Annotated in this window: 45 protein-coding genes and 1 tRNA gene (1 of these 46 only partly in view); 20 read left to right on the forward strand and 26 right to left on the reverse strand. The window is 45.1% G+C overall.

Annotation, left to right across the window (positions count from 1 at the left end):
* The 6 genes from CSD97_RS04580 to CSD97_RS04605 all read left to right on the forward strand — a co-directional run.
* Positions 1-367, forward strand: partial view of a lipopolysaccharide biosynthesis protein gene (locus CSD97_RS04580; RefSeq protein ID WP_098032005.1) — the final stretch only. Its footprint begins 1,079 nt before the window's first position; the window shows 367 of its 1,446 coding nt (coding positions 1,080-1,446); its start codon lies off the left edge, out of view; the stop codon is at positions 365-367.
* Positions 364-1,275 carry a beta-1,6-N-acetylglucosaminyltransferase gene (locus CSD97_RS04585; protein ID WP_098032006.1) on the forward strand — a complete coding sequence of 304 codons (912 nt, stop codon included), beginning with the start codon at positions 364-366 and terminating at the stop codon, positions 1,273-1,275. Before CSD97_RS04580 ends, CSD97_RS04585 begins: the two co-directional genes overlap by 4 nt.
* 64 nt (positions 1,276-1,339) lie before the next feature.
* Positions 1,340-2,209 (forward strand): LicD family protein, encoded by an 870-nt coding sequence (locus CSD97_RS04590; RefSeq protein WP_005834345.1) that lies wholly within the window; start codon positions 1,340-1,342, stop codon positions 2,207-2,209.
* Positions 2,210-2,224: 15 nt separating this feature from the next.
* Positions 2,225-3,241: a hypothetical protein gene (locus CSD97_RS04595; RefSeq protein ID WP_005830833.1), complete on the forward strand. Its 1,017-nt coding sequence runs from the start codon at positions 2,225-2,227 to the stop codon at positions 3,239-3,241.
* Between the two features lie 40 nt (positions 3,242-3,281).
* Entirely contained in the window at positions 3,282-4,547 is a 1,266-nt protein-coding gene (locus CSD97_RS04600; RefSeq protein WP_022400783.1) for a glycosyltransferase family 4 protein, read from the forward strand.
* A complete protein-coding gene (locus tag CSD97_RS04605) occupies positions 4,540-5,286 on the forward strand; it encodes a glycosyltransferase family 2 protein (protein ID WP_022400784.1) in 747 nt (248 codons plus the stop codon). Before CSD97_RS04600 ends, CSD97_RS04605 begins: the two co-directional genes overlap by 8 nt.
* A 265-nt stretch (positions 5,287-5,551) precedes the next feature.
* Here the strand turns inward: CSD97_RS04605 and CSD97_RS04610 are convergent, their stop codons facing one another.
* The gene (locus CSD97_RS04610) at positions 5,552-6,268 is read right to left on the reverse strand and encodes an NAD-dependent deacylase (RefSeq protein WP_022400785.1); all 717 of its coding nucleotides are present in this window, start codon (positions 6,266-6,268) and stop codon (positions 5,552-5,554) included.
* 182 nt (positions 6,269-6,450) lie between these two features.
* On the opposite strand from CSD97_RS04610, the gene CSD97_RS04615 reads away from it, so the two are divergent.
* From CSD97_RS04615 to CSD97_RS04640, 6 genes are all read left to right on the forward strand, one after another.
* The gene (locus CSD97_RS04615) at positions 6,451-7,044 is read left to right on the forward strand and encodes an FKBP-type peptidyl-prolyl cis-trans isomerase (protein WP_022400786.1); all 594 of its coding nucleotides are present in this window, start codon (positions 6,451-6,453) and stop codon (positions 7,042-7,044) included.
* A gap of 19 nt (positions 7,045-7,063) precedes the next feature.
* Positions 7,064-7,930, forward strand: coding sequence for an FKBP-type peptidyl-prolyl cis-trans isomerase (locus tag CSD97_RS04620; protein WP_005830844.1), 867 nt, complete (start codon positions 7,064-7,066; stop codon positions 7,928-7,930).
* A gap of 230 nt (positions 7,931-8,160) precedes the next feature.
* Positions 8,161-8,625: an Lrp/AsnC ligand binding domain-containing protein gene (locus tag CSD97_RS04625; RefSeq protein ID WP_005830846.1), complete on the forward strand. Its 465-nt coding sequence runs from the start codon at positions 8,161-8,163 to the stop codon at positions 8,623-8,625.
* Positions 8,626-8,634: 9 nt separating this feature from the next.
* Positions 8,635-8,946, forward strand: coding sequence for a DUF4491 family protein (locus tag CSD97_RS04630; protein WP_005834338.1), 312 nt, complete (start codon positions 8,635-8,637; stop codon positions 8,944-8,946).
* Between the two features lie 92 nt (positions 8,947-9,038).
* Positions 9,039-9,112: transfer RNA gene (locus CSD97_RS04635), tRNA-Ile, on the forward strand.
* Positions 9,113-9,254: 142 nt separating this feature from the next.
* Positions 9,255-10,523 (forward strand): phage integrase SAM-like domain-containing protein, encoded by a 1,269-nt coding sequence (locus CSD97_RS04640; protein ID WP_098032007.1) that lies wholly within the window; start codon positions 9,255-9,257, stop codon positions 10,521-10,523.
* Between the two features lie 206 nt (positions 10,524-10,729).
* Here CSD97_RS04640 and CSD97_RS19020 read toward each other — a convergent pair whose 3' ends face one another.
* From CSD97_RS19020 to CSD97_RS04760, 24 genes are all read right to left on the reverse strand, one after another.
* Positions 10,730-11,179, reverse strand: a complete 450-nt coding sequence (locus CSD97_RS19020; RefSeq protein ID WP_227186979.1) for a hypothetical protein — start codon at positions 11,177-11,179, stop codon at positions 10,730-10,732.
* A 9-nt stretch (positions 11,180-11,188) separates the two neighbouring features.
* Complete coding sequence (locus CSD97_RS19025) at positions 11,189-11,842, reverse strand: hypothetical protein (RefSeq protein ID WP_227186981.1); 654 nt, start codon at positions 11,840-11,842, stop codon at positions 11,189-11,191.
* 315 nt (positions 11,843-12,157) lie between these two features.
* Entirely contained in the window at positions 12,158-14,257 is a 2,100-nt protein-coding gene (locus tag CSD97_RS04655) for a family 20 glycosylhydrolase (RefSeq protein WP_227186982.1), read from the reverse strand.
* Positions 14,258-14,280: 23 nt separating this feature from the next.
* Complete coding sequence (locus tag CSD97_RS19030) at positions 14,281-14,580, reverse strand: hypothetical protein (RefSeq protein ID WP_133303133.1); 300 nt, start codon at positions 14,578-14,580, stop codon at positions 14,281-14,283.
* Between the two features lie 12 nt (positions 14,581-14,592).
* On the reverse strand, positions 14,593-16,152 hold the full coding sequence (locus CSD97_RS04665) for a DUF4434 domain-containing protein (protein WP_098032008.1): 1,560 nt from the start codon (positions 16,150-16,152) through the stop codon (positions 14,593-14,595).
* A 30-nt stretch (positions 16,153-16,182) separates the two neighbouring features.
* Positions 16,183-17,190, reverse strand: a complete 1,008-nt coding sequence (locus CSD97_RS04670) for a GRP family sugar transporter (protein ID WP_057281451.1) — start codon at positions 17,188-17,190, stop codon at positions 16,183-16,185.
* 30 nt (positions 17,191-17,220) lie between these two features.
* On the reverse strand, positions 17,221-18,117 hold the full coding sequence (gene rbsK / locus CSD97_RS04675) for a ribokinase (RefSeq protein ID WP_035447294.1): 897 nt from the start codon (positions 18,115-18,117) through the stop codon (positions 17,221-17,223).
* A gap of 33 nt (positions 18,118-18,150) precedes the next feature.
* The gene (locus CSD97_RS04680; RefSeq protein WP_035447296.1) at positions 18,151-20,928 is read right to left on the reverse strand and encodes a glycoside hydrolase family 2; all 2,778 of its coding nucleotides are present in this window, start codon (positions 20,926-20,928) and stop codon (positions 18,151-18,153) included.
* A gap of 9 nt (positions 20,929-20,937) precedes the next feature.
* The gene (locus CSD97_RS04685) at positions 20,938-21,825 is read right to left on the reverse strand and encodes an ROK family protein (RefSeq protein WP_227186983.1); all 888 of its coding nucleotides are present in this window, start codon (positions 21,823-21,825) and stop codon (positions 20,938-20,940) included.
* Entirely contained in the window at positions 21,825-22,886 is a 1,062-nt protein-coding gene (locus CSD97_RS04690) for an SIS domain-containing protein (protein ID WP_035447300.1), read from the reverse strand. Before CSD97_RS04690 ends, CSD97_RS04685 begins: the two co-directional genes overlap by 1 nt.
* Before the next feature lie 74 nt (positions 22,887-22,960).
* Entirely contained in the window at positions 22,961-24,571 is a 1,611-nt protein-coding gene (locus CSD97_RS04695) for a DUF4434 domain-containing protein (protein WP_057281530.1), read from the reverse strand.
* A 5-nt stretch (positions 24,572-24,576) separates the two neighbouring features.
* Positions 24,577-26,088, reverse strand: coding sequence for an ADP-ribosylglycohydrolase family protein (locus tag CSD97_RS04700; RefSeq protein ID WP_057281453.1), 1,512 nt, complete (start codon positions 26,086-26,088; stop codon positions 24,577-24,579).
* The gene (locus CSD97_RS04705) at positions 26,085-27,152 is read right to left on the reverse strand and encodes a DUF4434 domain-containing protein (RefSeq protein ID WP_035447304.1); all 1,068 of its coding nucleotides are present in this window, start codon (positions 27,150-27,152) and stop codon (positions 26,085-26,087) included. Before CSD97_RS04705 ends, CSD97_RS04700 begins: the two co-directional genes overlap by 4 nt.
* Positions 27,153-27,173: 21 nt before the next feature.
* Positions 27,174-28,277: an SGNH/GDSL hydrolase family protein gene (locus CSD97_RS04710; protein WP_064774936.1), complete on the reverse strand. Its 1,104-nt coding sequence runs from the start codon at positions 28,275-28,277 to the stop codon at positions 27,174-27,176.
* Positions 28,278-28,287: 10 nt separating this feature from the next.
* Positions 28,288-29,409, reverse strand: a complete 1,122-nt coding sequence (locus CSD97_RS04715) for a DUF4434 domain-containing protein (RefSeq protein WP_310591724.1) — start codon at positions 29,407-29,409, stop codon at positions 28,288-28,290.
* Positions 29,410-29,699: 290 nt separating this feature from the next.
* Positions 29,700-30,662, reverse strand: a complete 963-nt coding sequence (locus CSD97_RS04720; protein WP_035447308.1) for a metallophosphoesterase family protein — start codon at positions 30,660-30,662, stop codon at positions 29,700-29,702.
* Positions 30,663-30,801: 139 nt separating this feature from the next.
* A complete protein-coding gene (locus CSD97_RS04725) occupies positions 30,802-32,217 on the reverse strand; it encodes a hypothetical protein (RefSeq protein ID WP_035447310.1) in 1,416 nt (471 codons plus the stop codon).
* Positions 32,218-32,266: 49 nt separating this feature from the next.
* Entirely contained in the window at positions 32,267-33,856 is a 1,590-nt protein-coding gene (locus tag CSD97_RS04730) for a RagB/SusD family nutrient uptake outer membrane protein (RefSeq protein ID WP_057281456.1), read from the reverse strand.
* Between the two features lie 12 nt (positions 33,857-33,868).
* On the reverse strand, positions 33,869-36,985 hold the full coding sequence (locus CSD97_RS04735) for a TonB-dependent receptor (RefSeq protein ID WP_098032009.1): 3,117 nt from the start codon (positions 36,983-36,985) through the stop codon (positions 33,869-33,871).
* Positions 36,986-37,023: 38 nt separating this feature from the next.
* Positions 37,024-38,205 (reverse strand): AGE family epimerase/isomerase, encoded by a 1,182-nt coding sequence (locus tag CSD97_RS04740; RefSeq protein ID WP_098032035.1) that lies wholly within the window; start codon positions 38,203-38,205, stop codon positions 37,024-37,026.
* A gap of 80 nt (positions 38,206-38,285) precedes the next feature.
* Positions 38,286-39,806 carry an ADP-ribosylglycohydrolase family protein gene (locus CSD97_RS04745; RefSeq protein WP_098032036.1) on the reverse strand — a complete coding sequence of 507 codons (1,521 nt, stop codon included), beginning with the start codon at positions 39,804-39,806 and terminating at the stop codon, positions 38,286-38,288.
* Between the two features lie 17 nt (positions 39,807-39,823).
* The gene (locus CSD97_RS04750) at positions 39,824-41,230 is read right to left on the reverse strand and encodes a sugar porter family MFS transporter (protein WP_057281458.1); all 1,407 of its coding nucleotides are present in this window, start codon (positions 41,228-41,230) and stop codon (positions 39,824-39,826) included.
* Positions 41,231-41,258: 28 nt separating this feature from the next.
* Positions 41,259-42,683, reverse strand: a complete 1,425-nt coding sequence (locus CSD97_RS04755; protein WP_172793031.1) for a calcineurin-like phosphoesterase C-terminal domain-containing protein — start codon at positions 42,681-42,683, stop codon at positions 41,259-41,261.
* Between the two features lie 11 nt (positions 42,684-42,694).
* Positions 42,695-43,774: a DUF4434 domain-containing protein gene (locus CSD97_RS04760; protein WP_035447803.1), complete on the reverse strand. Its 1,080-nt coding sequence runs from the start codon at positions 43,772-43,774 to the stop codon at positions 42,695-42,697.
* 325 nt (positions 43,775-44,099) lie between these two features.
* On the opposite strand from CSD97_RS04760, the gene CSD97_RS04765 reads away from it, so the two are divergent.
* The 7 genes from CSD97_RS04765 (at position 44,100) to CSD97_RS04800 (ending at position 54,652) form a co-directional block, all read left to right on the forward strand.
* Positions 44,100-45,302, forward strand: a complete 1,203-nt coding sequence (locus tag CSD97_RS04765) for an ROK family transcriptional regulator (protein ID WP_035447319.1) — start codon at positions 44,100-44,102, stop codon at positions 45,300-45,302.
* A gap of 476 nt (positions 45,303-45,778) precedes the next feature.
* On the forward strand, positions 45,779-46,930 hold the full coding sequence (locus tag CSD97_RS04770) for a hypothetical protein (RefSeq protein ID WP_229079537.1): 1,152 nt from the start codon (positions 45,779-45,781) through the stop codon (positions 46,928-46,930).
* A gap of 1 nt (position 46,931) precedes the next feature.
* A complete protein-coding gene (locus CSD97_RS04775) occupies positions 46,932-47,699 on the forward strand; it encodes a M15 family metallopeptidase (protein WP_022400968.1) in 768 nt (255 codons plus the stop codon).
* Positions 47,700-47,900: 201 nt separating this feature from the next.
* Positions 47,901-49,148 carry an SAM-dependent methyltransferase gene (locus CSD97_RS04785; protein ID WP_098032011.1) on the forward strand — a complete coding sequence of 416 codons (1,248 nt, stop codon included), beginning with the start codon at positions 47,901-47,903 and terminating at the stop codon, positions 49,146-49,148.
* 273 nt (positions 49,149-49,421) lie between these two features.
* A complete protein-coding gene (locus CSD97_RS04790) occupies positions 49,422-52,190 on the forward strand; it encodes a TonB-dependent receptor (RefSeq protein WP_098032012.1) in 2,769 nt (922 codons plus the stop codon).
* A 60-nt stretch (positions 52,191-52,250) separates the two neighbouring features.
* Positions 52,251-53,180, forward strand: coding sequence for a metallophosphoesterase (locus tag CSD97_RS04795; protein ID WP_034532659.1), 930 nt, complete (start codon positions 52,251-52,253; stop codon positions 53,178-53,180).
* Positions 53,181-53,359: 179 nt separating this feature from the next.
* Complete coding sequence (locus CSD97_RS04800) at positions 53,360-54,652, forward strand: WD40-like domain containing protein (protein ID WP_098032013.1); 1,293 nt, start codon at positions 53,360-53,362, stop codon at positions 54,650-54,652.
* A gap of 9 nt (positions 54,653-54,661) precedes the next feature.
* Here the strand turns inward: CSD97_RS04800 and CSD97_RS04805 are convergent, their stop codons facing one another.
* Positions 54,662-56,467: a mechanosensitive ion channel family protein gene (locus CSD97_RS04805; RefSeq protein ID WP_005830910.1), complete on the reverse strand. Its 1,806-nt coding sequence runs from the start codon at positions 56,465-56,467 to the stop codon at positions 54,662-54,664.
* Positions 56,468-56,635: 168 nt separating this feature from the next.
* Between CSD97_RS04805 and CSD97_RS04810 the strand changes: the two genes are divergently transcribed.
* Entirely contained in the window at positions 56,636-57,616 is a 981-nt protein-coding gene (locus tag CSD97_RS04810; protein ID WP_229120115.1) for a calcium/sodium antiporter, read from the forward strand.
* Positions 57,617-57,671: the final 55 nt, after the last annotated feature.

Raw genomic sequence — 57,671 nt, forward strand, 5'->3', positions numbered from 1 at the left:
CACCATCAGCTTGAGCCTGCTGCAAATAGTAGCTGTATGTGCCATATACCCATACGGGTTGGAATGGATGCTGCGTATTTTCGTCATTATCAATATCGGCTGGCTGTTTGTATGGTTCCGTTTTGTCAAGAGGGAGATAGGATTAAGACTGCGCGATATGCTGAAAGACATCTCTCCTTATCTCTCCCTATCCATTGTACTCGTAGTGTCAACTCACTATGCCACTCAGCCCATAGAAAACCTATACTTAAATATGGCAGCCAAAATCATTATGGTAGCTGGGCTTTATGCACTGGTTTTGTGGAAACTACAATCTACCATCTTCCGGGAAAGCATTGAATTCCTCTTAAAGAAAAAAAGAGCATGAGCCGCATAGCCTACATCATATCCGCCTACAAGGATGCCCCACACTTGGCACGCCTGGTTGCCGCACTGGATGACCGGGCAGACTTCTACGTGCACATCGACCTCAATGCCGATATACACCCTTTTGAAGAAGCCTTGGGAGACAAGGTCACTTTCGTGCCCCGCCACCGGATAAGCTGGGGAGGATGGGAACAAGTGGAATACCAGAAAGAATTGCTTACCGCCGTATTGCACAGCGGTATCCCCTATACCCGCGTAGTATGCCTGAGCGGGCAGGACTACCCATTATGGAGCAACAACGCCATCCACCGCTATTTCGAGGAGCATCAAGACACTGAATTCATCGGCGGTTTCAACCTGACACACTGCACCGTGAAACAGCAGTTGCACAAGATAACCCATTACCACCCTTTCCGTGACCTGCCTTGGAAGAGTATATGGTGGAAGAACAAACTCATCGTAGCATCGCGCAAGCTGGCACAGATACTCCCCATCCGGAAAGCCCCTTTCGCACCCTTGGAAGGCAAGCAGGCAGATGTCTATTTCGGTTCTGACTATTGGGCCATCACGCTGCCCTGCGCACGATATGTATATGAAAAGTTGTGCACGGAGGAGAAACTGGTGAAGTATTTCAGAACCAGCTTTGTACCCAGCGAACTGTGCATACAGACCATCGTATTCAACTCCCCTTTTGCCTCAAAAGGGCTTCTTTTAGAGGGGGAATACCCCGGACTTACCCGTCTCACCCCCTTGCACTACATAGACTACGGCGCATCCATCCGCGTGATGACACTCGAGGACCTGCCGGTATTGCGGCAGTCTGGAAAGATGTTCTGCCGGAAAGTAGTAAGCGGGGAGTCCGACACACTGATAGAAAAACTCAAGTCCGATTTCGCAAAAGAAGATTGAAATGGAAAGTGCTCCTTTCAACTATTATCATTATTTTTGCAGACATCAATCAAAAATGGTATCCATGGTGAAGCAATATACCCCAGAAGAACTGACCCAACTACATCAGGTGCTATACGAAATACTGGAAGAGATTGTGCGCATCTGCGACAAACACAATATTCCCTATTTTGTAATCGGCGGAACAGCAATAGGGGCACTCTATGACAAAGCGATTCTTCCTTGGGATGACGACATAGATATAGGTATGAAACGGGAAGACTACAATAAGTTTCTCCAGATAGCTTCCCAAGAACTGAGAGAGCCATACTTTCTTTCATGGATACATACCGACCCTCATAGTCCTTATTACTTTGCCAAAGTCAAGAAAAACAACACCTTATTTGTCGAAGAGATGTTTAAAGATGTACCTATGCATCAAGGAATCTTTGTCGATATATTCCCTTTTGACCGTATTCCAAACAATAAGCTATTAAGGAAGATACAATATGAAGCTGTCAACTTTCTGAAATGCTGCCTGATGGGAAAAGAGGTATGGCTATGGAAACACTTCGGAAAATGTCAAATATCCAACCCTACCAATCGTGGAGCTGTTGCCTGCCTTCTGAACCGGATAGTTGATATGACACTCTCTAAAAAGACAATCTACCGTTTGATGGTGATAATGCAAAGTTGTTTCAACTCATGGAAAACTTTGTATTACAACAATGTGATTACCACTACCGACCATGTTTTGGAGACGAGTCTCAACCATTTACAACCAATCAAATTCGGTCCACTTTATCTGAAAGCACCTGATGGATTGGAAAACTTTCTACGGTACAACTATCCCACTTTACACCGGTATACAGAAGAAGAGCAGGACAAGATAAACAATCATTATCCGGCAGTTCTTTCTTTCAACATACCAAATGACCATATAGCCACCTCCTAATCCAACAAAATTGCCATGAAACCAGCCCTTGTAGATGTATCTGTACTGATTCTTTTCTTCAACCGCCCCAAACTGCTGGCGCAAGTATTCGAACAAGTGAAGAAGGCACGCCCCGCACGACTGTTTCTCTATCAGGACGGCCCGCGCGGCGAGCGTGACATGCCGGGCATAGAAGCTTGTCGCAAAGTAGTGGCAGACATCGACTGGGAATGCGAAGTACACCACAACTACCAAGAGAAGAACTACGGCTGCGACCCATCGGAATACATGGCACAGAAGTGGGCATTCTCCTTGTCGGACAAATGTATCGTGCTTGAGGATGACGACGTGCCTGCCGTCTCTTTCTTCGGCTTCTGCAAGGAACTGCTCGACAAGTATGAGCACGACACACGCATCAGCATGATTGCCGGATTCAACAACGAGGAGATTACACCGGACATCACTTCCGACTACTTCTTCGCCACCACCTTCTCCATCTGGGGATGGGCGAGCTGGCGGCGGGTGACGGACCAATGGGATGAATTCTACACCTTCCTGGACGACAAGGAGAACATGCGGCAACTGAAGAACCTCATCCACACACGGCGCTACCGCAAAGACTTCATCTACATGTGCCAACGCCACCGCGAACACGGGAAAGCCTATTACGAAACCATCTTCCACGCTTCCATGTTGTTCAATTCGGGTCTGAGCATCGTGCCCACCCGCAACATGATAAACAATCTGGGAGCCACTGCCGACTCCACCCACTTTGCCGGCTCCGTGCACACCATGCCGCGCGGTTACCGCCGCATCTTCACCATGAAACGCCACGAAGTGGAGTTTCCACTGAAGCACCCTCGCCACGTCATCGAGAACACAGCCTACAAGGATAGCGTTTACCGCATCATGGCATGGCGGCATCCCTGGATAAAGATTGCACGGTCGTTCGAGGAACTGGCGTTGAACCTACGGTACGGCAACTTCACCATCATATGGCAAACGCTGCAAAAGCGTATCCGGAAATGGACGAAACAAGACCGGCATCTGTAACAAGAAAAAACATTCAAAAAAGAAGAAACGAACAACAGTCATGAGAGTACTACTTATCAATACCTCCGAACGCATCGGCGGCGCAGCCATCGCCGCCAGCCGTCTGATGGAATCACTCAAGAACCACGGCATCAAAGCCAAGCTGCTGGTACGCGACAAGCAGACCGACCAAATCTCCGTTGTGTCACTGGACCATAACTGGCGCATGGTGTGGAAGTTCGTCTGGGAGCGCATCGTCATCTGGAGCGCCAACCGCTTCAACAAAAAGAACATCTTTGCCGTGGACATAGCCAACACGGGGACAGACATCACCTCACTGCCCGAATTCCAGCAGGCAGACGTCATCCATCTGCACTGGATAAACCAAGGGATGCTCTCGCTGAGGAATATCGAGAAGATTCTCGCCTCGGGCAAGCCCGTCGTCTGGACCATGCACGACATGTGGCCCTGCACCGGCATCTGTCACCATGCCCGCGAGTGCACCCGTTACCGGCAGGAATGCCACAACTGCCCCTTCATCCACGGAGGCGGAGGCAAGCGTGACCTTTCCTACCGCATCTTCCGGAAAAAGCAGAATCTATATCGCAACCGTCACATCAACTTCGTCACCTGCAGCCGCTGGCTGGAAGAACGTGCCCGGACAAGCGCCCTCTTCTGCGGACATGCCGTGACGTGCATCCCCAACCCCATCAACACCAACCTCTTCAAGCCCCGCAACCGACAGGAAGCCCGCAGCCGTTGCCTACTGCCGCAAGACAAAAAGCTCATGTTGTTCGGCTCGGTGAAGATTACGGACAAACGGAAAGGCATCGACTACCTGATAGAATCGTGCCGACTGCTGGCTGACAAGCATCCCGAACTCCGGGAACAGTTGGGTGTCGTCGTCTTCGGCAACCAATCGCAACAACTGGAAAACCTGCTTCCATTCAAAGTCTACCCGCTGAACTTCGTCAGCAACGAACACCAACTGGTGAACATCTACAATGCCGTGGACATCTTCGTGACCCCCTCGCTGGAAGAGAACCTGCCGAACACCATCATGGAAGCCATGGCATGCGGCATTCCCTGCGTCGGATTCAACGTGGGCGGCATCCCTGAGATGATAGACCATCTGCACAACGGCTACGTGGCACAATACAAATCCTCGGAAGACTTTGCCAACGGCATCTACTGGACGCTGACCGAACCCGACTACCCCAGCCTCTCGGAACAAGCCTGCCGGAAAGCCATCTCCCACTATTCGGAGAACGTCGTCGCCAAGAAATACATTGACCTTTACAACAAAGTGACCGGAAGAAATGCATAACCACCCCACCCCGAAATTCAGCATCATCACCGTGACCTACAATGCCGAAGCGGTACTGGAGGACACGATTCAAAGCGTTATCTCGCAAACCTACCACCACGTAGAATACATCCTTGTGGACGGTGCGTCCAAAGACGGCACGCTCTCCATTATCGACCGTTACCGCGACCGCATCACCCGCATCGTGAGCGAACCGGACAAGGGACTGTACGACGCCATGAACAAAGGCATCCGCCTTGCCACCGGCGATTACCTCTGCTTCCTCAATGCCGGCGACAGCTTCCACGAGGACGACACCTTGCAGCAGATGGTGCGTTCCATCTCCGGCAACGAACTACCCGACGTGCTGTACGGCGAAACGGAACTGGTGGACAAGGAAGGTCACTTCATCCGCATGCGCCGCCTCGCCGCCCCGGAAGTGCTTACCTGGCGAAGCTTCAAGCAGGGCATGCTGGTCTGCCATCAGGCCTTCTTTGCCAAAGCTTCCCTTGTAGAACCCTACGACCTGCAATACCGCTTCTCCGCCGACTTCGACTGGTGCATCCGGGTGATGAAGAAGGCACGGACCTTGCACAATACCCATCTCACCCTCATCGACTATCTGGAAGAGGGAATGACCACCCAGAACCGGCAAGCATCCCTGCGCGAACGCTTCCGCATCATGGCGCGGCATTACGGACTGATGAGTACCGTAGCCCATCATGCCTGGTTCGTATTACGGGCCGTGATAAAGAAATAGCACAAATTTCGAGGACAAATATACTTTGTTCCCGCAAGACCTATACCTTGCGGGAATCTCCCCTATACCCAGCTCTCTACAGTATAGGAGTGAGTACCCAAAACATCCCCATGTTTTCACCTAAAACATCCGGATGTAATGGGGCAAAACATCCCCATGTTTTGGGGTAAAACATCCGGGTGTTTTGGAGAAAGACATCCGGATGTTCTGCATATTAAGTCCTATACCGTGAGGGGCTAAGTCCTAAGACGTAGGAGATTAAGTCCTAAGGCAAAGGAGGCTGGGTAACTGTAAGCAGCGCCTTCAACTCTTTTACCCCTTCCGAAGCTCCCTTTTGAATGACATGTATCGGACGCATGACGTGCGTGTCCACCGGCTTGGGGTCTATCAGATACACTTCGGCGGCACGGGGCACGTAGTTCAGCAGTCCCGCAGCGGGATAAACGTTCAGGCTGGTGCCGATGATGACGAAGATGTCCGCCTGCTCCACATACCGGATGGCAGTCTCAATCTCCGGCACCGACTCGCCAAACCACACGATGAACGGGCGGAGCTGCGTACCGTCGCCCGCCTTGTCGCCCAACTTTACTTCATATTCCTCCGGCGCCAGTTCCTTGACGAAATGCGGATTATAAGGGTCGCGGCTGGAACAAACCTTCGTCAGTTCCCCATGCAAGTGTATCACGTGCGTACTGCCGGCACGCTCGTGCAGATTATCTACGTTCTGGGTGACGACCGTTACATTGAAATCCCTCTCCAGGTCGGCAACGCCCAGATGCCCGGCATTCGGCACCACATCGAGCAACTGCTTGCGACGTTCGTTATAGAAATTAATGACCTGTTCCGGATTACGTGCATACCCCTCGGGAGTCGCCACCTGCTCCACCGGATATTTGTCCCATAATCCGCCCGCATCACGGAATGTGCTGATGCCGCTCTCGGCGCTCATACCAGCACCCGACAATATGACCAAGTTCTTCATTTTCCGCTCCTTTCCTTTATTAAAGTAAGACAAATATAAGAAGAATGTTCAAGTTGTGATATAAATAAGAAAAATTAAATACTTAAAAGCCTTATCATTCAAATAAAAGACGTACTTTTGCCACTCATAAATTTGCAATAGACTGGAAAAGAAACCAATCCGGTCGTCAACAAAAGAATCTTATGGACAAATTCAGTTATGCTATCGGCCTTGGAATAGGTCAGAATCTTTTAAGCATGGGTGCCAAAGGCATTGCAGTAGATGACTTTGCACAAGCAATCAAAGACGTTTTGGAGGGCAACCAGACGGCAATCAGCCACACAGAAGCCCGTGACATCGTCAACAAGTACTTCGCCGAACTGGAGGAGAAGATGAACGCAGCAAACATAGAAGCCGGCAAAAAGTTCCTGGAAGAGAACAAAAAACGCGAGGGAGTTGTTACGCTTCCCAGCGGACTTCAATACGAAGTTATCACAGAAGGAAACGTCGGTCACTATGCCAAAGCAACCGACCAGGTACAATGCCACTACGAAGGCACACTGGTTGACGGAACGCTGTTCGACAGCTCCATCAAGCGCGGCCAGCCTGCCACATTCGGTGTAAACCAAGTGATACCCGGTTGGGTGGAAGCCCTTCAGCTTATGCCCGAAGGTGCCAAGTGGAAACTCTACATCCCCAGCGACCTGGCATACGGAGCGCAGGGTGCCGGCGAGATGATTCCTCCCCACAGCACGCTCGTATTCGAAGTCGAATTACAGAAAATTTTATCTAAATAAACAAACAAGTAAAAGCAAAATGAAAAAAGTAACATTTCTCATGGCTCTTGCAGTAGCTGCCGGCATGGCATCTTGTACTGCTCAAAGTCCGAAAGCTGATTTGAAGACGGACATCGACTCATTATCTTACGCCATCGGTATGGCACGTACAGAAGGTTTGGACCAGTATCTTGCACAACAAGGCATTGACTCAACCCAGATGTCAGAATTCCTGAAAGGTTTCAACGAAGGCGCAGCCAAAATCGATAAGAAAGACGTGGCTTACATGGCCGGTCTGCAAGTAGGCCAGATGGTCAGCAAGCAATGGGTGGAAGGCTTCAACCAACAAATCTTCGGCAACGACTCCACACAGAGCATCAGCCGCGAAAATCTGCTGGCAGGTTTCGTAGCAGGTGTCATCGGCAAGGGTGGTGCTATGGATATGATGAAAGCTCAAGAGTACATGCGTACTCAGATGGATGCCATCAAAGAAAAAGCAACTGCAGAAAAGTATGCTGACAACAAAGCTGCCGGTGAAAAGTTCCTGGCTGAGAACAAGGCTAAAGAAGGTGTAGTAACTACCCCGAGCGGTCTGCAATACAAAATCATCACCAAGGGTAACGGTGCCGTTCCTGCCGACAGCAGCAAGGTGAAAGTAAACTACAAAGGTACGCTGATTGACGGAACAGAATTCGATAGCTCTTACAAGCGCAACGAACCTGCTACTTTCCGTGCCAACCAGGTAATCAAAGGCTGGACAGAGGCCCTCACCATGATGCCCGTCGGCTCTAAGTGGGAACTCTATATCCCCTACGACCTGGCATACGGTTCAAGAGAAACCGGTAGCCAAATCAAGCCGTTCTCTACTTTGATATTCGAAGTGGAACTGCTGGGTATCGAGAAGTAATGTAACAATCCGAAGGGAGGGGCAAAACCCTCTTGATACTTCTTTTAGGCGCGGATTACGAGGAATAACGCGGATTTGGTAAACTAAATCCGTGAAATCCGCGTAATCCGCGCCTTATCGTTACCCCTCACTTTTATTCATTTTTCCGTCCCTTTTTATAGATAAATTAAAATAAAGTCCTATATTTGCTTACTATTTGATAACTACAAGAACTTTACTTATTTACTATTATGGAAAAAATAGACAATCTTGACCGGCAGATTCTGGAAATCATTTCCCAAAATGCCCGTATCCCTTTCAAGGACGTAGCTGCTGAATGTGGCGTGTCACGTGCTGCCATCCATCAACGTGTACAGCGCCTGATTGACCTTGGCGTTATTGTTGGCTCAGGCTATCATGTAAATCCCAAGTCCCTTGGATACAGAACCTGCACTTACGTAGGAATCAAGCTGGAAAAGGGCTCCATGTATAAGACGGTAGTTGCTGAGCTGGGCAAGATTCCCGAAATCGTAGAATGCCACTTCACCACTGGTCCGTACACCATGCTGACTAAGGTATATGCCCGCGACAACGAGCATCTGATGGATTTGCTGAACAACAAGATGCAGGAGATTCCTGGCGTAACCGCTACCGAGACCTTGATTTCCCTGGAACAGAGCATCAAGAAGGAGATTCCTATTTGCCCCGAGAAATAACGAACAACAATGGATTTCTTGAACGAATATCATCTGTCGGGCCTTGTCATAGGTATCTGCACATTCCTCATCATCGGCTTGTTTCACCCCATAGTTGTGAAAGCCGAATATTATTGGGGCACCAAGTGCTGGTGGATTTTCCTTTTACTCGGCATCGGCGGCATCATTGCCTCCCTTTATACGGAGAACATCATGATAGCCTCCCTTTTGGGCGTCTTTGCATTTTCCTCGTTCTGGACCATCAAGGAGATATTCGAGCAGGAAGAACGAGTGAAAAAAGGCTGGTTTCCCAAGAATCCAAAACGAATTTATAAGTTCTAAGGACAAAGGTTATAAGGAATTTTATCCAAAAGTCTTGCATATTTCAATAGAAAATGCTACTTTTGTCCCCGCTATCCAAGCAAGGATGCATCGGACTTGTAGCTCAGTTGGTTAGAGCAACAGACTCATAATCTGGAGGTCCCTGGTTCAAGCCCAGGCTGGTCCACAAACTAAAAGGCTCATCTCTAACGAGATAGAGCCTTTTTTAGTTCATGGAGACCTCCGATTAAGGGTCTGTTGCTTGGTTATATTTAGTATTGTATTAGGTATTTGTTGACTAATTGTTGACTGATTTAAACATTACTAACATGCTGACTATCAAAGCTGAAATCAAGAAGAGTGAACTAAAAGTTGACGGAACGTACAATGTTAAGATTAGATTTACTTTAGACCGTAAGGTTAAAAGACTATCAACTAATCTATTTATAACTTCAAAAGACCTAACTAAATCCCTCAAATTTAAAGAGGACACTTCCATTAAGAGAGCGATAGATAGACTGGTACTTTATTACAGAGAACAGTGTTTCAAACTGCAATTAGACCAAAATCATTATTCGTTAGATGAGATAATTGAGTTCTTAAACGGAGAACAAGAGAAGCAACAAACCATTGACTTTATAAAGTTCAGTCGTGAGTGGATAGCCTCAACCACTATCAAAGGTGCACCTAACTACACCACTGCCATTAATGCCTTAGTCCGTTTCATAGGTAAAGAGGAATTGGATATTAATTTGATTACCCTTGACTTCTTAGAAAGCTTTAAAGCATTCTTGAATAAAGAACGTGAGATACGGACTAAAAGATTAATGCAGCAGGGTAAACGGGTACCTTCCAATCGTTCACTCTCTCTATATTTGATAAGCATTAAGAAGTTATTCAATGAAGCCAAGAAGAAATACAATAAGAAGGAGAAGAATTTAATCCTAATCCCCAACTCACCCTTCATGGAACTTGAAATACCCAAGCAGGAAGCAACAAGAAAGAGAGCCATATCCGCAGATATTATAAAGAAGCTATGGAAGCTACCCTATAAAGATATGAAGAAAGGCTACAAATCTACCTGCCATTATAATTTGGCAAAGGATTGTTTCATTCTATCATTCTGTCTTATGGGAATCAATTCAGCAGACCTTTACAATGCCACTGAAATGGAAGGTTATACAATCGTCTATAATCGTACCAAGACGAAAGACCGTAGATTGGATAAGGCTCAAATGAAGGTTGACATACCCAGATTAATCCTGCCTCTTGTTGAGAAGTACAAGGATAAGACTGGTAAACGTCTCTTCAATTTCTATCAATACTATGCTGACGAGAAGGATTTCAATAAGGCTATCAACTACGGCTTAAAAGAAATTTGTACAATATTAGAAATTGACGATTTGGAATACTACGCAGCAAGGCATAGTTGGGCTACCATTGCACTTAATAAAGCTGGCATTGATAAATATATAGTCCATGCAGCACTTAACCATATTGACGATGCAATGAAAGTAACGGACATCTATATTGAACGTGATTTCGTAAATGAGAACAAGGCTAATACTAAGGTTGCGAAGTACGTGTTTGGCAAGTAAGCTAATAATTCCCCACTAAAAATCTACTGAGCTATAATTAGTCGCTATCCTTTTTCGGCTTCCACATGCTTCAAAGGTAGAATGCCTAAAAAGGATATCAAATCAACACTTCAGTAATTTAATGGATATCAGTTATATACAAATTAAAACATATAATTATACGCTATCCTATTTCTAGTGTATAAGGGAAATACTAGACTATATATCTAAAAAACGACATCAAACGAAACAAATGCAGGTTCTGGCAGATTCCCCAGCCCGATAATCTTATGCAATTTTGTACACAAAGCCATCTGATAGATTCGTTTATCCAATATCAACTTGGCTATGGGTACTCCCGAGTAATTGAAAACCAGCACCTTGTTCGCCATGGATTTTTGCGGGTCATTATAGTCATACTCGCTTAAAAGTTGATCTAAGTACAAAATATAGATATATTGGTCATCCATTGCCAAATCCAACACCTGCCCAAAGCTTCTTGCCTTACTAAACAAGAGGTTATAGTCTTTACATTCATAAAAAGACCGATCAAAATAAAAGTTCCAGTCTTTTACCATGGTTCCATTTTCCAGGTGGTATTTAGCAAGATACGGCAGTTTGCTAGGCGCAAACACCATATGCCCGTCATGCGCCGACAGATAACCTTTCAAATTCATCCGTGAAGACTAGACAGAAATTTTGTTCCCCACCGGAGATTCGCCGAACCTCTGTAAAGGCTGCAGATTGGCATCCAGTAAGGAAAAGAAACTACCGTCCTTTCCGCACAATAGGGAGACAAAATGCTGTTCATCCAGTCGTACGAAATTATAATCTGCAGGATTGAGCTCACCTTGCACACGCTTATAAGGAGTTTTTTTTCTGGACAGCTCTTCAATTTCAATAGCATTTCCGTTGCCTTTTAGAGACATCACTGCCAACATTTGTATATTGACATCATTCAAACCGAAGGTGTTTTCGTGAGCGTATGTAATTATTGGCTGTAGGAACTCGCCAGGACCATTTCCCAATGAACCCCAAGTATGGATTTTTTTCATACCCGAAGGAATGGAATATACATGGCAAAAATCATTTTGGGCGACATGCGTCATTACCAAGAATGTATCAACACAGTCAATCCATCCCATATTAATCAGCAATTCTGTATCAGATTGCTCACCATCTACTCTAATCTCCTTATCAAAGGCTGGAAATTCTGTTTTAGATTCGAAGCTACAACTTGACAAGAAGCATAGAAGAATGAATATAATAGAAGTTGTTTTCTGCATAAGTACTTCAAAGCAACATGTAGAATAATCAATGAGCCCTACTTTAAGTTTCACTTTACATCTTATTACATATCTGTTGTAACAAGCTAATGGCTAAAAGTGAAATTTAAAGCAGGCTTAATAATTGCACTTTAGCACTAATCATTATATCCAACCAGGCCTTTTGGTATGACCCAGCAAAATATTTTCACCATAATCTCCGTCAGGATATATTACAACCATTGAATATAAATCAGGGAATTATCACTATCCTTTTTCAACTTCCACATGCTTCAAAGATGAAAAAGCATTAGTGTCCACCAATGAATTCTTACAACAAATTAAAGGCAAAGAATAACCTAAAATGGATCCTTGTAACATGAACTCGAATTACTTTTGCAGTACTTTCAAATTTAACAATTGCCCACTAAAATTTCCAGTAAAAGCTAATGGAAAAACAAGAGTGGACTGGTAGTACACCACCTCCTCGCCAATTTTATAAAGTATCTTTTTATCCAAAGTCTGATGTAGTTTTCCATCAATGTATAAACTTGTAGAGGTATGGTCACCTTTAATCACAATTTGTACCCGTTGACCGATAGGAAACATATAATCAAACTCATTTAAATAACCATCTGACCAGAATGCCAATTTTCCAGACTTTGGGCTACTCTGATACAAAATGGCATTGGAAGATTTAAAAAGCACACTGCCCTTATCTGCGGATTTTGCAGTGAAATCAAAAGCCACTTCATAATCATACCCTACTTCTTCTATCAAAAGCTTTTGATTCCTTTTCAACTTCGAGACTTGAAGCACTTTCCCATCCATCGTTTTTACCTTTGCTCCAATATTCACTCCCGGAGCTTCCGACAAAGCACGACGGCAAGAATCAAACCGTGCGAAAGACAAATCATCCACAGCACCGGTCCACATTTTCAAGCTTAATGTCTGCATAGCAGGATACGCACGATGATGAATGTCCTTGAAAGTAATCCCATTTCCAATGTAATCATTCCATACGGCAAACATTCCCCCTTTCACACGCCTATCATTCCGACTAAATATTCTATCATCAAACATATAGGGTTCCCAGTTATTAAAAATCCACTCTATATTCAGGTAATCGTGGTAATAGAGTGCCGTCAATGGTATTATGTACAATTGGCTACATGCCACATTCACCAATCCAAATCCCAATTCGGCCATTTCAAAGGGATCGGCATAACCATTGTACCAAATGTCCAATAGTACCTCGTCAGACTTCACAGGAAGATCTCCTCTGGCATGCGTCAATGCACCCCATGCCACCGCTTTCTTCCCAAAACCCTCCACATATTTAATGTAATAATCAGTAAAAAAGCGAAACTTTTCAACAACATTAGGATCCGAATTATCGTATTCATCTGTACCAATATGCACTTCTTTACCCCTAAACACCGGATTTTCTCCACCTAAATACTCTGCAAACAAGCTGTCCAAGAACAAATAAGTCTCCGGATTAAACAAATCCAGGTGATCCTCTCCGTACTCCTTACTAGCAATTTCCGGCTTATAGCGCGTAAAGGCCAATGAATGCGCAGGCACATCTATTTCCGGCAAGACAGTCACTCCATACTGCTCGGCTAACATCTGAAGTTCAACAAATTCTTTTTTTGAATAATGAGCCCCCTCCGTGGCCAATCCCGGAAACACGGTACTTTCTAATCGGAAAGCTGCGGGTGTTTGCGACCAGTCATTGCCATAGAACTTTTTAAAGCCGTTGTCATTCAAATGAATCTGGAAACAATTCATTTTATAATAGGACATTATCTTCACATAATCCCTCAAAAAGCCAATGGGGACAAATTTACGTCCTACATCCAACATAAATCCACGCTTAGGATAATTGGGCCAATCTACAGCCACTCCCTGCGGCACCGCCCCATCATACTGTTCCATCATTTGAAGAATGGTCCGAGTTCCCCAAAACACTGCCTGCGTCGTTGCACCCGTCAACACCATCCGATCAGACACATCCAAATAATACTTCTCCCGATTCTCTTCTGTTTCTTTTCCAGCCAAAGTCAAAAAAATATCTCCCGAGCAGGCAGAAACGCCTTCCGCCACCTTATATTTCCTGCCAAACATCACTGCTAAATCTTCGGCAAATGTGTTTGCCACCGGATTGAGTTCTGCTGCATAGCGGGGGTCCAACACCAACCGACACGATGAGCGCCAATAGCCATCCCCGCCTTTCCACTCCTGTAATGCCGGTATCACAAATGGCCTAGAATTTTCTGCCTTTAGCCCTGGCACAAATAGTATGCAAGACACTGCTCCCAATAACACACCTGCCTTAAACACCTGCAACACTTTACCAAAGAGAAACTGCCCCAAAAACAAAATAGTCATTTTCACATCACGAAATATCCACCTCATGTAGTTTGGTCCAAAAACATCAATCCAAGCATTATGCTTGGTAATCCATCTATCCAAAGCAAATTCCATACTATTTATTTTAAAGTTTCAGTTCACTCTACAAGAGTGATTTTTTTTACAAAAGTAACTCCATGATAAGGGACTTGTGTCCAAAATCCCCCTTTATACTCCCCTAAATCCTTTTGATGCCACAAATCACGAACAGAGACTTTTTCTGTATTTCCAAGGCTGCACCATAGACTATTAATCTGTGGAACCTCAGGTGCTTTGGGGGTTAGGATATATTTCTCCTTTGCCATCGATTTTGACCAAGAAGGAATTGGTACAATTTCCCCGCGGCCTACACAAGCAAGAAACAGCCACACCGTTAATAAACACAAACTCACTCTCATCTCAACTGGTCTTTATTTTATCACCGGATTAACAAACAACTCATCCATATACACTTGTTGCGAAGCTTCGAAAGCCACCTTCATATAACGGATGCTTTCATCCAATTGATCAAATAACAAGTTTTCAATCCATGCATCATGCCGATTGTTCGGGAAATGGGGAGTATCCTTGATAGAAGCTAATCTATATTCTTTTCCATCCAACGAAGTGAACAGATAAACTTTCAGCGGCATACCTATTCCATCTAAATTATAGTCCAGCATACGAAGCATGACTTTCCGTAGTCTGGTCTTTTTCTGCAAATCTACCACAAGCTCATGATAACCTTTCTCGAATTTCACCCAACGGGCATCTTTACTGTCTTCCTCGGCAACCCTGCCATCAAGCAATGCCTTCAAATCCGCTTTTCCCAACACCATGTCAATGGTAGCCCCGTTAGCCAATCTCTCCATAAAGGCAGCTTCGGCCAATTGCCAGCAGCCAATCCGCCTTTTCCAGGCCATATAGTCATTGTATACTTTATGTGACCACACCGGTTGCCCCAACTGATAAGTTGACGTGGGGCTTTCTATGATTCCACAAACCATAAATGAGATAATCCTGTCAACCCCTGCCACAGAAGCAGCCACTTGTTGAGATAAAAGACGCGGATAAGCGGCAGGAATCAAGGCCGAAGAACGGTCGTTGGTTCCCTGTTCCCAAGTGAAAGTCTCACAATTGGCCCACATCTCAATATTCAGACGGTTGTGGATGTCTCTCAACCGTTTCCAAGTCTTCTTTAAGCGAGGCAACATGAATTTATCGCGTACACAGCCCACTTCGTCCTGATAGGCTATGATGTCGACTTTCAGCTTTGCCAATTGTTTCTCATACTCCGGATTATCAAAATCAGACAGTCCGATACCATAAGGAGAAATCAGTGTCTTCTTATCCGGAGTCAATGCTCTTGCCTTTTTGGTCAATGCATTAACCGATTGTACAGCATGTTCTGCAAAAATGGGGCAAAGACAATCCTCTACCGGCAAATACCAGCCATAAAAGGCTTTATGATTTTTATAAAAGACGGCCAGTTCCTCCATAATTTGCAATTGGCGTTGTTTGATAGCAGGATCCTGCAAATTATCATCCTGGTCTTTTGCCCATCCAGTACTCATAAAAACCTTCATGTCATATCGGGCAGCCTCATCAAGAATGGCTTCCACAGGACTCTGTTTATCTTTATCATACCACCAGGGCATTAATTGAGAGGGATAATAAGCCTTACCCTCATTGGCAACTTCCATGAATACCAGATATTCAATGCCCATAGCTGACAGTTCCCGCACTTTAGCTTTCCATAATTCCGGATCCGTATTATCAAAACTCTGCGGATTGGTATATCTATTACGTACATCCTTATATGCCAGATTTATCCAAGTACCAGTAATGGGCTTCACCCTCAAAACAGATTCCTTCACCTTCTGTTTTCTCTGTCGGCCAGGAACATCATTGCCAGCAAAAACTACTGCCGACGGCAGTACGGCTGATATCATCAGTACCCCCAATAGGATTGGCAGAAAAATCCTCTTCATAATATACACATTTTTTTAATTAATAAAAGATCAATTGCCACCGGACGTAATAATTAACGCCAAACCTAAAATAAAGAGAATAAACATCAAGGCAATCAATAGATTAGTAGATTTAGAAGCCCCTTTGAATTCCTTCCAAATAAACACCCCCCATAATGCGGCAACCATCGTAGCCCCTTGTCCCAACCCATAGGAAATGGCAGCACCGGCTGTTCCGGCAGCAATATAACTGCACGCTGTTCCCAACGCCCAAATGGCACCCCCCAAAATACCAACCAAATGAGTATTCATATTTCCTTTGAAGTATTGACTGTAAGCCACAGGCACCCCCGTAAAAGGTTTCCTCATTAACAAAGAGTTGAATAGAAAGTTACTGATAAAGATACCTATTGCAAACACAAACAAGGCAGAATACGGAGTCATCATACCAACAGCAGGCGATTCCAGATTTTCCAAATCCATAGCAGCGGCGACAAAACGATAGAAAAACGCCATCAGAATACCAGCGCAGACAGCGATCAGAACTCCTCTTTTTCGGACAGTCTGACCTGATACTTCAGAAACTTTACTGGAAGCAATCCCATTAAAAACAATGGCCAACACAATCAAGAAGACACCCCCAAAAAGAGTGACAGGATCCCCCTTCGGTACACTAAAGTAATTGACAAATACGCCTAATACCAACGCCAACCCCACCCCTATCGGGAAAGCAACCGACATACCAGCCAACGACATGGAAGCCGACAACAATATATTCGAGGCATTGAATATGACGCCACCCAGAAAAGCGCTCCAAAAATTCTCCATACCAACTTGCTGCAAGTCCTGCATAAATCCGCGTCCCCCTTCTCCAATGCTGCCCAGTGTCAAGCCCCAAACCAAAGAAAAAAGAAGTATACCAATCACATAATCCCAATAGAACAATTCATAGCGCCATGTTTGGGCTGACAATTTTTGAGTATTTCCCCATGATCCCCAGCATAACATCGTGACCCAGCACAACGCTACCGCCAATCCGTAACTTTCAACTATAAACATAATCGTGATATTTAATATTGTTTTTAATGATTACAACTCTTCACGGTAAGGAATAGAAGACTGGGCTCCCATTCTGGTTACAGCTATGGATGAAGCTTTTGAAGCCATCACAGCAGCTTGTTTCAAGTCCATGCCCTCTGACAATCCTACGCACAAAGCCCCATTAAACGTATCTCCGGCAGCTGTAGTGTCAACAGGCTCCACTTTGAAAGCATCTATACGATAAGAAACGCCCTCTTCCCTTATAAGACATCCTTTCGAACCCAAAGTGATAATTACATTCTTTACCCCCATCGCGCAAATCTCTTCCGCCACTTTCTCAACATCGGCATCATTGGCAATCTTTATGCCCGTAAGCATCTCCGCCTCGATGCGGTTCGGAGTGACCATGTACAGATGCCGGAACAATTCTTTGGGAAGACTGCGGGCAGGAGCCGGATTCAGCACCACCTTCACTCCTTTCCCGAAAGCCTTTCTGGCAGCATACTCCACTGTTTGAAGCGGAATTTCCAATTGCATCAAGAGGATATCTCCCTCACACATTTCCTCCAACATTTTATCCACATCTTGTTCGTTCAACAACATGTTGGCACCGGATGCCACTACAATACTATTCTCCGCATGATCGTCCACGCTGATCAGAGCTACTCCGGAAGCAGAATCTTCATCGAGAGCAATATATCTTGTATCAATTCCTTCCTTTTTAAAATAACCGACAGATTGCCGACCTAATACATCATTCCCCAATTTTGCCATAAATATCAGATTGCCGCCCAATCTCTTTATTGCAACAGCCTGATTTGCTCCTTTTCCACCCTGGTTCATAAAGAATTCCCCTCCCAGAATCGTCTCACCGGGAGCAGGCAGATGAGAAGTTCTCACCACCATGTCCACATTGGAGCTGCCAATCACTATAATTTTTTTCATAACACTATATTATAAATAAATTCAATCTATTCATCATCGTGCCCGGAAGAACACAGGAGGTGTATCTCCGGCATCGGATACTGCCACACGAGCCGTTATTACCTTTTCATCTCCCGGAAAGAGCGTAATAAAATTGTCACTCCAGAATACCGGATTAATCTCCTTACCCCGGACGTCCAGCAAAGTCAGATGATTGAAATGGGACAAACGATCCGATTCGTTCTTCAAACAAATAGAAAAGACATATTCCCCTTCCTCTTTGGTAACTTCAACCTCCTCCTTCAATTCCGGTTTCTCCATAGAAGTGAACCAAAAGAAATCCATATGCTGGGAATAGAACCAATATAGGTTCTCGGACAGAAGTTTACCGTATTTATCATGCAGCTCCAGCTTCACAAAGTAATTATAAGAGTATTTTCCACACCGGGGCACCGTAACAATCTCCTGATAGCAATCGGGAGAAACAGTTATCCGCTGGGAGTCCTCCCAAGCCACTTCCATGTCATTGTTGATAACTTTAGCCGTCACTTTCACGTCTTGCAGTGTCTGATGGGAGGCATTAATCACAGAAACCCTGAAATCATTCGCATTCAACTGTACGTGCACCGGTTCCATAGCTTTTTTTGCAAAATAATAAGAAGCATTGGGAGCCAGATACCAGTCGTATATCTGCCAGCACACATCGGGCCAGCAAGAATTAATCTTCCAAATCATCACACCGGAAGTAATATCCCACATCCGGTGATTAGCCGCTTCAAACATAGCGCGATAACCATCGGCACTCAGAAACTGGGCATTGTCGGCATATTCTTTTGCCGTCTTCGGATCACCGAACATTGTGCGAATGGCATTGTCATAAGAGCGATAGCAATAATTACTTACATCCCAAGCACCATGTTCAGCCCAAATGCTATCCAATGGGAAAATAGGGCTGTTTACATTAGCCGTACTCTCCGCGGTAGGAATAAATTTCCGGAGGCTGTTGTACGTCGGCATGGAAGGCATCCCCAGTTCATTGCGGAACATCTGCAAATGGACCTCACGCACTTTATCAAAGAAGTAGGAAGAAGGCGCCCAATTATAGTCGGGCGCACCGTCATCCGTCGTACCTGTTGGCAGATCTTCTTTCAGATAAGGAGTCAAGGCGTCTACATCCCAATGAAAACTGGTAGTCGGAAGATAAACACGCGTAGTATCGATACTCCTCACTTTCTCCTTGGTCAGCTTGTACAAGCTTTCATTCATCAAGACCTCATTGGCTCCTATCCATGAAATAATAGAAGGGTGATTGCGATAGCGGAGCATCATATCTTCCACTCCTGCCACCGCCAGACCATGATCCAGAGGATTGTCAGCAGTTTCAGTTCCGGGAGTCATACGGAAACATTGATAGAAAACATGCCACCACATCAGGCCATATTTGTCAAAACTTTCAAACCAGGTTTCAGAAGGAGACGGCATATCTTCACTGCCAATCAGGTTGATGTTCGCCTCTGCCATCAAGCGGGCTTCATCATAGATACGTTTTTCAGATTCCTCCAACAAGATGTCCGGCTGTATCCAACCGCCCTTACAGAATATCCGCTTGCCATTCACATAATATACACGACCACATTCATCTCCCACCCGGTTCAGTCCACTTGCCACCTCACGGATTCCGAAATCAAACTCTTTGGTATCGGACACTTTTCCACCGATGCTAAAAGACAGTTTCATGTGATGCAAGTATTGCTCGCCATACCCATTCGGATACCACAAATACGGGTTTTCTATCAGCAAGGAAGGAAAGTCCTCAGGGGTCAGTTCCACTACTTTTCTCTCACCGGCACGCAGGGCTACTTTCTTCGTCAGCTTGATTGGCTTGAGGTATCCCTCCATATGCTTGGTATAAGTGGGAAATTTGACTTCGTTGAGTAATGTAATCCAAGCATTCACCTTTCCCTCGACAAGCTTTGCAGAAGTATTCCTCACTTCAAGTTTAATATTGACCTTTGCAAGCCCAGTGTCAACCTTCATAGGCATGGTAGTGGACTTTGGTAAAGTAGTGATAACAAAAGGATTTTCAATCAACACCTCGTCCGTGGCTTCCACTATCACTTTCTGGTAGATACCCATATTCCGGTCGCGAACCACGGGAGCACAATCCCAGCCACCGGATATCTTCAATGTCTCATCCTTAAAGATATCGTAGGAATGTCCGCGTACAGGACCGAATACTTTCAACTGGGTGCCGGGAGTCGGGACGCCCGGATGATCCACCTGATAAATTTTTATCGCAATGCAATTGTTGGCTCCGGCACGGGCATATCCGGTTATATCAAGTTTAAAGCGACGAAACATACCCACAATATCTTTTTTATCAGCAACCTGACGACCATTTACCCAGACATCTGCCCGGTAGTTGATGCCGTTCAAGGTCAGCCATACCTTCTTGCCTTTATATGATTTGGGAAGAACGACTTCCGTACGATACCAGTATGGATCTTGCCAAGGATTACGGCCACTTTTCAGGTAGTTGTATTTAGATAGATCCATCCGGGCATTAAATTCATCCGACACATCCGGAATCAGGTAATTATTCAGGCCGATTCTCGGATCAGGATATACGTTTTCCTTCACCAAAGCGTTCAACACGGTAGTGGGCACAGTGGCCTGATACCATCCGGCAGTGGGATAAGACAATTGCGAAACCTCAGCAGCTCCGGCGTTTAGCTCGGAAGAATTGATAATCTTCCAGTTCTCCAGTTCAAGAGATTGGGCATTGACAAACAACATGTTACATATCAACAGTATAAAAAAGAGTTTTCTCATAGTTTCTTGTTATTTTAATATTAATGCAGCCGCACCAATAAATCCGGCATTGTCTCCCAAGGCTGCAGGCAGCAAAGTAGTATGCCGGGCTGCTGAACGACAAATGAATTTACGAAATAGCCACTCTGCCTTGTCCCAGTATAAATCGGAAGATTTCAGAACAGATCCGCCTATGATGACAATTTCGGGATCGGTAATATTCACTGTCCATGACAAAGCATGAGCTAATGCCTGGGCAAAAGCATCCCATACCTGCAAAGCCATTTTATCACCGGACCGTGCCAGTTCGGCTATACGATAAGCCGGCAACTCCTCCTTTGTATATTCTTTATAAAGACGGGTGACGGCATTGCCGGATACATAATCTTCCAATATCCCTTCTTTATAAGGTGAAGTCCATACTTCTCCAGCACAACCGGAATGCCCACGCCATACTTTTCCTCCATTAATCCAAGCACATCCTATCCCCGTTCCTAAAGTGAAACCCAGGACTGAACCGGCATTCCGACCCGCTCCCCATAATGCCTCTGCATAAATCAGCGCATTGGCATCATTATCAAGGATCACCCGCAACGGAAATGCTTGTTCAACGGTGTCTTTCAACGGAAAATAGTTCAAAGTGGGAAGATTCTCAACATCCAGCAGTATACCTTTACCTATATCGAGAGGTCCGGTACACCCGATACCAATGCCCTGAATATCGTAATCCGCAGCATCAGCCAGAATATTTTTCAACAGAGAAAACAAATTGGCAATAATTACTTCGCCGGGTTCTTTCGGATTAGTTGCAATAGTACGGGGAGAAGCATAAACCAATCCCTCTCCGCCAACAATACCCGCACTGATCTTTGTGCCTCCGATATCGACTCCTATGGCTACCTTTCTTCGTCCCATCATTATTCTATTGAAGTCACTTTAGCACCATGTGTAAAACTGCCGGGCACTAGTTCCATTTCTTCCGCCCAAGCATTCACTATCAGCTGAACAGGAACAATGGACGGAATTGCAAACAAATCAGGGTCTCCGCAATGAACATTGATTTCCAGCAAATTCACACTTTCAATGCCGGAGGAGATATCCGACACCAGGATCACTTTACCATTAAAAGACAGAACATCAGCCATAAGCCTGATGCTCTGCCGATAAACACCGGACCGTGAATGCGCATAAATGATACAGATAAAGCCAGGGCCTACCATCTCTAGTGGGCCGTGGCGAAACTCACCGCCCAACAAAGCTGAAGCCGGAGTCTTGGTAGCCTCCATAAACATCAGGGCGGTTTGGGCAGCGCTTGCAAAAACCGTACCCCTGCCTATCACTTGAACAAACGGATGCCCACTTAAAAAAGCGACCGAACGGGATAAATAAATCCCCCCTTTCTCAAGCTGAAGACCGACTTCCCGAACGACACTATCTAAAAGAGCATTATCCACCCTGCGACCATCCAATGCTCCTGCAAGCAGATACACTACCAGATAGGTGGTGATAAATGTCTTCGTAGATGTCATTTCCTCCCTCCCAGCCTTACATAGCAGACTGAGAGTAGCCATCGCCGCTAAAGAACTTCCAGACTCATTTGTGACCCCAACCACTGTCAACCGTGAATGATGCCGTTCACCAAGTTGTTTAAGCAGTTCAATCACCTCATAGCTCTCGCCTGACTGTGAGATGGCAACCAATAAAGTGCGCTCTGTCAGAACTGAAGACTGAAAATGCAATAGCTCCCCGGCATTGATAGCAAAAGCGGGTATATTATAAGCGGTCATCATGGTCGCGGCAGCTTGCGATACAAAATAAGAACTTCCCATACCGGTAAGTACTATTTTGTCATAGTCACCGGTTGTCCACAGAGTACAGACAGCATCCAAACGCTCCTTTCCTTCTCTTGAATGATAATAGCCAAGAGTACGTTCCAACATTTCCGGTTGTTCTTGTATTTCTTTGATGAACTGATTCATAAAAAATATTTGTTTTTTATTGATTAAACACTACCAATTCCGCTAATGAGCTATTTTATTGCATCAGCAATAGGTCATTTTCCTTCAATATACCTCTTATAACCTTCATAAGTGTCCGTTCCCGGCTTAAAGGTAGCCCAACTGAAATTCGTAATATGATCGGTAAACATTCCGGCAACCCTTAATTGTTCTTCCAACTCTGACCAAGGCTTGGTACGCATTGTAATCTTCGGACACCAGCATTCCTTAAACGACTCGATGTCTACCCCGAAAATCACTCCGTTGGCATCGCAGGCTTTCTTTATTTCGGCAAACCAATTGGGCAGATCCACATCAAAGTCCACCAGACAACGTCCGCCTATGTCCTGAAGATAAAGAACATCAATATCGGGTGTTTGGGCAAATATCTTACCGAACCACTCCCCACAAAGATCGGCCGGCATGCCACGCCACAAGGCAGGAGCGATGCAGACTTCCTTGGGAGATTTCGACTTTATATAAGCCGCCACCGTCTGCAAATAGTTGGCCAGCATGGAGAGTGAAGGTTCTTGCTGCCACCCCACGGGATAGGAGCCATCGTGAAACTCTTCCGTTATATACCAACCATCCAGGCAGGGATGATTTCCCCAAAGGGCAAACAGTTCATCAAAGACCTGCTTGTTCCGCTCTACGAGGAAATCGTATTGCTCGGGGCTTGCAGTGTCTTTTTTGCTATAATCACCGGGATAAAGCCCTACGATAAGCTTCATTCCATTCTGCTTGGCAGCCTCGAACATCCGGTTCATGATATCATATTGTTTCGTGACCCAAGGAAGTTTTGTTGGAACATAAAAAGAAGTTTTTTCTTCTGCACGGTCATTGAACCCCTCGGCATACTGTATAATCCAGGTATCAATGCCCACCTCTTGGCTTGCTTTAAACTCCTTATCCCAATCGGTGTTTTCATATACCCCGTCCAATTGAATAAACACACTGGAAAACTTTGGAGCCCCTTTGAACTCGGGAGCATAAGAAGTCAACTGCTCCAGATTGTCAATGCAGAACGAACCGGTACACATTACACCCTCATCATTGGTTACTTCTATCCGATACCCCTCAAAGCGGTTCAGCATCAGTTTATTATCCCCCATATCATGTCCCTTGACAAAAGTAAAGGCTTCGTATGGCATCACCACCCGAGTCCACTCTTCTTGAGTCAACACCTCTTTGTCCACATATTCAAAGAATTGCCAGCGCCCTTTGTCGTGCAGTGTCCCCTGGGTGAACATGCCTGCATCTTGAATTATCATAAAACGGAATGTACCCTTGTTGTTCTTATTACCCTTCACCCAAATGGAAAGTCCCAGAGGATGAAAAGATAAATCACTGCGGTAGTCTCCACCACTTTGCTGGATATACACCGATTCCGCTTCGGAAGAATTGCCGGAAAAAGAGTATCTGATTTCAAAACTTCCTGCACCTTCTACACAGTCATCACTGACAAAACGGTCTATCGAACTTTTAGGCGAGGCAGGAGTTACCTTCATATCATACACCACACAATTCATCTCATCATAAGCGTTCAATGTCTTCACAGCACGAGCTTCTGTCAAGATATCCTCGCTTGTGGGGAGCTGCTTATTGCTGCAAGCTGCCATACATAGCAACAAAGAAGACAAGGTTGCCAGAATCATTCTTTTTTTCATGGCTGTCATTTCGTTGTATAGGTTATAATTTCGGTAATCCATATCTTTCCGCCGGACACGGGATTTTTCCATTTAAAAGTCACTGCGTGCTTACCCACCGGACAGTCGTAGCAGAAGAACAACTCGCACTTCCGGTGATTGAGTTCCTGAGGCAAAGCAGTGGTCTCATGCAATTTCCCATCTATATACACCTCCATTTCGGCCGTATAGTCTGTCGGAAGAGCACCTGCGACGTACCCCTTCACCACCAGACCTGTGCCTACGAAAGTGAATGGATTCACCTCATCTATCGATTTTTCAACAGTAAGTTTGCCACTAACTTTCAGGTCCTCAAAGGCCACTTCCAACGCAACAGGACGAATATCCTCCCGCTTGATTTCAAAAGCATTCCCTATTTTCGCATTTCCATGCTTCCGGAGCATATCACAAGCATGTTTATAAGTCATTTCGTAAGCCTTGTTCAGACTTATGTCTGTATGAGAAAAAGGCCGGTCTTCCACCTCATACAAAGTCCCTTTCCAGTATTCGGGAATGTTGCTGTAACCTATCATGGTTCCCAATATACCTGCTGCCGATGCCGGGTTGCAGTCAGAATCCTGCCCAGCACGGGTAGAGATATCAATGGTTTTTGTAAAATCACCCTCTCCATAGAGCAATCCTAAAAGGATGTAGGCCCCGTTGATTTTCGTACCGATATTAAAAGAATTGTGGATGCCTTCGGGACAACTGATTTCTTCGCTCCACTTGTTCTGCAGTTCAAACCAAGTACGCTTCCAGTCATTGGGATATTTCTTGTGCCAACGAATGACATCGGACATGCACTTGTGAAAATCGCTTTCCTCCGGTATGATTTTAAGGGCTTCTTCCACAATATACTCCATATCATCACTGACATAGGCCAAAGAATACATGGCTGCAACATACACCCCCCCGTACCAACCTTCGCCATAAGACATGATGTGACCTACCTTATCGCAAATTTCAGCCGCTTGATTGGGCATCCCAGGCGACATAATTCCGGCAAAATCAGCCTCAATCTGAAAATCGATACAATGGGCATGAGGGTTGTTCTTCCAATGCCCGCTCTGAGGAGCTTTCATTCCTTGCAGCAGGTTATAGCGCGCTACCTGATTGGCATGCCACAAGGGATATTCCGTTCGCTTAAAGGCAACGGCAAACGAATCCACCGGAGCATCCAAACCGCATCTTTCAAAGACTTCGACAAATGTCAAATCTACATAGACATCATCATAAAGTCCCGGAAAGCTATCGTACCATTTTTTCACCATGTGTTCATTCCAAGGAATGGGAATATAATCCTGAATAATAGTTCCCAGGAATTTGAATTCGGTGGGACCACCATAACTGCACCCTAACGTTTGCCCGGCCCAAGCACCTTTCACCTTATCCTTCAGCACTTGCTCTGACAAAATTCTCTTTTCGTTCTTTTTAAAAGCAGCTTTTACTTCAAAGGTACCAAACAGAACCAATAAAGTCAAGAGAAATACTTTTTTCATTCACACTTCTTTTGATAATGATTATACCATTCTGTATATTGCTCATATAATTTTATAGAATCCGGATGCCCTGCCACAATATCTGTATCAGGTTTGTTCATAATGCCCAAATATTGATAGCAGAGCACCTTATCCACATAAGGGGACACAGCTTCCAGCTGCCTGATAATGCGTTTGCCAAAATCAGCAGGAAGCAAATTACCACCGGTTCCATCCTCAAAATAAAACAATTCGACATCTGCCCACAAACGAGCCCTGCAAGCTTTTTCATGCGCCTTATACAATATTTCATAGAACTTGGCCGAGTCTTCCAATGAAGTATGGTTCACTCCCACCCCGTCCTGATAGGCTATGATATCAATATTCATCTTCTCCAACTGACGAACAAAATGATCATCAAAACGGGCTTCCTTGATAAAATAAGGGGCTATCAGGTTCACACAATTGGGCGTCAGGCGTTGGGCAAATGCCGCAGTCTCATTGACATAGTTCACACAAGCATCCACAAAATAAGGTTGCAGCATGGCTTCATTCGGGAAATACCACCCATAAAAACACGCATGATGACTGTACCTCTCAGCTATCTCTTCCATCGCCTGGAAACGAACTGTCTGTACTCCCTTGTCCAACATCATGTTGTAAGCATCTAAATCGCCCCAAAAATCATTGCTGACAAAAAATTTGATACCACATTCATCTGCCGCAGAAAGGACAGCTTCCAGCGGGTCATCACACCCCATTGGAATCCGAGGAGCAATTTTAGAAGGATAGAAGGGTTTGCCGGCACGAGCCACTCCCATCAAAACCAAATACTCCATACCGACCTCACGGATTTCAAACACCTTCCTGCGCCATTGGTCGGCAGTAAAATGGGCCAATGCTTCATTCCAATACCCGCCTTCGGCTGCCGAATGTTGAAATTCAAACCAAGAGCCCGAAATAGGCTTGGTCTTCTTGTCCGAACACAATGTGGTGGCGGCAGCAGGAACTGCATGCATAGCTTCGGGTATGGTCACAGCCACACTTCCCAAGCCTAAATATCTTATAAAATCACGTCTTCTCATCTCTTGTTCTTTTTTTCTGTTTTACTCAATAATTTTATCAGCCAATTCCCACCCCATGAGGGTCGAGATATAAGGAATTATCCACATAGCCATTTTCCTATGTCCACTGTATCCGGGATGCCAGGCTGCACCCAAATCTGTTGTCCTGTTATAAAGTCCTTCATCCAGCCTCAGCAGAAAGAGTTTCGGATCATTCAATTCAGACACTATTGTTTCATAATAACTGAACACCGGAGCCTGCATAGCAACCGGATAAAGGCAGAGAATAGGAATATTCCCATAATGCTCGCGCAACTGTGCTATTATCTGCATATAAGCTTTTACAAACTCTCTCTTGTAAGGATGCGGTTCTGTAGAAAAATCGTTCGAGCCTAAATTTATAACCACCAAATCCGGTCGATAGCCCGTGAAATTCCATTTAACAGTAAGGTCTTCATCAAGAGTATTTAGCATTCGGTCTTTCATCGTTACTTTCGACACCCTCACCGAATCACCGTAGTTACGGGCTACTCCTCTGCCCGAATGGGCAACCAACGTATAATCGGCATCATAATAGCGGGCTACCATGGCTGCAAAGGCATGATTACAGTTTTCCGTTTCCACCCCAAAAGGCTCATCACGGTGCCTACCATCCACCCCATACCCACAAGTAAGCGAGTTGCCGATAAACTCAATATGACGGGTACGCACAGTAGGACTTGCCTGCAACTGTCCCGAAGCAGAGAGCACAAATCGGTGGATGGTTGTCTTTCCAAACTCTCCCTCAGAACGTTTTTGCATCCTCAAGCTATGAAGACGCTTATCTATCCCCGACACCACATTAATTAGAGTATCTGTCCCGCACACCTTTACAACCCGGTGCAGTTCATCATCCACAAACACATTGTAGTAGCTTGTTCCGGTTTCAGAGACTATCAAAGAGAGTCTTCCGCCCGTAAAACGAGTCTCCCAATAGGTGCCCACCCAATCGAAAGATACCGACCCGTCCGAGGAAACCAGCGTTCTGCCAACATATCTCACGGCCGGATCATTCCCTTTGAAAACCTTGCCACAACTCTTAGCAGAAAGCTCCGACAGGCAACACATCTCTATTAGGATAAACAGGTATAGATAACAGCGCTTCATCACTTTCTTTTTATTTACGTGTTTTATTCCTATATTTCAGTTCTTTCAAATATCTCATATACCCATTGAACAAGTTGATTGTACGCGCTTCGCCCACACGGATAGACATCTCCGGATCGTTGAAAACACCGGGGAACTGATAGCAAAGGATCTTCTCGAAATTGTCAAACAGATTCAAATCATGAATAATCTGCTCTATAGGACGGGGATACAAAGAATTGTCCGGATTGAATAGAAAAGCCTCAAGATCGAACCACAAGTGCGCATTCGCCTCATCGCAAACCTTCTGCAACAAATCGGCAGCCTCTTTGCCGCTTATATCGGTTGCCGGCATACGTGCAAAGCCGAATGGACAAAGAATATCCAGATATTTCAATAATTCCGGATAAGTATCCATCCCAACAGGGACATCAAAACTATTAGTGGCAAGCATTATGGGTTTCTCAGGAGCTAAAGCACTACAAAACTCCTTAAATTCCTTGAAGAAATGTACTATTTCAACTTTTCTTTCCTTACTGCGTTGTGGATCTGGTTCCCAGTTATTTAGGCCCCCACCACTTTCTTCGGATACATAGAAAGCATAAAAAGACTCATGATGCCCATACATATCCCACAGTTCTTTGGCAACCCGTTTGTGCCATTCCAAGGACTCGGGGGTAAAGTCGAACCAAGCGAACATACCAACCCCCATCAATACTTGCATTCCTTGCTTATCCGCTTCCGAGAGAATGGCTTCGATAGGATCTTCAGCTGCAATGTCCATACGGCCGGGATATAATTTAGAAGGATAGAAAGCCTTCCCCGGATAATCCTCAACGGTAGTAGAACTTCCGATATAAGCTTGATGGCGAAATACTTCCTGAATTACCACCATATCCATCTCAATCTTGTGCATGGAACGAATCATCTCTCTCCAATGGTCATCGGTCATCTTTTTGATATCTTGATTCCAGTGCTTACCTTCCTCTTCACTCCAATGATAGATTCCGGTCCAAGCACCTGAAATCTGCTGAATGGAACGAATGTCCGATTGAATTACTTCTATTTCTTTTGTCTTACGATATACTCTTTTGCCATCAGACACCTTCAAAATCACCTTATGCTTGCCCACTTTATCTTTCATGGGAATCATAATCTTCACAACATCCGATTTACTTGATGATATTTTCAAAGTTGTATCACACAATAAAGCAGATTTTTTCTCTTTATCCCAAAAAAGGGAAACTTGATAAGTTTGCAGAGAATTACCCCTATTCACAATTCCTCCACGTATATCCAAATTTATCTTATTTGAAATTTTGCCGGGAGGTATCAATGTTAAACCCACTTTCTCATTAGAGTACATATTCACAGTACAAAACAGAGAAAAAAGAAACAATAATAAATATTTCATAATTACCTTTTTTGAAAGTATAATTTCTATTAATAGAAGCTGTTGGGAAAAGTGACAAAAGATTCCATCTCATTATTAGCTACGCGAATATAAGTATCAAACCTACGTTCACCTTCATGCAAAACAATGACACGAGCTCCATTAGAAGACAAATCATTATAAACAGTTTTTCCACCTGTATAACGACCATAAGCCAACAACACTTCTTTATATGCTACTGCATAATCATTATCATGATCATGTCCAACGAAGATACCCATCACATCACCACACTCCTTAACTGAAGTGAAAAAGCCAGAATTGGTAGTTGGACAACATACCATTTCTCCCTTACAACCAAACAAACGGTTTTTATCTTCCAGTAATGCATCTTTATATTCTGGGAGAGCAATATGGAAAAAAGCCAATGCAGGCAGAGGTATACCTCCGTTGTTTTCTGCAAACTTCTTACTGTGCTCACGATACCAAGCTATCTGATTAAATTTAATCCAATCATAACCCGGAACTGACTTAATTTGAGTATAAGAATGAGAATCAATGCAATACAGTAATGCCGCATCTTTATTCTTATCTTTTGAAGATTTCACAGTCAGCACATAATCCGGAACCACCTCACTTATACGGGTAGGCATTAGACTGCCTTTCTTCTTCGCAATATAGTCATAGAGTTCCGGACGGGTATGATCGTATTCGTCGTCATGATTACCAAATACGACAGCAAAAGGAATATTACGTTTGATACAAACGTCCAACACTATATCCAACCCTTTAAAAGATTCGTTAGAAACCACAACATCTCCCGTGAATATTACAAATTCGGGCTTCTCTATATCCAAGACCTCATTCATACGATCCAGTGCTACCTGAGAATTGACCTGATCATCATATTTATAATGGACATCCGTAAACTGTACTATTTTAAATGTTCTATTCTGATTGAATTTCAATGTCTCTTTTTGTCCCCATACTGTAAAAATATTCAATAAAGCCATAAGGGAAAAAAGTACTTTCTTACATGTCATAATCTAAGTCCGATAAACTAATTAATAAAAACCCAAAAAACAAAAATAGGCGGGATTATCACTCTTAAGACGAATTCCCGCCTATCAATCACCAGCTACATGTTACTTCTTATTGGCGATACCAAGTCATCTTATACATGCGTATTGTTGTTTGGGATGTATCACCACCAATCACACAAGTTGCAATATAAATATCATATCCAGTATCTGTAGGCACAATGGCAGTAGTCAAATCACCCCAAGAGTTATAACTTGTAGCATAAGGAGACCATTCACCCCTGAATAAACAGAACTTATCATAACCTGCATCATCAGGTCCCAATTCCATCTTAGACGGGTCGGTAATATCATAAACACTCAATGTAGAAACGCCACCAGACCAAGTGTCCGCTTGCTGGTCGTTCAACGCTAAATAAGTCTCGTTTTCAATATTGAACACATTAAATCCTAAGATGCGATACTCGTGATTGTCTTGATTCAAAGACGTAATTTCATAAGCCGGAGTAAACATACTAAATTTAGCTTTATAAGCAGCGTCATCGCCGGTAGCGCCAGAATAGCGATTATAAGCAATATAATGCTTAGAATCATCTTCAAGAGTTGCACGTTGTATCATTGGAGCGCTGGTCCAATCGCCACCAGCAGGGCCATAACGAAGTACATTCGGTTTTGCATCAGGAGTTACCAATTGACCATCCTCCAATTTCCAATAATAAATTTCCATATTATGAGGACACATACCATAAATATAAGCTACTCCTTTAGTTACATCCCCCTTCACACTCATGTTATAACCCAAATCATCGGGACATCCTGCATCAGCTGTCCAATTCAATAGATTAATATGTTCTTGAGTCTCCTCTGAATAGTAATAGACCATAAATCCTGCACCATAAACATTTTCACGGTTTGTAATCAAATGACCGGCATCATCTGTACGAGCTCTCATCATAAAGGTACTTGCTGCAGGGATTTCCTTCACAAACTCACCGCTATTTCTATCATACAATTTAATAGGAGCATTGTACTCTTGAATAGCCAAGTAGTTCTGATAGAAAGCCAAACCGGTAGTATTAGATGACATATTCAGTAAAGCGGCATTTTTCTCCCATAATTTAGCATATTTAGTCTTCGGAGGAGTAGGCACTACACGAATCGTGTTATGATGCTTATTTCCCAATGCATCCACTACCGTTATAGGATAAGGATTTGTAAAATCCATCTCACCACCAACCGCAGGAGTAACATAACAATTGTGTTCTACATTCACCATGCAGATAAGACGTGTTAGATCCAACGGGGTTTCATCTGTCGTAGGTACCTTAACAATAATCTCTTCATTTTCTTCATAAGGTCCAGTCTTGGTGGCTGCAAATTTCGATGGATTTCCCGGAATCTGTATGGTAACACTCATCAGTCCGTTCACTTGAGCAGTACGGCCTGTTTCATAATCAGGAGACTCACACGATGCCAATGTAGCCCAACACAAACAAGCGATTACTGATAATTTACTTAATATTTTCATGGTTAATTTTTATTTTCAAGTTAATACATTCAGCAAATAAATTGATTTTTTACTTCCATTCATCAAACTGTTGAACTGCTTCATTCTGTTCTATTTCACCAAGGGGTATAGGGAATCTGGCATAACGTTCTTCCCAAACACGGGTCTTGCCGCCATCAATATCTACAACTTCGTATGTAAATTCATTATCACCGACCTTAATCGGCTTCACTCCATGCATACTTGTACCGTTCAGTACAGTAGATGCCAACCCCCAACGGCGAAGATCCCAAAAACGATGGCCTTCAAAAGCCAGTTCAATCTTTCTCTCATGGCGAAGTAATTTCATGAATTCTGTTTGGGTAGCAGCCGTTAAATCCTTAGTAAAACCAGCTCTTCTCCTGACCTGATTTAAAGCATCTAAAGCCTCCGGCAACTTATCCTGCATCGCCATGGCCTCTGCATAAATTAACAGCACTTCAGCATAACGCATATAATAATAAGTCAAATCTCCCTGACCAGTAAAACTCGTGCCTTTGGGTTGAATGGCTTCTTTCATCAACTTACGCATGTAGTAGCCTGTACTGGTAGTACCTCCTCCCAAGCCAAAACCATCCTTACTACCCTCATAAGTATATAAAGTTTCCCCTTTCCATTGACAACCGTTATACAAGATTGTTGCATAAAAACGCGGCTCACGCCCTTCATAAGGATTAGCAGCCATCTCAGGATTATCCCAATCAAATTCACTACCATCAGCCATTTGATAAGAAGAAACCAAATCTTCTGTAGGAGAAATCTCAGCATAACCACCATCACTTGGCGGACAATAGAAATAATCAAAAGAATAAGTGAACTTATCCTTCAGATATCCGAATTCTATGACACTTTCTTTATTTTCAACCGGCACCAAACGCGAATTGGTAAACAGTTTACCGTAATCTTCATATAGCTCATAATCTTGGTTCATTACCTGAGCTGCTGCATCAGAAGCTTCTTTCCAACGTTCAGCATATAACATAGCACGAGCCAACATACCATAAGCAGCACCACTGCTCAAGCATCCCAATTCCACTTTATCTTTTGTAGGCAAATGTTCGGCGGCAAACTTCAAATCCTCATAAATAAAATCCCAACCTTCTTGAGAAGAACAAAGCGGATGATTTTTCTCACCTAACACAGGAAGTTGTCTATAGATTATATATTGCCCACCATAGCATTTAGCTAAATTAAAACAAGTTACACCACGGAAAAAGCGGACTTGTGCTTCAGCAAGTGTAGCAATCGAGTCTGAAAAATTAGTTCGATTCTTTTCTAGATTCTCCAAAAAACGAGTCAAAGACAATTGTGAGGAGTGGCTCCCCCCCCAAGTATCAAACATATTACTAGTAGTTGTTATAGGCATCGAACCAAAAACGAATTGATTATAATCAGATACAGGATTATTCTGCTTCAACATATCAGTACAAGCTTCACCTCCAAGTCCATAATAACCACCCACCAATGAATAATAACCATTGATATAAGTAATCAAGTTAGATTCATTCGACCAAATAATATCAGAAGGATATGAAGATGTTAATGTTGGATCAATATCACAACTACCCAATATGAAACAAGTAGAAGTGAATACCGTTAATATTTTCTTTATAGATTTCATCTGATTAAATTTTTAGAAAGTAATGTTTAAACCAAATTCATAAGTACGCTGCTGAGGATAATATCCTTGATTTACTCCAGGCATTTCCGGATCCATATAATCCAGTCCACAAATAGTCAGCAAATTACCACCACTCACATAAGCACGAATAGTTCTAAATCCAGCCTTTTCCGTCAATTTCTTAGGAAGTGTATAACCTAACTGAACTGATTTCAAACGTAAATATGTACCATCTTTTACCCACCAAGAAGAGAATTTTCCACCATTATCGCGAGCCTCAATCCCTAAACGAGGAAATTTTGCATTGGGATTATCAGGACGCCAAGAGCCTTCCACCAAATAATAAGGGGTATTTCCATCAGCATAAAACGGACGGGTATAGAACGTATCGTCACGAATTCCACTATCATAAATACCGCATAAATTCACATCGAACATAGCAGCTCCCTGCCAGAACATACTGAAATCAAATCCCTTCCATTCAGCTCCTAAATTTAATCCAAATACCATTTCCGGAATACTACTACGACCAATGGGTACCATATCTTGATCCCAAGTAATCTTTCCATCACCGTTAATGTCTTTCAATTTAATATCACCTGGTTTTGTATTTGTAGACCCTTCAAACAAAGCGCTGTGAGCTATTTCTTCTTCCGATTGAAATAATCCTTCTGCAACGAATCCCAAATAGCGTCCCATACTTTGCCCTGTAGCACGTTTATAAATCGGCACATTAGCATCTTCTGTAACTTTCAAGATTTTGTTACGAGCCCATGACAAGTTGCCTCGTACATGATAATTAAAATCTCGAATTTTATTATGGTGCGTCAATACCAATTCAAAACCACGATTGTCATGTGAACCATAGTTAATATATCCCGGGAAGTAACTGCCTAAAGAAGGTGGAAATTTCCCAGACTGACCTTCCAGAGAACGAGTGGTCTTCATGTAGAATACATCCAATTCAAGCCCCAATAGGCCATTCCACATATTAGACTCAACACCAATATTATAGGTATCAGTCAATTGCCATTTCAAATCCGGACAAATAGGCCCACTCATACCTATATCTTTCAAAGCATTAGTACCAAATACGACTACGGGGTCAGCAGATAAGGTTGCTGTAGAAAAATAAGTCATAGTGCTCTCAATAGCACGATCACTACCTAAACGTCCTATAGAAGCACGAATCTTTAAATTATCCATAAAAGGAACGGCTTCTTTAAAGAAATCTTCTTGAGAAATTCGCCAACCGACAGAAACGGCAGGGAAAAAGCCCCAACGGTTATGAGCCGGAAGTGCAGTAGAAGCATCCACACGTCCTGTAAACTCAAGCAGATACTTTTCATCATAAGCATAATTAAAACGCATAACATAGCCTGCACGTTTGTCATTACTATGACTGCCCTTGACTAAATTTTCGCTGACTTTCAAACCGTAACTCATATCCATTATATCTGTAATCGGAAAATCCTCCCGTCCAGCAGATATTCCTTCATAATCTTCTCTGGCATATTCATACAAGAACAAACCTGAGACATCGTGCTTACCAAATTTATTAGCATATTCAATGGTAGGTCTTATCGTATAACGCTGCTGGGAACCGTACCAGTGTGAGACAGATGCCATTGAACAGATACGCCCTTTTTCAACATTACCCTGATGTGTCGTTTGATTCCAAGAATAAACATTATACGGTGTCATTGCAGCTTTCCTCATTGAATGACTCTTCAAAAAAGCAGCATCCAATTTTGCTGAAAGCCCCTTGATAGGCAACTTATAACATAAAGAAATATCACCTTGAAACTTAGTAGTCTTACTTGATTGATATCCAGACAAGTCTCTGGCACCTAAAGGGTTATTATTACCATTACCTGCTGTATTTTGACTTGCTATAGGCATACCGTCTTTGGTATAAGGCCTCAAATAAGGATAAGACAACATCGCTTGTTGGAATACTCCCGCATAAGCATTCGGACCAACAGAAGCACCCGGTGAACGCTGGTCATCTACAAACCCAGATAAATTCAAAGAAAAATCAATATTATTAGTTACCTTAGCATCCAAGTTTGAACGGAAATTATACTTATCATAAGATGTGTTTTCGACAATACCTTCCTGATTATAAGCTCCCAAAGAAGCAAAGAACTTGATACGCTCATTACCACCAGAAACAGAAACCGTATTCGTATATGTAGGAGCTACATTTTTAAAAAGCAAATCAAACCAGTCTGTATTACCATAGATCTCTTCATCCTCTCCAGGATTATTTATACGTTCAATATCTTCGGGAGAAAAACGTAAATTCTCCTCAGCTACACCATCCATCAACTGAGCTTTATTATACCAATAGGCATAATCCGGACCATTCAAAAATTTCGGAAAATTAGTATTCTGGCTCAACGTAACGGAAGAATTCAACGTTACAGTCGGTTTTTGTACAGTACCACGTTTTGTCGTTACCAAAATTACACCGGCAGCAGCACGTACGCCATACACGGCAGCAGCTGTGGCATCCTTCAAAATAGTAACTGATTCTACTTCATCTGGAGAAAAAGAGGGAAAATAATCTTGTATCACACCATCCACTACTACCAAAGCGTTACCGTCACCAGCACCTGTACCACGAATATAAAGATTTGAACCATCCTGCCCAGGCTGTCCACTGCTTTGTTTAGCAATCAACCCCGGAATACGTCCAGCTAACATATTAGAAAGTGTCCCGCTTGGAGCCTTCTTCAACTCTTTGTTACCCACTTGAGCAATAGAACCTGTTACACTGATTTTTTTCTGTGTGCCATAGCCTACTACCACCACTTCATCCAACAATTCGGAATCCTCTTTCAAAACCACTTTCAAAAGCTTTCTATCTTTCAGAGCAATCTTTTGAGTAGTATATCCTACATAAGAAAAGGTTAATGACACTTTAGTATTGGGCACAGTAATCGTAAAATGACCATCCACATCTGTCACTGCACCAGTCTTGCGATTCTCTGTAAAAACAGATACACCTATCAACGGATTATCCATCTCGTCGAACACACTACCCTCTACCTTCACTTGGGCACTTGCACCTAAACTTACCAAAGTGAACAACAAGAACAGCCAACAAAAATACTTGTTTTTCATTTTAACTAGAATTTAAAATCGAACAATTGAATTAGTTTTTAATATTGTTTATCCAGAACAATCTCTTCCAAGGTCTTCCAGCATTGATAGAGCCCTCTGGGAACATGGAAACAACCTTTCCACTTGCCACCCTTCAAAGGCAACAGAACTTCACCTCTACGATTCAAATAGCCAAACCATTCCGGATATTCTTGATCCTTGAAATGCGTCCATACATAACCATGTACTTTTTCAAACCACTCCAAACATTTTTCGTCTCCGGTCAACCGATAGCCTTTAAGCAATGAAATCAGCGTCTCTATATGCACCCACCAGAGTTTCTGATCCCACTCCAATTGCTGGGGAGGGAATCCCTTGCGATCCATAAAATAATAGATACCGCCAAATTCATTATCCCAACCATATTCCAACATCTTCAAAGCCGTGTTCTTAGCCTTCATTATCAATTCCGGGCGTTTCAACCGCTTACCCAAATCCATGATAAACCACATGGCTTCAATGGCATGCCCCGGAGTAACCTGACGTCCTTCAAAACAGTCTACCAAACTATTGTCGCCATTCAGGCTCTCAACAATAATTCCTCCAAGTTCCGGACGCAAGAACACCTCCATCACCTCGTGAATGCACGTATCCATTGTTTCTACCAAAAAATCCTCGTCAAGCAAATGCTCTATTTCTAATGCCAGGTTACATAGAATCATAGGCAAAGCAAAACCTTTAAGGTTTCTTGTTCCCAGATGAAGCTTATTCCATTTTCCTTTCGGATTATCGACTTTCGACAAAACAATGTCAAAAGTCTTTTTAGCTATATCCGCATACTCTTGGTTTTCGGTGGCCAAACTCAGTTGCCCGAATGCCATCGTTGCAAAAGTGTATGAAAAGATATTATAAGGCTCTACCAACGGATGTCCTGCACGATCCAATGAAAAATACCAGTTGTAATTTCCATCGTGCCCGTATTTCTTCAAGAACTCACCACCCTGAATGGCACAATCAAGCCACTCCTGACGCTTCTCCACCCTATTGTAAAGCATGGAGAACATCCATACTTCCCGACCTTGCAGCCAGATAAATTTATCCGTGTCGAAAATATTCCCCTCCCGATCCAGACAAGTAAAATAGCCACCGTATTCGGTGTCTTGGGAATGATCCAACCAAAAAGGAAGAACATTATTCATAAGTTCGTCCTTATACTGATTCGCCAATTTCTTAAGATCCATCATCTTCTTTCTTTTTTAAAAAGCAGGGCTGGAAACGTTATTTATCCAGCATGCATCTAAACCAGCCCTTTACATTCACATTATTTATCTGTTGTATAAGAAATTATATTTCTCACCCAAATATCAGCTCCTTCAACGGGGTTTACCCATTTACAAGTCACTGCATATTTACTATAAGGCTGTACATAATTAAAGAACAGCTCATGCTTACGGTGATTATACTTCAACGGAAGCTTGCATACTTCAATCAATCTATCATTGAAATAAACCTCCAACTCAGCAACATAATCTTCGGGCACATTCTCACCTTTCAATTCACCTTCAATTACAGCTCCTACACCTTCAAATTCGAAAGTTGGGAAATCAGCAATCCAATTCTCCACTGCCACTTTCTTATCAAGCTTCAAACCTTCGAAACTAATTTCCAGTTGCACTGATTCCGGCTCTTGGAAGTGGATAATCACTTCATCACCTCCAACTTTTCCACCGTTTTTTTCTATCATTTGTAAAGCGTGCTCAAAACTCAATTCACAACCTTTATTAAAGCTCACCGCATTATTAAAAGGAGTATCCGCGACCACAGTCAACTCTTTTCTGAATTTCTCGGGAATGCGATTATACCCAATCATTGTTCCCAAAATTCCCCCGGAAGAAGCCGGATTACAATCAGAATCTTGGCCGGCACGTGTAGAAATATCAATCGTCTTCTCAAAATCACCTTGTCCATAAAGCAATCCTAAAATGATATACGCACCATTTACACAAGTTCCAATATTAGCAGGAACTTCTACACAACTGGGACAATCAATATCGCTACTTCCCCATTTCTTCTCTATTTCTTCCCAACATTTCTTCCAATCCTTTGGATATTGCTTATACCAGTTGATAACATCAGTCATACACTCATAGAAAGTAGTCTCTTGAGGGATAGACTTCAACGCTTCTGTCACAACATACTCAACATCATCGCTCACATAAGCCAAAGAGTACATGGCTGCTACATATACACCACCATACCAGCCATCGCCATACGCCATGATGTGTCCTACACGATCGCAAATTTCAGTAGCACTATTTACCATACCTGGAGCCATGATACCTGCAAAATCCGCTTCAATCTGAAAATCCAGACAATTGGCATGGGGATTATTTTTCCAATGCCCGCTGGCAGGAGGAGTCAAGCCATGAAGAAGATTGTAACGGGCCATCTGATTGGCATGACACAAAGGGTATTCTTTAGCCAAAAAGGCTGTGGCAAAAGAATCGGCCGGAGCATCCAAACCGCATCTTTCAAAAGTCTCCACAAAAGTCAGGTCGACATATACATCGTCATAAAGGCCGCCACCACCATCGTACCATTTTTTAATTTCACCCGGTCCCCAAGGCATCACTATCGAATCCGGAATCATAGTAGACAGATAGCGGAACTCTGTAGGACCTCCATACGTACAGCCGATAACCTGACCGGCCCAAGCACCTTTTACTTTATCAAACAGAGCATCTTTTGATAGAGTAAGATTCAAATTCTCGTTTTGAGAACCACCACATGAGCATAAAGTTGCCACCAAACAACCACTCAATAAAATTTTTCTAATTTTCATCATATCTATTATTAAGGTCAATTTTTTGTTTTCATCCAATAACGTTCAATCTCTTCCAATGATTTTCCGGTGGTCTCCGGCACCAGTTTCCAAACTATCAGCATGTAGGGAATACACATGGCAGCAAACAGGAAGAATGTTCCGGCGGGGGTAAGATTTTGGAGCATCCAGGGGGTAAGCTGCCCAATCAAGTATGTACCTATCCACAATGCAAAACCGGCAATGGACATGGCCAGTCCACGCACCCGGATTGGATACATTTCGGAAAGCAATACAAACACGACTGCGCAAATGGAAACCGCACAGCAAAACACATAGAACAAAAAGAAAACTAGCAGGAATAGGCTTGAAATGCCCCATGATTCTCCGGCAATAAAATAAAAGCCTATCAATACCAATGAAAGAATCATGCCTGAAACACCGTAATACACCAATTTCTTACGACCCACTTTATCAATAATGGCAAGAGCCAGTACAGTAGTCAGGGTATTGACTAGCCCCACCAACACCTGATAGAACAAGGAATCGCCACCGGAAAGGCCAGCCCCTTCAAAGATGGAAGGACCATAATACAAGACTGCATTCACTCCCATAAACTGTCCGAGGATGGCTATACATACACCAATAATAACGGCTTTCATAATACCCGGCGACAAAAGCAAGGACCACTCTGATTGGGTTTCGGAAGTAAGAACAGACTTCGTTTCGTTCAATTGCACCAACGCTTCTTTGGAAGAGCTGTAAATGTGCTCCAAAATATTGACCGCACGTTCTTCACGATTGCGGACAATCAGCCAACGCGGACTTTCCGGAATAAAAAAGACAATGGCAAAGAACAGCAAAGCAGGCAAAGTCTCCATTCCCAACATTCCTCTCCATACTTCATTCACAAAAATCCAGTTAAACCAGCTATCGGCAGCTCCTGCATGGGTCTCAGCATACATAAGCAACTGATAATTCATTAGATAAGCTCCTAAAAAGCCAATGGTAACCGCTAATTGATAAAGTGATACCAAGCGTCCACGATACTGAGCTACCGACACCTCGGATATATAAAGAGGGGATACAATGGAAACCACACCGATACCTACACCTCCGACAATACGGTAAACCACCAACTGATTGAAATCTGCACATACCGCACAACCGATAGCAGACATGGAAAAGAGTATGGCCGACAGAATCATGGTACGTTTACGACCAAGCTTGTCACTTAAAATACCAGCAAAGAGCACTCCTACAATGGAACCTATCAACGCACAGCCCACATACCACCCTTGCGACATGGTATCTAAATTAAACTGAGCGGTTACCTTGGCAATGGTACCGGAAATGACTGCTGTATCATATCCGAAAAGAAATCCTCCCAAAGCAGCCACAACAGACAAGAAAACTACATAACCAATATTGACCGAAGATTTCATAGTATAAAATTTATCGATTAAATTCAAATTATTCTTTTACAAGTTGCTTATAAACAGTACCGAAGCGATCGGTCACCAGTACTTCTATGCGAGCCTTTTTATCTTTAGGAACAGCCTTAAACAAATGATTGGTAGGAAAAGCATTCACCCAGAGTGCACCCATCTTTTCACGATCGGAAAAAGCTTCTACAGCAGCCGGATCCAAACCTTTACAACGGGTCATCTCACCCATACAAGTACCATTCTCGAACCACTCTACCTTCCACTGCTCATCCCAATTCCAGACATTGGCCAGCACTTCTTCGGGAAACTCTTTCGAACTACCCGGAGCATAAGCCTGAAACTGGTATTCCAGCGGATAATCTACCGCTTTGTAGTGCCACTTCACCTGATTACCATCTACCTCATAAAGTCCAAAGCCTTGGGGGGTACCGTCAGAACAAAGCATGGATTTCCAAAAACCTGCACATACAGCAGCTGTATTGTGTTCCATTAACCGGTCGTTGAACACCACGTTACCGTTCACATGGGTATGTCCGGTAATGAGGTGTGCCTCATGGTCTTTCAGCAAATCATACAGACTATTGGCATTGCTTGTCTCGTCGGGTAGCAAGGCATTGAACTTGATGTCCTTGGTAGTGCTGGAAGGAATATGCATCATTACAAATACCAGATGATCTTTCGGCACCAAAGCCAAATCTTTCTCTATCCATTGCAGTGTACGTTCATCAATGTAACCTATATAACGATAATCCCTATTGATATAAAAACAATTGTCTAGTATAATATAATGTGCCTTTCCACGATTGAAAGAATAATAAATGGGACCAAAATAGTCCTCATAGGTCTTGTATGAATGTTCAAAAGAACGTACACCCATTTCCATATCATGATTTCCTATGATACGGTAAACAGGCAATCCCAGACCGCCAGACACTTGAATGTAATCTGGGTATAAACCAGGAGTATTACCCACAATGTCACCACAATCCAACACGAAGGCATCACGCTCCTTGGCATACTTTTCCATAAAGGCTCGTGCCTTACCTACATAAGAACGATAACTGTCTAAATGCTCCTGACAGCTGACTTGCACATCAGTCTGTACCATAAACACATGCTTCATATCATCTTTCAGATTCCTCTTCAATTCAAAATCATACTTTAAACGGCCTTTCTTAAGCGGGAAAAAGAAAGCGATATGCCCACCACCCTCTTGCGGCAGATAACCTGCAGGCGTGGAAAGATATACAAACCGAGCATCCCGGTTGCGCGGCAACTCATAACGGCCCTGAGCATCAGTCAGCACCACGTCAAAACCATCTGTCACCACAACACCAGCAAGCCCTTTGCCTTTACAGGTCACCACGCCTTCAACGGGATCTGGATAAATTGCAGCCTGCATGATTGAGACAACCAAGAACAGACAACAACTGCAAAACAATCTGAGCATAAAATTCATAATCACTTAATATTGAAATATTCCTTATACCTATTATACAAGTGTCCTGCCTGCAAATATGCTGATTGGGGACTCATAAAATGAGAAAACTCAAAAGTGATGGCCTTGTCATAACCGGCTCGCTTGGCAGCCTCCAGCTTCATCCGTAACTTGTCAAACTTAATAGGCAAAAAGTCGATGGGCATGTCACGATCAAAGGTTTCAGCGTTTGTCCAACATTTCATGCCATACTTATCAGCCAGCTTTTTGTTCACCGTAAAGAAAGCATCCAGTTCATCGTAATCGATATGTCCGTCCTGAAAAGCACAGGCGTCAACCACATCATGAATGCCATCGAAAATTTCATTCCACTCCCTTTCATGCTCCTGAACAGAAACCGCATTCTCCTTTGTCAACTTATCTGTACCCATCACGGCCTTTTTCCCGTCAATCCACGGAGAAATAAAAGTCGGCAAACCGCCGGAGACATCCTTGCATTGTTTGCCCATCGCATGAAAGGCATCAATGGCACCCTTCGTCTTACGGCTTATCTCACAACTGATATACCATCCGCCGAAACTCTTGTACTTCTCACCGTACCTGCTCCACACCTCATCAATCACATACTTGTTATCCTCAACCTCCCACGAAAGGTCACCGGTATCCCAGTACTTGCCCGAATCATATAAACCAAAATAGAACTTCATGTGATATTTCCCCGCCAGCCGAAGGAACATGTCCAACAAATCGACGGAAGGCATATAACACCCTTTGCCCAGCAAATGCGCCGAAGGATAAGTAATGAATTTGCGATAACCCGACCGGATCATTATGACCGTGTCAATTCCAATACTCTGCATATACCGGAAATCCTGATCCCATTCCCTTTCCCCCCAATTCTGATGGGGAATATCATGGGATATCTCATCCAAGAACGTGCCGGTAATTTTAAGTGCATCGCCCATGGGAACTAGCATGGAAGAGGCAGACTCTTGAGAAAAGAAGCAATCCCCATCACCCTCTCGCCCCAACAATGAAGGGGCCATGAATGCAGACGCACCGAACAAAGCGGTCCTCTTTAAAAAATCCCTGCGTGTTTTCATTATTAATAAAATTAAGATCAACCATTATATATTAAACCTATCGAATACACTTTTTTAAGATAAAAAATCAATTATGTTTTTCATTGTTTTAGATATTAATTGTTATTATTCAATTATCACGCTGCAAATATAGATATATTTATTATATTTGCAAGACTTAATAAAGTATTTAATTAATATATAACCTACAATTAATATATATTAACGCGTAATTACAAAACAATTTACATAATAACAAATCAAATACATAATATTTCAGAATAATAAATCCGTATTTATTAATATAATAAACAAAATAGAGTAAATAACATAAAAATACATACATATGAAACAGAACTTATTAAAAGAAATGGAAACCGGGAGCAAGAATGCACTCTTAAAAAAAAGGATCATCACACATTATATATATAATGGGAGCTCCACTATTACCGATTTGGCCAAGGAACTCGATCTGAGTGTGCCCACAACCACCAAATTCATCAATGAAATGTGTGAGGACAACTATATAAACGACTATGGGAAACTGGAGACCAGTAGCGGCCGCCATCCAAGCCTATACGGACTCAACCCGGAATCAGGATACTTCATTGGAGTGGACATTAAGAAATTTGCCATAAACATCGGACTGATCAATTTCAAGGGGGATATGGTGGAAATCAAGATGAACATACCATACAAGTTCGAAAATACACAGGAAGCTTTGGAAGAACTGTGTGCACTCATCCGAAACTTCATAAAGGGAACGGAAATCAACGACAAGAAGATAATGAACATCTGCATCAACATCTCCGGAAGAGTAAATCCGGAATCAGGATATAGTTTCAGCATGTTCAACTTTTCAGAGCGTCCTTTGGCGGATGTACTGAATGAAAAGATAGGATACCCGGTCTGCATAGACAACGACACAAGGGCCATGACCTATGGAGAGCATATGCAAGGATGCGTCAAAGGGGAAAAGGACATCATCTTTGTCAACATAAGCTGGGGACTCGGAATCGGCATCATCATAGACGGGAAGGTATACACGGGAAAATCTGGATTTTCCGGAGAATTCGGGCATGTCAATGTTTTCGATAATGAAATACTGTGCCACTGCGGCAAAAAAGGATGCCTGGAAACGGAAGCCTCAGGATCGGCACTACACCGCATCCTGTTGGAAAGAATCGGTAGCGGAGAAAGTTCCATACTATCAAAACGGACTGCAGAAAATCCGCCCACCTTGGATGAAATCATCACCGCAGTCAATAAAGAGGACTTGCTATGCATTGAGATAGTGGAAGAAATAGGCCAAAAACTGGGAAGGCAAATAGCTGGATTAATAAGCATATTCAATCCGGAACTAGTAATAATCGGGGGTACACTATCATCAACAGGAGACTATATAGTGCAGCCAATCAAAACGGCAATAAGGAAATACTCATTGAATCTGGTCAACAAAGACGCCACGGTGACTGTTTCCAAGCTAAAAGACAAGGCTGGAGTAGTTGGGGCCTGCATGCTGGCACGGAGCAGAATGTTCGAAATTTAAAACGACCATTGCCAGCATAATGGGATTGACAAAGAGTATACCAAGAACGCAACTATCATATGCAAAAATATTGAAAAAGCGAGTCAGTAGTTGGTTACTGATAAAAGCACAGAATAAACCAGCATCATGATAACCGATTTCCAATACTGCCTCATATTGTGGAATTCGAAAATGCAGATTATTAAACTGTCAATAAAGAGAAGATGGAATCTATAGGATATACTCGGAAATATTACGAACATAACAAAGATTTGGGAAAGTATACCCTAAGATAAGGACAGAAAAGCAAGAAGCCATCATTACGGGTATCTATATTACTATAATTCCCTATCTGTAGCCTGCGTAGTGGGTTTAGGTGACGGAAAGAGGTTGTGGCAATCACAATCTCTTTCTTTTTATGATACATGGGGCAAGCTGTTGCATTTCAGATAAAATCCTTTACCTTTGCCGGCAAACACATTTATCAAGATATCAGGATGAAGAAAGTATTTAAATTGGCCGGAGGATTCATGGTCGGGGCATGCATCGGCTTTGTAGGAATAATAGGTGTAAGAGTCCTGGTTTTAGGAGACTCGTTCGACGGTTTACACAGCAAGTTTGCCGAAACCGGCATGCTGGAGACAGTAGGAGTTTCCTTGTTAGCCATACTGATTCTGCTGTTCTCCATCTTCCTGCAAGTGCTTCTGCACGAAGGCGGGCATCTTGTCTGCGGACTGGCAACCGGCTACCGCTTCGTCTCCTTCCGCATCTTCAACCTTACCTTCATACGGAAAGACGGGAAATTATGCATCAAGCGTTTCAGCCTTGCCGGAACGGGAGGCCAATGCCTGCTTACCCCACCCGAAAGGCCTCTTGAAGATATCCCAACCACCTTGTACAACCTGGGTGGAGTGCTTGCCAACCTGCTGACCGCCATCCTTGCCTTCCTCCCCCTGCTGACCGTAGACGGGCTGCCTTACCTGCTGAAATTCTTCCTTCTGATGCTCTCTTTGATTGGCATTCTCCTTGCAGGGATGAACGGCATCCCCATGAAGATGGGCGGCATCGGCAATGATGCCGACAACATGTGCCTGCTTCTCAAGGACAGCAAGAGCAAGCAGGCACTGGTCACCCAGCTGCGCATCAACGCATTGGTGCAAGAGGGCATGCGTCCTAAGGACATGCCTGCCGAATGGTTCAGCCAAACGGAAGACATCAACTACAAAGATGCCCTGCAGGTCACCATAGCCTTGATGAGCGCCTCGCGCCTGCTCGACTGCGAAGAATGGGAAGCCGCCTACAATGCATTTGAGAAAATAATGAGCCACCGGCACGAAGTCATCGGGCTTTTGATAAAGGAAACCGCTTGCGAGCTGCTCTTCACCGCATTGGTGACAAAGAGGACCGCACGGGCAGAAGAATTATATACCGATGAGCTGGATACCTACATCCGGCAATATAAGGATGTGACGTCTTCCAAACAGCGGCTGCTCTGCGCCCTGGCACTCTACCGGGACAAGGACACAGCAAAAGCAAAGGAGATTTACGAAGCCACCTGCCAACGGAAAAACAAATACTTGATGCAGGGAGAAGTCAGTTCGGACATAGCCTTGATGAAATCAATCCTTACCGCCAAGAATGCCTTGTAAGATGGAACGATATTTCTTTTACTTGTTATATCTGCTGCTTGGCTGCTCACTATGCGGTTGTAGCAGAAAACAAGCGCCAAAGCAGACACAAGACCCAGATACGGAGACCACCATCCCGTACGCCGACACCATAGCGGCACCCGTCCCTCCGGCTCCGGCCAAAAGCCGAACAGCCCGCTACCTGGACTCCCTCGGTTTCGTCAGCATCGCCGAAGCGGACAGCAGCATCGCCATCGACTTGATGTACACCCGTGCCGACAATTTCACCGGAACCCTATTGTACGAAGACCTGAAAGAAGCCTACCTGCACCCCGATGCCATGAAAAGCCTGAAGCGGGCACAACGCCTGCTGAAAGAACAGTACCCCGGCTACAGCCTTATCGTCTACGACGCAGCGCGCCCCTTGTCCGTACAGCAGAAGATGTGGAACGTAGTGAAAGGAACCTCCAAATACATCTATGTCTCCAACCCCTCACGCGGCGGCGGCCTGCACAACTACGGGTTGGCAGTGGACATCAGCATACTCGACGATAAAGGAACCCCTCTGCCCATGGGCACCCCGGTAGACCATCTGGGCAGGGAAGCCCACATCACAGAAGAAGCCGTGCTCGTGGCACAAGGCAAGCTGACGGAACAAGAACGTGAAAACCGGCTGCTGCTCCGGCAGGTAATGAAAGAAGCCGGATTCCACCCGCTACCCAGCGAATGGTGGCACTTCAACCGCGTCAGCAGGCAGACGGCAAAGGAGCGATACCGGGTCATCCCTTAACTCTCACCCCCAGCTTGTCCGGAAACTTAAATTTGCTATCGCTTTGACGCGGATGACGCAGATGACGCGGATTTTTAATATTCTTAATCTGTATTATCAGCGTCATCTGTGTCTGAAAAATAATCAGACAGAAAGCTGCGAATTTATGCCCCACTTTGTCCTTTTTGAGATAACTTTGCATCAGAATAAATAAGCCAAGCCATGCCTTTATCCCAAGACACCCTCCGCTTCATCCGCGAGCATCGCCGCGACGACGTGCGCAGCCTTGCCTTGCAGGCACGCCGCTACCCTTCGGTAGACATGCCCGCCGCCATCACACAGATTTCCGGCTGGCAGATTGCCAAAGAGAAGATACCCGCATGGGCCGAGAACGAGCATATACTCTACCCCGCCCACCTTTCTCTGGAACAATGCTCCTCCCAAGCAACGGCACAGTATAAAGCGGAGATTATAACTAACCTGCTACATACAGAACAAGAACATCCCGCGCAGAACAGTACCCCCGCATCAGCCGGCACCTTTACCGACCTCACCGGAGGTTTCGGCATCGACTGCGCCTATCTCTCCTCCCGCTTCGGGCATGCCACTTACGTCGAGCGCCAGGAAACCCTCTGCCAGATAGCCGCACACAACTTCCCTGTCCTCGGCCTGAACCACATCTCCGTCTGCCACGCAGACAGCGTCTGCCATCTGCAAGAGATGGAGCCCGTGGACTGTATATTCATAGACCCTGCCCGCCGCGATGGACACGGTGGAAAGACCGTAGCCATCGGCGACTGCGAACCCGATATAGCCGCCCTCGAAGAACTGCTGCTGCGCAAGGCAAGACACGTACTGGTAAAACTCTCCCCCATGCTCGACCTCACCCTCGCCCTGAACGATTTGAAGCATGTCCGCCAGGCACACATCGTCTCCGTGGGCAACGAATGCAAGGAACTGCTGCTCTTGCTGGGACAAGGCGAAGGAGTGCCGGCAGACGACATCCCCATCCATTGCGTCAACTTCACCGGTGTACCGGCTCCCCAAGCCCTCGTCTTCACCCGCCGGCAGGAGAAGGAGCGTGCATGCCCCTACACCCCTCAACTGAAATCATACCTCTACGAACCGAATGCCTCCGTGCTGAAAGCCGGTGCATTCCGCAGCCTCTCCTCATTGTATAAGGTGGAAAAACTGCATCCCAACAGCCACCTCTACACCTCGGAGCACTTCCTGCCGGACTTCCCCGGCCGCAAGTTCCGGATTACCTCCTCCTGCGGCTTCGGCAAGAAAGAAGTGAAAGAGATGCTGGCTGCCGAGAAAAAGGCGAACCTCACCGTGCGCAACTTCCCCGCCACCGTGGCCGAACTGCGCAAACGACTGAAATTGGCCGAAGGGGGAGGCACTTATCTCTTTGCCACTATTCTGGCAGACGAGAAGAAGGTACTTATCCGCTGCCAGGCTACGGGATAAGACACCAACCCCTATACCTTCCCCTGCACGAGATGTACATCTCATGTTGCTCGAGATGTACATCTCATACAGTCCGAGATGCACATCTCGTGCATCTTTAGCATCAGTCTGCCAGATGACGGCAAAGGGAGATACCGCCGAAAAGGTACTACCTCCAAGAATTTATGTAACCTCATTGTAACTGAATCGTTATCTGTTCTTCAACGCTCCGCAACCTCCACGTAACGGCAACCCTCTACTTTTGCGGCAGATTATTAACAGATAATAACAAGTATGAAACAGATTTTGAGAGCATTCTTATTCTTACTCCTATTCACCGCCACCGTCAATACGGCCATTGCCGACGAAAAAGCAAATGTCACGAAACAAGGAACTGTACGTGGACGCATCATCGACGCCACTAAACAAACTCTCCCGGGCGCATCCATCTACATCGAGAAACTACACACTGGCGTGACGAGCGACGTCAACGGCTTCTACACTTTCTCTAACCTTGACCCGGGAACCTATACAGTAAAGGTGAGCTACGTGGGCTACTCTCCCGTAGAACTGAAAATCACCATCCCCGCAGGCCGTACACTGGAAAAAGACGTCGTACTGAACGAAGGCGTGGAGTTGCAGGAAGTGGTGGTAGGCGGCGCCTTCCAGGGACAGCGCCGTGCCATCAACTCACAGAAAAACAACATGGGGATTACGAATGTAGTCTCTGCCGACCAGGTAGGCAAGTTCCCCGACTCCAACATCGGTGACGCCCTTAAACGCATCTCCGGCATCAACGTGCAGTACGACCAAGGCGAGGCACGCTTCGGGCAAGTGCGGGGCACGAGTGCCGACCTCAGCTCCGTCACCATCAACGGCAACCGCGTTCCCTCTGCCGAAGGCGATACGCGCAACGTACAGCTCGACCTCATTCCGGCAGACATGATTCAGACCATCGAAGTGAACAAGGTAGTAACCGCCGATATGGACGGCGACGCCATCGGCGGCAGCATCAACCTCGTCACCAAGAACTCCCCCTACAAGCGTACCATTGCCGCCACCGCCGGAACCGGCTACAACTGGGTGAGCGAAAAGGCGCAACTGAACCTTGGCTTCACCTACGGCGACCGCTTCTTCAACGACAAACTCGGCTTGATTGTATCGGCCTCCTATCAGAACTCACCTTCCGGTTCCTACGACACCGAATTCGTGTGGGAGCAGGACGATGACGGCAAGACGTACGTCAACGACTACCAAATCCGCCAATACTACGTCACCCGCGAACGCCAAAGCTACTCTGCCGCACTGGACTGGGACATCAATGCCAACCACAAACTGACCTTCAAAGGCATCTTCAACAACCGCAACGACTGGGAGAACCGCTACCGTACCACGCTGAAAGACCTTGACCCCGACGGCAACGCCACTGTACGCATACAGACCAAAGCCGGTACGCCGGACAACCGTAACGCCCGCCTGGAACGCCAGCGCACCATGGACTTTGCCCTCGGCGGCGAACACCTCTTCGGCGCCCTCTCCATGGACTGGCACGCCAGCTATGCCAAAGCCAGCGAAGAACGTCCCAACGAACGCTACATCGACTTCCAACTGAAGAAACAGAAGTTCGACATGGACCTGAGCGACGAACGCCAACCCTTTGCCAGCCCCAAAACAGGCTCTACCATGACATTGAACGATGAATTCAGCCTGAAAGAGCTGACGGAACAGCAGGAAGACATCAAGGAGCAGGACCTGAAGTTCTCCGCCAACTTCAAACTTCCCTTCAAGAACGGCAACAAGCTGAAGTTCGGCGCAAAGGTAGTGCGCAAGACCAAGGATAAAGAAGTGGACTTCTACGAATACTCTCCTCTGGACGAGGATGCCTTCATGACGAACAGCCTGGCAAATACAGTGGACCAGACCAACAAGAACTTCATGCCCAACAACAAATACCAGGCAGGCATCTACGCCAGCAAGGAATACACCGGCTCTTTAGACTTGAACAACGCTTCCCTCTTTGAGAAAGAGCAGGTGCAGGAAGAACTTGCCGGAAACTTCAACGCCCGCGAAACCGTGACTTCCGGCTACCTCCGCTTCGACCAAAAACTGACAAAAGACGTGGAACTGATGACCGGACTTCGCATAGAGAACACCAACCTTGCCTATACGGGACGCACCTACGATGCCGACGAAGACCTCACCAGCAAGACCGACCGTCAGCGCAACAGCTACATCAACTTCCTGCCGTCGCTGCTCGTAAAGTGGAATGTAAACGATGACTTCAAAGTGCGCGGTTCGTTTACCCAAACCTTGTCACGCCCCAAATACTCGGCCCTCGTGCCCAGTGTGAACATCAAACGTTCCGACAACGAAATCACCATCGGAAACCCGGAGCTGAAACCTACCGTCTCCTACAACTTCGACTTGAGTGCCGACTACTACTTCCGCAGCATCGGTCTGATAAGCGCCGGCATCTTCTACAAGAAGATAGACGACTTCATCGTAGACCAGGTGAGCACCAACTACGAATACCAGGGTAACACCTACACCCGCTTCACCCAACCCAAGAATGCGGGCAACGCCAACCTGGTAGGGGTAGAGTTATCCTACCAGCGCGACTTCAGCTTCATTGCTCCCGCTCTGAAATGTGTAGGTTTCTACGGAACGTACACCTACACCCACTCCCGTGTGGAAGACTTCAACTTCGAAGGCCGCGAGAATGAGAAAGACTTGAGCATGCCAGGCTCTCCGGAGCATACCGCAAATGCTTCCCTATACTTTGAGAAAGGCGGTCTGAATCTGCGCCTGAGCTATAACTTCGCTTCCGATTTCATCGACGAAATGGGAGAAAGCACCTTCTACGACCGCTACTACGACAAGGTGAACTATATGGACGTAAACGCCAGCTATACCTTCGGAAAGAAGTTCAAGACTACCTTCTACGCCGAAGCCAACAACCTGCTGAACCAGCCGCTACGCTACTACCAGGGCACAAAAGACCGTACCATGCAGGCAGAATACTACGGCGTGAAAGTGAATGCGGGAGTGAAGATTAATTTTTAAACAGCGAATTCTATCTCAACAAGTTATCAACATTAACTACTCAACAATTTAATAATGACAATGAAGAAAATATTCCTTTTACTGTTTATTGCCCTACTCGGCAACGCAGCCATTGCCCAAATCACCGATTACTCCATCTTCGACAAGAAGTTCAACTTCTACGTAGCCAACGACCTCGGCCGTAACGGCTACTACGACCAAAAGCCCATCGCCGAACTGATGGGACAAATGGCAGAAGAAGTAGGCCCCGAATTCGTTCTTGCCACCGGCGATGTACACCACTTTGAAGGCGTACGTAGCGTGAACGACCCGCTTTGGATGACCAACTACGAACTTATTTACAGCCACCCGGAGCTGATGATAGACTGGTTCCCCCTGCTGGGCAACCACGAATACCGCGGCAATACGCAGGCTGTGCTCGACTACAGTAATATCAGCCGCCGCTGGACCATGCCCGCCCGTTATTATACCAAGACGTTCGAGGACAACGGCGCTACCATCCGCATCCTTTGGGTAGACACCGCCCCGATGATTGACAAATACCGCAACGAAAGCGAGACCTATCCCGATGCCTGCAAGCAGGATTACCAGCAACAACTTTCCTGGATAGATTCCGTACTGACTACCGCCAAAGAGGACTGGGTTATCGTTGCCGGACACCATCCCATCTATGCCGAAACCCCGAAGGACGAGAGCGAACGTGCGGATATGCAGGCACGTCTCGATCCCATCCTGCGCAAGCACAAGGTGGATATGTACATCTGCGGGCACATCCACAACTTCCAGCACGTACGCGTGGCAGGCAGCGACATCGACTATATCACCAATTCTGCCGGTTCGCTCGCCCGCAAGGTGAAGCCCATCGAAGGGACCGTATTCTGCAGCCCCGAACCGGGTTTCTCCATTGTATCGGCCAGCAAAAAGACACTGGAACTGCGCATGATTGACAAGAAAGGGAATGTATTGCACACGGTGACGCGCAGCAAATAATCCAAGCCGGCACGCAAGCAGGCGCATTCCCCCGAAGCCCTGCCGAACAACCACTTTCCTCCCACGAAGCAAAAGACCATGTTTCGTAGGAGGATTTTTCCATCTCATACGACAAAAACAAAGCCTATCCGCAGGAATACAAGAAAAAGCCCTATATTTGCATTTGTCAATACATAACTATGATGAAGAAGATACACTTCCTGCTACTAATCAGCCTGCTACTTGCCGCTTGCAGTGATGACGACAAAGAGAAACAATCCGCTTTTGTGACCAATATCACCATATCCGATGCCGGAAAGACCTTCAATCCCGGTGATGCCGTGACCGTCAAAGCCGACGGCTTGCAGAGCGGCGACCAAATCATATTGGACATCTACTGGCCGATAGCCGACAATCCTCTCTTTCCCGAAGGGTATTCACGCTACACACGCGCCGTTACCACGGAGCAAACCACCAACAGCATTACTTTCCTTGCCCCCGGACACTGGCCCGCCTCACGGGTAGAAATGTTCCTGGAACGGGCAGGACAGCTTCAGCCTCTCGGCCAGATTTCGGTAGCCGACGGACAATCCCCCGAAGAACCATATCTCTACGGTATCACCAACTCCCACGCCATTTACACACCGACCGTTCCCCGCGGCATCACCCGTATCGACCTGGTAACACAAGAAATATCGGAAGTAATCCAGTTCCATGACGACGAAGATTTCCACCTTGCCGCCAACATCCCCGGCACCAACATCCTCTGCGGGATACGGGAGAAAGACGGCAGTAGTTTCATCGATGGATACGACCTCTGCATGCACTATTGGTGTAACCCGGTAGAACGTAACGCAATTACCATCTGCTCGGACTTCAACAACACTGTTTCCCTGGAAATGGCCGGAGATAAGCTCCTCACCTACTGTAGCATCTCTTATCCGGTATATACCCGGTTGAATATGCCACCGATACATACTCCCGAAATACCATTACCGGATGGACTGAGGCCCGAATCCCTCTCACGCTATCCGGGCGTGATAGCCGACGCCCACATGCTGCTCTCGGCCAACAACGGCGACGGCACCTTCTCGCCCGTCGTGATAGACATCGCCAAAGAAAAGATGCATTGCTACGACCCCATCAAGGCCGAAGCCTTGATACCTTTCCGGATTATGGAACCATCCCCCGAAAACCCAAACAGCCTGCAATGCAAAGGAGGCTATATCGTTTCCCGTGCCAATGGTGGAGATACGCAATTCTGCTTATGGGATACTACTGCCGGAAACTTGAAAGAGTCTTTCGCCACCTACCCCAACGCCGTACGCTCCGCTACCATGTACTACTCCAAGGACGGGCAGACAAGGAAACTCTACGTGCAGTTTGCAGGCTATCGTGAAGGCGACTTCATCGAAACTTATGATTTCCAGACAAAGAAATGGAGGATGTTTATGTTCTACGTACCGTTTGCAGAGATTTTACTGGCACGATAACCGGCTCCCTTACTGCTTTTTCTCCCGCAAGTCATCCTTGGGTATGGTCGTCTCACTGCCGTCACGCGTAGCTATGTAGTGAGGAGACATGATTTCGATGCCTGCTTCGTTGAAGGCATCCTGGATATTCTGATGCAAATCAGAGTAAATCTGGCTAAGGCTGTTGGCATCCCTGATATAGGCATTCACTTGATAAACCGGATAATAATCCTGAAGGGAAGTCTCCAATACAAACGGACGGGGATCATCTATCACTCCAGGAGTATTCAATGCAGCCTCTATCAACAGCTGATGTGTCTTCCGCCACGGAACATCGTAGCCAATACTGACCTCCGAATGGATAATCAATCCATACTCACGGGCAGACTGGCTGTAATTGACCGTATGGGAAGACATGATGAAAGAGTTCGGAATGGTCACCACCTCATTCTTCGGGGTACGGATGCGGGTGACAAGCGGCGTTTTCTCAATGATGTTGCCCGTAGTATCGTTCAGCTTGATGCGGTCACCCAGCTTGAAAGGCCGCATGTAGGTTATGACCAGTCCTGCAATGATATTGCCGATAACCGTACTGGAACCGAGCGAAACAATCAAGCCGACAAACACGGAGATTCCCTGGAAGACTCCCGACTTGGAACCCGGCAGATAAGGGTAAATCATGGCAATCATAAACGCATAAAGCAAGAAGCGCACAATATGATAGGTAGGAATGGCCCAATCCGGATAGAAGCCGTTTATCTTCAGCCGTTCAGCCTGCACCTCATTGGCAAGATAACGCACCAGTCTGACCAGATACTTCACCGCATAGCATATCACAAAGATAGTGAACAGATTGGGTATATAGTCGGCTATTCCATTCAAGATGACCTTTATAGGATTCCAGATGTAGGAGAATAATGTATAAGCCAAGCTCTTGGTCTGAGGGAAAATGGAGAATAATAACGGAACCGTCAGCAGCAACTGCAACAGCATGACTACATAACGCACCAGGTTGGCAACAAACACCAGCAGGTTGACCTGCTTCTGCGTATCCAGCAATTCATAATCCTGAATAGAGATCGGTTTCAGCTTGGTATCCTTCAGCTTCTGAATGCGTAGTTTGAGTTTTCTGAACAGCCAGTTGGTAAACTTGAACAAGAAGAACTGTCCCACAAGCACCAGGATAAAGTACAAGATACGCTTACCCAACTGCCACAAGCTATGCTCCTTCTGCATGGCTTTCAGTTTGTCCACCACGACATGCCTCTTGCTGGCGGCCAGCTGGTCGCGGGTACAGTTTTCCCACAAAGCATCCTGATCGGTAAAGGAAATGATGACCTTTTCGCCATACATCAAGTCCGTAACAATATCCGTACTCTCTAAATAAACAGAGTCCGGACGCAGATTGAAACGCGTGCCCAATGCTTCGATGACGTTGCTTACATCTTTGGCTCGCTGTTGGGGCGTATGCCCTCCACGCTTGGCATACAGATAGAACAAAGTGTCCTTCTCCACCACCACCGGAATACCCGGTGTCACCGTCCGCAACGAATCAATGCGTTGTTTCTGCAATGCCAGCTTCACCGAATCGGCCGCATAGCCCGCCAACTTCATCTGCTCCATTTCCATCCGCAGGTTCGCCTCATTCAGCCGGGCTGTTTCCAACTCCTGCCGGACAAGCGACAACTGAATCGAATCGGAGTCAGTCCTTGCCACTGTGACACTCCCCACACTATCCTCACCTAAAACACTGAGCACTTTATCTACCAACTGAGCTGACACTCCGTCCGCCAGCATCAACAGCCAACAAAGACAGAAAGCACGGATAACCTTCATATATAAACTTCTTGATTTGATTCTTTAATTATGCAAATATACCCAATAAATGCTTCAAACATACGGAATGTTTTTAACTTCCTACTCTAATCGACATAACTTTTTCATGCAAACATGAAAGTTCTGTATCCGGTTTGCACTATCTTTGTACTCAAAATTGACATACCTATGGATATATTGTTTCTTGTCGGAGGACTGCTCCTCATTCTTCTGGGTGCCAATGGCTTGACAGACGGTGCCGCATCCGTTGCCAAACGTTTCCATATACCGTCCATCGTCATCGGGCTTACCATTGTTGCCTTCGGCACTTCCGCACCGGAACTCACCGTCAGCATATCCTCTGCTCTCAAAGGCAGTGCAGACATTGCCATTGGCAATGTGGTGGGAAGCAATACGTTCAATACCCTGATGATTGTGGGTTGTACGGCCCTTTTTGCCCCGATAGCCATTACCCGTAACACACTGAAACGCGAAATCCCCCTTTGCATCCTTTCATCCTTCGCCCTGCTGATTTGTGCCAACGACGTCTTACTGGACAGCAGTGGGGAGAACATACTCAGCATCACCGACGGCCTATTGCTGCTATGCTTCTTTACCATTTTTCTGAGTTATACTTTTGCCATTGCAAAAAGGGATGGAAGTATGAAGGAACCGGAAAAGGAGCACTTACAGGAAGAAGACGAAATCAGGCTGTTACCCGCGTGGAAGTCCGCCCTATACATTATCGGTGGACTTGCCGGCCTCATCATCGGAGGTAATTTTTTTGTAGACGGTGCCAGCGGCATAGCCCGCGGATTGGGTGTCAGCGAATCCATCATCGGTCTCACGCTCGTAGCAGGCGGCACTTCATTACCCGAACTCGCCACCTCCATCGTAGCCGCCTTGAAGAAAAACCCCGAAATAGCCATCGGAAACGTCATCGGAAGTAATCTCTTCAATATATTCTTCGTACTGGGTTGTTCGGCCTCCATCACTCCACTGCGTCTGACGGGCATCACCAATTTCGATTTGTGGGTACTCGTAGGGTCCAGCATCCTGCTTTGGCTGTTCGGTATCTTTTTCGGGAAACGCATCATCACCCGGGTGGAAGGAAGCATTCTGATTCTCTGCTACATTGCCTACACAGCGGTACTGATATACAACCTCTAACAGCAAATTTACAAACACCCTACGCGGTATTTTAAAGATTATCACGTATTTTTAA

Source organism: Bacteroides sp. AR29 (genome assembly GCF_900217715.1).
Classification (GTDB): Bacteria; Bacteroidota; Bacteroidia; order Bacteroidales; family Bacteroidaceae; genus Bacteroides; species Bacteroides uniformis.

Excerpts from the sequence above, each read along its gene's own strand:
- CSD97_RS04585 (WP_098032006.1), top strand. The coding sequence starts at position 364 with ATGAGCCGCATAGCCTACATCATATCCGCCTACAAGGATGCCCCACAC.
- CSD97_RS04590 (WP_005834345.1), top strand. The coding sequence starts at position 1,340 with ATGGTGAAGCAATATACCCCAGAAGAACTGACCCAACTACATCAGGTG.
- CSD97_RS04595 (WP_005830833.1), top strand. The coding sequence starts at position 2,225 with ATGAAACCAGCCCTTGTAGATGTATCTGTACTGATTCTTTTCTTCAAC.
- CSD97_RS04600 (WP_022400783.1), top strand. The coding sequence starts at position 3,282 with ATGAGAGTACTACTTATCAATACCTCCGAACGCATCGGCGGCGCAGCC.
- CSD97_RS04605 (WP_022400784.1), top strand. The coding sequence starts at position 4,540 with ATGCATAACCACCCCACCCCGAAATTCAGCATCATCACCGTGACCTAC.
- CSD97_RS04610 (WP_022400785.1), bottom strand. The coding sequence starts at position 6,268 with ATGAAGAACTTGGTCATATTGTCGGGTGCTGGTATGAGCGCCGAGAGC.
- CSD97_RS04615 (WP_022400786.1), top strand. The coding sequence starts at position 6,451 with ATGGACAAATTCAGTTATGCTATCGGCCTTGGAATAGGTCAGAATCTT.
- CSD97_RS04620 (WP_005830844.1), top strand. The coding sequence starts at position 7,064 with ATGAAAAAAGTAACATTTCTCATGGCTCTTGCAGTAGCTGCCGGCATG.
- CSD97_RS04625 (WP_005830846.1), top strand. The coding sequence starts at position 8,161 with ATGGAAAAAATAGACAATCTTGACCGGCAGATTCTGGAAATCATTTCC.
- CSD97_RS04630 (WP_005834338.1), top strand. The coding sequence starts at position 8,635 with ATGGATTTCTTGAACGAATATCATCTGTCGGGCCTTGTCATAGGTATC.
- CSD97_RS04640 (WP_098032007.1), top strand. The coding sequence starts at position 9,255 with ATGCTGACTATCAAAGCTGAAATCAAGAAGAGTGAACTAAAAGTTGAC.
- CSD97_RS19020 (WP_227186979.1), bottom strand. The coding sequence starts at position 11,179 with ATGAATTTGAAAGGTTATCTGTCGGCGCATGACGGGCATATGGTGTTT.
- CSD97_RS04655 (WP_227186982.1), bottom strand. The coding sequence starts at position 14,257 with ATGGAATTTGCTTTGGATAGATGGATTACCAAGCATAATGCTTGGATT.
- CSD97_RS19030 (WP_133303133.1), bottom strand. The coding sequence starts at position 14,580 with ATGAGAGTGAGTTTGTGTTTATTAACGGTGTGGCTGTTTCTTGCTTGT.
- CSD97_RS04665 (WP_098032008.1), bottom strand. The coding sequence starts at position 16,152 with ATGAAGAGGATTTTTCTGCCAATCCTATTGGGGGTACTGATGATATCA.
- CSD97_RS04670 (WP_057281451.1), bottom strand. The coding sequence starts at position 17,190 with ATGTTTATAGTTGAAAGTTACGGATTGGCGGTAGCGTTGTGCTGGGTC.
- rbsK (WP_035447294.1), bottom strand. The coding sequence starts at position 18,117 with ATGAAAAAAATTATAGTGATTGGCAGCTCCAATGTGGACATGGTGGTG.
- CSD97_RS04680 (WP_035447296.1), bottom strand. The coding sequence starts at position 20,928 with ATGAGAAAACTCTTTTTTATACTGTTGATATGTAACATGTTGTTTGTC.
- CSD97_RS04685 (WP_227186983.1), bottom strand. The coding sequence starts at position 21,825 with ATGATGGGACGAAGAAAGGTAGCCATAGGAGTCGATATCGGAGGCACA.
- CSD97_RS04690 (WP_035447300.1), bottom strand. The coding sequence starts at position 22,886 with ATGAATCAGTTCATCAAAGAAATACAAGAACAACCGGAAATGTTGGAA.
- CSD97_RS04695 (WP_057281530.1), bottom strand. The coding sequence starts at position 24,571 with ATGAAAAAAAGAATGATTCTGGCAACCTTGTCTTCTTTGTTGCTATGT.
- CSD97_RS04700 (WP_057281453.1), bottom strand. The coding sequence starts at position 26,088 with ATGAAAAAAGTATTTCTCTTGACTTTATTGGTTCTGTTTGGTACCTTT.
- CSD97_RS04705 (WP_035447304.1), bottom strand. The coding sequence starts at position 27,152 with ATGAGAAGACGTGATTTTATAAGATATTTAGGCTTGGGAAGTGTGGCT.
- CSD97_RS04710 (WP_064774936.1), bottom strand. The coding sequence starts at position 28,277 with ATGAAGCGCTGTTATCTATACCTGTTTATCCTAATAGAGATGTGTTGC.
- CSD97_RS04715 (WP_310591724.1), bottom strand. The coding sequence starts at position 29,409 with ATGATTCCCATGAAAGATAAAGTGGGCAAGCATAAGGTGATTTTGAAG.
- CSD97_RS04720 (WP_035447308.1), bottom strand. The coding sequence starts at position 30,662 with ATGGCTTTATTGAATATTTTTACAGTATGGGGACAAAAAGAGACATTG.
- CSD97_RS04725 (WP_035447310.1), bottom strand. The coding sequence starts at position 32,217 with ATGAAAATATTAAGTAAATTATCAGTAATCGCTTGTTTGTGTTGGGCT.
- CSD97_RS04730 (WP_057281456.1), bottom strand. The coding sequence starts at position 33,856 with ATGAAATCTATAAAGAAAATATTAACGGTATTCACTTCTACTTGTTTC.
- CSD97_RS04735 (WP_098032009.1), bottom strand. The coding sequence starts at position 36,985 with ATGAAAAACAAGTATTTTTGTTGGCTGTTCTTGTTGTTCACTTTGGTA.
- CSD97_RS04740 (WP_098032035.1), bottom strand. The coding sequence starts at position 38,205 with ATGGATCTTAAGAAATTGGCGAATCAGTATAAGGACGAACTTATGAAT.
- CSD97_RS04745 (WP_098032036.1), bottom strand. The coding sequence starts at position 39,806 with ATGAAAATTAGAAAAATTTTATTGAGTGGTTGTTTGGTGGCAACTTTA.
- CSD97_RS04750 (WP_057281458.1), bottom strand. The coding sequence starts at position 41,230 with ATGAAATCTTCGGTCAATATTGGTTATGTAGTTTTCTTGTCTGTTGTG.
- CSD97_RS04755 (WP_172793031.1), bottom strand. The coding sequence starts at position 42,683 with ATGCTCAGATTGTTTTGCAGTTGTTGTCTGTTCTTGGTTGTCTCAATC.
- CSD97_RS04760 (WP_035447803.1), bottom strand. The coding sequence starts at position 43,774 with ATGAAAACACGCAGGGATTTTTTAAAGAGGACCGCTTTGTTCGGTGCG.
- CSD97_RS04765 (WP_035447319.1), top strand. The coding sequence starts at position 44,100 with ATGAAACAGAACTTATTAAAAGAAATGGAAACCGGGAGCAAGAATGCA.
- CSD97_RS04770 (WP_229079537.1), top strand. The coding sequence starts at position 45,779 with ATGAAGAAAGTATTTAAATTGGCCGGAGGATTCATGGTCGGGGCATGC.
- CSD97_RS04775 (WP_022400968.1), top strand. The coding sequence starts at position 46,932 with ATGGAACGATATTTCTTTTACTTGTTATATCTGCTGCTTGGCTGCTCA.
- CSD97_RS04785 (WP_098032011.1), top strand. The coding sequence starts at position 47,901 with ATGCCTTTATCCCAAGACACCCTCCGCTTCATCCGCGAGCATCGCCGC.
- CSD97_RS04790 (WP_098032012.1), top strand. The coding sequence starts at position 49,422 with ATGAAACAGATTTTGAGAGCATTCTTATTCTTACTCCTATTCACCGCC.
- CSD97_RS04795 (WP_034532659.1), top strand. The coding sequence starts at position 52,251 with ATGAAGAAAATATTCCTTTTACTGTTTATTGCCCTACTCGGCAACGCA.
- CSD97_RS04800 (WP_098032013.1), top strand. The coding sequence starts at position 53,360 with ATGATGAAGAAGATACACTTCCTGCTACTAATCAGCCTGCTACTTGCC.
- CSD97_RS04805 (WP_005830910.1), bottom strand. The coding sequence starts at position 56,467 with ATGAAGGTTATCCGTGCTTTCTGTCTTTGTTGGCTGTTGATGCTGGCG.
- CSD97_RS04810 (WP_229120115.1), top strand. The coding sequence starts at position 56,636 with ATGGATATATTGTTTCTTGTCGGAGGACTGCTCCTCATTCTTCTGGGT.